Annotated in this window: 58 protein-coding genes (2 of these 58 running past the window's edge); 31 read left to right on the plus strand and 27 right to left on the minus strand. The window is 67.2% G+C overall.

Annotated elements, in window-relative coordinates; genetic code table 11:
• Together pruA and AWC31_RS20175 are read left to right on the plus strand one after the other, a co-directional pair.
• Positions 1–889 carry the 3' portion of an L-glutamate gamma-semialdehyde dehydrogenase gene (gene pruA / locus AWC31_RS20170; RefSeq protein ID WP_085145813.1) on the plus strand. Its footprint begins 740 nt before the window's first position, so only the last 889 of its 1,629 coding nucleotides appear in the window; its start codon lies off the left edge, out of view; its stop codon occupies positions 887–889.
• Between the two features lies 1 nt (position 890).
• A complete protein-coding gene (locus AWC31_RS20175) occupies positions 891–1,850 on the plus strand; it encodes a proline dehydrogenase family protein (protein WP_085145814.1) in 960 nt (319 codons plus the stop codon).
• Between the two features lie 36 nt (positions 1,851–1,886).
• Here AWC31_RS20175 and AWC31_RS20180 read toward each other — a convergent pair whose 3' ends face one another.
• Positions 1,887–2,423, minus strand: a complete 537-nt coding sequence (locus AWC31_RS20180; protein ID WP_067850775.1) for an NUDIX domain-containing protein — start codon at positions 2,421–2,423, stop codon at positions 1,887–1,889.
• A gap of 34 nt (positions 2,424–2,457) precedes the next feature.
• Here AWC31_RS20180 and AWC31_RS20185 point away from each other — a divergent pair, with 34 nt between their 5' ends.
• From AWC31_RS20185 to AWC31_RS20195, 3 genes are read left to right on the plus strand one after another with little or no spacing between them, the layout of a single operon-like run.
• Entirely contained in the window at positions 2,458–3,864 is a 1,407-nt protein-coding gene (locus AWC31_RS20185; RefSeq protein ID WP_085145815.1) for an acyl-CoA synthetase, read from the plus strand.
• Positions 3,855–4,202 (plus strand): VOC family protein, encoded by a 348-nt coding sequence (locus tag AWC31_RS20190; RefSeq protein WP_085145816.1) that lies wholly within the window; start codon positions 3,855–3,857, stop codon positions 4,200–4,202. The genes AWC31_RS20185 and AWC31_RS20190 overlap by 10 nt, the downstream gene beginning before the upstream one ends.
• Positions 4,203–4,256: 54 nt before the next feature.
• Positions 4,257–5,123: a helix-turn-helix transcriptional regulator gene (locus tag AWC31_RS20195; RefSeq protein ID WP_085145953.1), complete on the plus strand. Its 867-nt coding sequence runs from the start codon at positions 4,257–4,259 to the stop codon at positions 5,121–5,123.
• A gap of 3 nt (positions 5,124–5,126) precedes the next feature.
• Here AWC31_RS20195 and AWC31_RS20200 read toward each other — a convergent pair whose 3' ends face one another.
• Positions 5,127–5,987, minus strand: coding sequence for a helix-turn-helix transcriptional regulator (locus AWC31_RS20200; RefSeq protein WP_165766006.1), 861 nt, complete (start codon positions 5,985–5,987; stop codon positions 5,127–5,129).
• Positions 5,988–6,134: 147 nt separating this feature from the next.
• On the opposite strand from AWC31_RS20200, the gene AWC31_RS20205 reads away from it, so the two are divergent.
• Positions 6,135–7,076 (plus strand): SDR family oxidoreductase, encoded by a 942-nt coding sequence (locus AWC31_RS20205; protein ID WP_085145817.1) that lies wholly within the window; start codon positions 6,135–6,137, stop codon positions 7,074–7,076.
• 6 nt (positions 7,077–7,082) lie between these two features.
• Here AWC31_RS20205 and AWC31_RS20210 read toward each other — a convergent pair whose 3' ends face one another.
• A complete protein-coding gene (locus tag AWC31_RS20210; RefSeq protein ID WP_165766007.1) occupies positions 7,083–7,931 on the minus strand; it encodes an LmeA family phospholipid-binding protein in 849 nt (282 codons plus the stop codon).
• Positions 7,932–7,960: 29 nt separating this feature from the next.
• Positions 7,961–8,905 carry a 2,3,4,5-tetrahydropyridine-2,6-dicarboxylate N-succinyltransferase gene (gene dapD, locus AWC31_RS20215; RefSeq protein ID WP_085145819.1) on the minus strand — a complete coding sequence of 315 codons (945 nt, stop codon included), beginning with the start codon at positions 8,903–8,905 and terminating at the stop codon, positions 7,961–7,963.
• A 34-nt stretch (positions 8,906–8,939) separates the two neighbouring features.
• Between dapD and dapE the strand changes: the two genes are divergently transcribed.
• From dapE to AWC31_RS20230, 3 genes are all read left to right on the plus strand, one after another.
• Positions 8,940–10,007, plus strand: a complete 1,068-nt coding sequence (gene dapE, locus AWC31_RS20220; RefSeq protein ID WP_085145820.1) for a succinyl-diaminopimelate desuccinylase — start codon at positions 8,940–8,942, stop codon at positions 10,005–10,007.
• A 19-nt stretch (positions 10,008–10,026) separates the two neighbouring features.
• Positions 10,027–10,392 (plus strand): Hsp15 family ribosome-associated heat shock protein, encoded by a 366-nt coding sequence (locus AWC31_RS20225; protein ID WP_067850790.1) that lies wholly within the window; start codon positions 10,027–10,029, stop codon positions 10,390–10,392.
• Between the two features lie 171 nt (positions 10,393–10,563).
• Positions 10,564–12,177, plus strand: a complete 1,614-nt coding sequence (locus AWC31_RS20230; protein ID WP_085145821.1) for an ABC-F family ATP-binding cassette domain-containing protein — start codon at positions 10,564–10,566, stop codon at positions 12,175–12,177.
• On the opposite strand, the gene AWC31_RS20235 is transcribed toward AWC31_RS20230, so the two are convergent.
• The 4 genes from AWC31_RS20235 to AWC31_RS20250 all read right to left on the minus strand — a co-directional run bounded on the left by AWC31_RS20235 (position 12,167) and on the right by AWC31_RS20250 (position 17,393).
• Entirely contained in the window at positions 12,167–12,964 is a 798-nt protein-coding gene (locus AWC31_RS20235; RefSeq protein ID WP_085145822.1) for an ESX-1 secretion-associated protein, read from the minus strand. The two genes, AWC31_RS20230 and AWC31_RS20235, sit on opposite strands and share 11 nt — an antisense overlap.
• Positions 12,965–13,052: 88 nt before the next feature.
• Positions 13,053–13,670 carry an LppA family lipoprotein gene (locus AWC31_RS20240; protein WP_067850797.1) on the minus strand — a complete coding sequence of 206 codons (618 nt, stop codon included), beginning with the start codon at positions 13,668–13,670 and terminating at the stop codon, positions 13,053–13,055.
• Positions 13,664–15,244 carry an alpha/beta hydrolase gene (locus AWC31_RS20245; protein ID WP_234816928.1) on the minus strand — a complete coding sequence of 527 codons (1,581 nt, stop codon included), beginning with the start codon at positions 15,242–15,244 and terminating at the stop codon, positions 13,664–13,666. Before AWC31_RS20245 ends, AWC31_RS20240 begins: the two co-directional genes overlap by 7 nt.
• A gap of 70 nt (positions 15,245–15,314) precedes the next feature.
• On the minus strand, positions 15,315–17,393 hold the full coding sequence (locus tag AWC31_RS20250; protein ID WP_085145823.1) for an AAA family ATPase: 2,079 nt from the start codon (positions 17,391–17,393) through the stop codon (positions 15,315–15,317).
• A gap of 77 nt (positions 17,394–17,470) precedes the next feature.
• Here AWC31_RS20250 and AWC31_RS20255 point away from each other — a divergent pair, with 77 nt between their 5' ends.
• Complete coding sequence (locus AWC31_RS20255) at positions 17,471–18,025, plus strand: cytokinin riboside 5'-monophosphate phosphoribohydrolase (protein WP_085145824.1); 555 nt, start codon at positions 17,471–17,473, stop codon at positions 18,023–18,025.
• Between the two features lie 86 nt (positions 18,026–18,111).
• Positions 18,112–19,893 (plus strand): long-chain-acyl-CoA synthetase FadD6, encoded by a 1,782-nt coding sequence (gene fadD6, locus AWC31_RS20260; protein ID WP_085145825.1) that lies wholly within the window; start codon positions 18,112–18,114, stop codon positions 19,891–19,893.
• An 8-nt stretch (positions 19,894–19,901) separates the two neighbouring features.
• Here the strand turns inward: fadD6 and AWC31_RS20265 are convergent, their stop codons facing one another.
• The 3 genes from AWC31_RS20265 to AWC31_RS20275 all read right to left on the minus strand — a co-directional run bounded on the left by AWC31_RS20265 (position 19,902) and on the right by AWC31_RS20275 (position 24,292).
• Positions 19,902–20,402, minus strand: a complete 501-nt coding sequence (locus AWC31_RS20265; protein WP_067850808.1) for a nuclear transport factor 2 family protein — start codon at positions 20,400–20,402, stop codon at positions 19,902–19,904.
• Positions 20,403–20,413: 11 nt separating this feature from the next.
• On the minus strand, positions 20,414–21,484 hold the full coding sequence (locus tag AWC31_RS20270; RefSeq protein ID WP_084356668.1) for an NAD(P)-dependent alcohol dehydrogenase: 1,071 nt from the start codon (positions 21,482–21,484) through the stop codon (positions 20,414–20,416).
• An 81-nt stretch (positions 21,485–21,565) separates the two neighbouring features.
• Positions 21,566–24,292, minus strand: coding sequence for a helix-turn-helix transcriptional regulator (locus tag AWC31_RS20275; RefSeq protein WP_085145826.1), 2,727 nt, complete (start codon positions 24,290–24,292; stop codon positions 21,566–21,568).
• Between the two features lie 112 nt (positions 24,293–24,404).
• On the opposite strand from AWC31_RS20275, the gene folP reads away from it, so the two are divergent.
• The 5 genes from folP to AWC31_RS20300 all read left to right on the plus strand — a co-directional run bounded on the left by folP (position 24,405) and on the right by AWC31_RS20300 (position 27,580).
• Positions 24,405–25,280 (plus strand): dihydropteroate synthase, encoded by an 876-nt coding sequence (gene folP / locus AWC31_RS20280; protein WP_085145956.1) that lies wholly within the window; start codon positions 24,405–24,407, stop codon positions 25,278–25,280.
• Positions 25,277–26,227, plus strand: coding sequence for a glucosyl-3-phosphoglycerate synthase (locus tag AWC31_RS20285; protein ID WP_067850810.1), 951 nt, complete (start codon positions 25,277–25,279; stop codon positions 26,225–26,227). The genes folP and AWC31_RS20285 overlap by 4 nt, the downstream gene beginning before the upstream one ends.
• A gap of 58 nt (positions 26,228–26,285) precedes the next feature.
• The gene (locus AWC31_RS20290) at positions 26,286–26,675 is read left to right on the plus strand and encodes a DivIVA domain-containing protein (protein WP_067850811.1); all 390 of its coding nucleotides are present in this window, start codon (positions 26,286–26,288) and stop codon (positions 26,673–26,675) included.
• Entirely contained in the window at positions 26,672–27,244 is a 573-nt protein-coding gene (locus tag AWC31_RS20295; protein ID WP_085145827.1) for a DNA-3-methyladenine glycosylase I, read from the plus strand. Before AWC31_RS20290 ends, AWC31_RS20295 begins: the two co-directional genes overlap by 4 nt.
• A gap of 168 nt (positions 27,245–27,412) precedes the next feature.
• Entirely contained in the window at positions 27,413–27,580 is a 168-nt protein-coding gene (locus AWC31_RS20300; RefSeq protein WP_003406247.1) for a DUF3117 domain-containing protein, read from the plus strand.
• 49 nt (positions 27,581–27,629) lie between these two features.
• Here AWC31_RS20300 and glgA read toward each other — a convergent pair whose 3' ends face one another.
• Entirely contained in the window at positions 27,630–28,793 is a 1,164-nt protein-coding gene (gene glgA / locus AWC31_RS20305; protein ID WP_110775178.1) for a glycogen synthase, read from the minus strand.
• Positions 28,794–28,943: 150 nt separating this feature from the next.
• On the opposite strand from glgA, the gene glgC reads away from it, so the two are divergent.
• Positions 28,944–30,158 (plus strand): glucose-1-phosphate adenylyltransferase, encoded by a 1,215-nt coding sequence (glgC, locus tag AWC31_RS20310; protein WP_067850815.1) that lies wholly within the window; start codon positions 28,944–28,946, stop codon positions 30,156–30,158.
• A 3-nt stretch (positions 30,159–30,161) separates the two neighbouring features.
• Here the strand turns inward: glgC and AWC31_RS20315 are convergent, their stop codons facing one another.
• Genes AWC31_RS20315 through AWC31_RS20325 form a run of 3 tightly spaced genes read right to left on the minus strand, consistent with a single transcriptional unit; the run spans position 30,162 to position 32,444 of the window.
• Positions 30,162–30,782 carry a DUF4126 domain-containing protein gene (locus AWC31_RS20315; protein WP_085145828.1) on the minus strand — a complete coding sequence of 207 codons (621 nt, stop codon included), beginning with the start codon at positions 30,780–30,782 and terminating at the stop codon, positions 30,162–30,164.
• Positions 30,783–30,825: 43 nt separating this feature from the next.
• Positions 30,826–31,686: a lysophospholipid acyltransferase family protein gene (locus tag AWC31_RS20320; protein ID WP_085145829.1), complete on the minus strand. Its 861-nt coding sequence runs from the start codon at positions 31,684–31,686 to the stop codon at positions 30,826–30,828.
• Positions 31,683–32,444: a class I SAM-dependent methyltransferase gene (locus tag AWC31_RS20325; RefSeq protein WP_085145830.1), complete on the minus strand. Its 762-nt coding sequence runs from the start codon at positions 32,442–32,444 to the stop codon at positions 31,683–31,685. The genes AWC31_RS20320 and AWC31_RS20325 overlap by 4 nt, the downstream gene beginning before the upstream one ends.
• A 47-nt stretch (positions 32,445–32,491) precedes the next feature.
• On the opposite strand from AWC31_RS20325, the gene AWC31_RS20330 reads away from it, so the two are divergent.
• Positions 32,492–33,061, plus strand: coding sequence for a TetR/AcrR family transcriptional regulator (locus AWC31_RS20330; protein ID WP_067850823.1), 570 nt, complete (start codon positions 32,492–32,494; stop codon positions 33,059–33,061).
• A 1-nt stretch (position 33,062) separates the two neighbouring features.
• On the opposite strand, the gene AWC31_RS20335 is transcribed toward AWC31_RS20330, so the two are convergent.
• The 6 genes from AWC31_RS20335 to AWC31_RS20360 all read right to left on the minus strand — a co-directional run bounded on the left by AWC31_RS20335 (position 33,063) and on the right by AWC31_RS20360 (position 38,426).
• Positions 33,063–33,737, minus strand: a complete 675-nt coding sequence (locus tag AWC31_RS20335; protein ID WP_067850825.1) for a methyltransferase family protein — start codon at positions 33,735–33,737, stop codon at positions 33,063–33,065.
• Positions 33,738–33,768: 31 nt separating this feature from the next.
• The gene (locus tag AWC31_RS20340; RefSeq protein WP_085145831.1) at positions 33,769–34,443 is read right to left on the minus strand and encodes a methyltransferase family protein; all 675 of its coding nucleotides are present in this window, start codon (positions 34,441–34,443) and stop codon (positions 33,769–33,771) included.
• Positions 34,444–34,460: 17 nt separating this feature from the next.
• On the minus strand, positions 34,461–36,080 hold the full coding sequence (locus AWC31_RS20345) for an ABC transporter permease (RefSeq protein ID WP_067850829.1): 1,620 nt from the start codon (positions 36,078–36,080) through the stop codon (positions 34,461–34,463).
• A complete protein-coding gene (locus AWC31_RS20350; RefSeq protein WP_085145832.1) occupies positions 36,077–36,979 on the minus strand; it encodes an ABC transporter ATP-binding protein in 903 nt (300 codons plus the stop codon). Before AWC31_RS20350 ends, AWC31_RS20345 begins: the two co-directional genes overlap by 4 nt.
• A gap of 8 nt (positions 36,980–36,987) precedes the next feature.
• Positions 36,988–37,662: a TetR/AcrR family transcriptional regulator gene (locus tag AWC31_RS20355; RefSeq protein WP_085145833.1), complete on the minus strand. Its 675-nt coding sequence runs from the start codon at positions 37,660–37,662 to the stop codon at positions 36,988–36,990.
• A gap of 119 nt (positions 37,663–37,781) precedes the next feature.
• A complete protein-coding gene (locus tag AWC31_RS20360; RefSeq protein WP_085145834.1) occupies positions 37,782–38,426 on the minus strand; it encodes an O-methyltransferase in 645 nt (214 codons plus the stop codon).
• 176 nt (positions 38,427–38,602) lie between these two features.
• Here AWC31_RS20360 and sigE point away from each other — a divergent pair, with 176 nt between their 5' ends.
• The 4 genes from sigE (at position 38,603) to tatB (ending at position 41,811) form a co-directional block, all read left to right on the plus strand.
• Positions 38,603–39,364, plus strand: a complete 762-nt coding sequence (gene sigE / locus AWC31_RS20365) for an RNA polymerase sigma factor SigE (protein WP_085145835.1) — start codon at positions 38,603–38,605, stop codon at positions 39,362–39,364.
• A gap of 77 nt (positions 39,365–39,441) precedes the next feature.
• Entirely contained in the window at positions 39,442–39,840 is a 399-nt protein-coding gene (rseA, locus tag AWC31_RS20370) for an anti-sigma E factor RseA (protein ID WP_085145958.1), read from the plus strand.
• A 78-nt stretch (positions 39,841–39,918) separates the two neighbouring features.
• Positions 39,919–41,415 carry a serine protease HtrA gene (htrA, locus tag AWC31_RS20375; RefSeq protein WP_085145836.1) on the plus strand — a complete coding sequence of 499 codons (1,497 nt, stop codon included), beginning with the start codon at positions 39,919–39,921 and terminating at the stop codon, positions 41,413–41,415.
• Positions 41,416–41,418: 3 nt separating this feature from the next.
• A complete protein-coding gene (gene tatB, locus AWC31_RS20380; protein WP_085145837.1) occupies positions 41,419–41,811 on the plus strand; it encodes a Sec-independent protein translocase protein TatB in 393 nt (130 codons plus the stop codon).
• 2 nt (positions 41,812–41,813) lie between these two features.
• Here tatB and AWC31_RS20385 read toward each other — a convergent pair whose 3' ends face one another.
• From AWC31_RS20385 to AWC31_RS20400, 4 genes are all read right to left on the minus strand, one after another.
• Positions 41,814–42,956 carry an Mrp/NBP35 family ATP-binding protein gene (locus AWC31_RS20385; RefSeq protein ID WP_085145838.1) on the minus strand — a complete coding sequence of 381 codons (1,143 nt, stop codon included), beginning with the start codon at positions 42,954–42,956 and terminating at the stop codon, positions 41,814–41,816.
• A gap of 38 nt (positions 42,957–42,994) precedes the next feature.
• Positions 42,995–44,422 carry a lytic transglycosylase domain-containing protein gene (locus AWC31_RS20390; RefSeq protein ID WP_234816929.1) on the minus strand — a complete coding sequence of 476 codons (1,428 nt, stop codon included), beginning with the start codon at positions 44,420–44,422 and terminating at the stop codon, positions 42,995–42,997.
• A 111-nt stretch (positions 44,423–44,533) separates the two neighbouring features.
• Complete coding sequence (locus AWC31_RS20395) at positions 44,534–45,082, minus strand: DUF1003 domain-containing protein (protein ID WP_085145840.1); 549 nt, start codon at positions 45,080–45,082, stop codon at positions 44,534–44,536.
• The gene (locus AWC31_RS20400) at positions 45,079–46,365 is read right to left on the minus strand and encodes a magnesium transporter MgtE N-terminal domain-containing protein (RefSeq protein ID WP_085145841.1); all 1,287 of its coding nucleotides are present in this window, start codon (positions 46,363–46,365) and stop codon (positions 45,079–45,081) included. The genes AWC31_RS20395 and AWC31_RS20400 overlap by 4 nt, the downstream gene beginning before the upstream one ends.
• A gap of 25 nt (positions 46,366–46,390) precedes the next feature.
• On the opposite strand from AWC31_RS20400, the gene AWC31_RS20405 reads away from it, so the two are divergent.
• On the plus strand, positions 46,391–47,347 hold the full coding sequence (locus tag AWC31_RS20405; protein WP_085145959.1) for an HpcH/HpaI aldolase/citrate lyase family protein: 957 nt from the start codon (positions 46,391–46,393) through the stop codon (positions 47,345–47,347).
• A 6-nt stretch (positions 47,348–47,353) separates the two neighbouring features.
• Here AWC31_RS20405 and AWC31_RS20410 read toward each other — a convergent pair whose 3' ends face one another.
• Positions 47,354–48,046, minus strand: a complete 693-nt coding sequence (locus AWC31_RS20410) for a DUF4190 domain-containing protein (RefSeq protein WP_085145842.1) — start codon at positions 48,044–48,046, stop codon at positions 47,354–47,356.
• 128 nt (positions 48,047–48,174) lie between these two features.
• Here AWC31_RS20410 and AWC31_RS20415 point away from each other — a divergent pair, with 128 nt between their 5' ends.
• The 6 genes from AWC31_RS20415 to AWC31_RS20440 all read left to right on the plus strand — a co-directional run bounded on the left by AWC31_RS20415 (position 48,175) and on the right by AWC31_RS20440 (position 53,884).
• Positions 48,175–48,687: a YflT domain-containing protein gene (locus AWC31_RS20415; RefSeq protein ID WP_085145843.1), complete on the plus strand. Its 513-nt coding sequence runs from the start codon at positions 48,175–48,177 to the stop codon at positions 48,685–48,687.
• 176 nt (positions 48,688–48,863) lie between these two features.
• Positions 48,864–50,261, plus strand: coding sequence for an ABC transporter substrate-binding protein (locus tag AWC31_RS20420; protein WP_085145844.1), 1,398 nt, complete (start codon positions 48,864–48,866; stop codon positions 50,259–50,261).
• Complete coding sequence (locus AWC31_RS20425; protein WP_067850854.1) at positions 50,258–51,145, plus strand: carbohydrate ABC transporter permease; 888 nt, start codon at positions 50,258–50,260, stop codon at positions 51,143–51,145. The genes AWC31_RS20420 and AWC31_RS20425 overlap by 4 nt, the downstream gene beginning before the upstream one ends.
• 1 nt (position 51,146) lies before the next feature.
• Complete coding sequence (locus AWC31_RS20430; RefSeq protein WP_085145845.1) at positions 51,147–51,983, plus strand: carbohydrate ABC transporter permease; 837 nt, start codon at positions 51,147–51,149, stop codon at positions 51,981–51,983.
• Positions 51,984–51,986: 3 nt separating this feature from the next.
• Positions 51,987–53,282 (plus strand): ABC transporter ATP-binding protein, encoded by a 1,296-nt coding sequence (locus AWC31_RS20435; protein ID WP_085145846.1) that lies wholly within the window; start codon positions 51,987–51,989, stop codon positions 53,280–53,282.
• The gene (locus AWC31_RS20440) at positions 53,279–53,884 is read left to right on the plus strand and encodes a suppressor of fused domain protein (RefSeq protein WP_085145847.1); all 606 of its coding nucleotides are present in this window, start codon (positions 53,279–53,281) and stop codon (positions 53,882–53,884) included. The genes AWC31_RS20435 and AWC31_RS20440 overlap by 4 nt, the downstream gene beginning before the upstream one ends.
• A gap of 3 nt (positions 53,885–53,887) precedes the next feature.
• On the opposite strand, the gene corA is transcribed toward AWC31_RS20440, so the two are convergent.
• Positions 53,888–54,994 carry a magnesium/cobalt transporter CorA gene (gene corA, locus AWC31_RS20445; RefSeq protein WP_067850862.1) on the minus strand — a complete coding sequence of 369 codons (1,107 nt, stop codon included), beginning with the start codon at positions 54,992–54,994 and terminating at the stop codon, positions 53,888–53,890.
• 438 nt (positions 54,995–55,432) lie between these two features.
• Here corA and AWC31_RS37190 point away from each other — a divergent pair, with 438 nt between their 5' ends.
• Positions 55,433–55,624: a hypothetical protein gene (locus AWC31_RS37190; RefSeq protein WP_133060194.1), complete on the plus strand. Its 192-nt coding sequence runs from the start codon at positions 55,433–55,435 to the stop codon at positions 55,622–55,624.
• Positions 55,625–55,655: 31 nt separating this feature from the next.
• Positions 55,656–55,962, plus strand: the start of a protein-coding gene (locus AWC31_RS20450) for a magnesium transporter CorA family protein (RefSeq protein WP_157894391.1). The gene runs 629 nt beyond the window's last position; 307 of the gene's 936 nt are visible here — the first part of the coding sequence; the start codon lies at positions 55,656–55,658; its stop codon lies beyond the right edge, outside the window.

Here is a 55,962-nt window from a genome sequence, read left to right on the forward strand (position 1 = left end):
GGTTTCCGAAGTTGCCCTTGCCGATCCGCGCCTCACCGGCATCCACTTCACCGGTTCGACCGCGACGTTCCAGCGCCTGTGGCGCGAGGTCGGTGCCAACATCGACCGCTACCACACCTATCCGCGGCTCGTGGGGGAGACCGGTGGCAAGGACTTCGTGCTGGCCCACGCGTCGGCGCAGCCGGATGTGTTGCGTACGGCGCTGATCCGCGGCGCGTTCGACTACCAGGGCCAGAAGTGCTCAGCAGCCTCACGCGCGTTCATCCCGCGGTCGGTGTGGCACGAGATGGGCGACGACTTCCTCTCGGCCACATCGGAACTGACGTACGGCGATGTCACCGACCTGACCAACTACGGCGGCGCGGTGATCGACGAGCGGGCGTTCGCCAAGAACGTCAAGGCAATCGAGCGGGCGAAGAGCGCGGCCGGGGTCACAATCGCGGCAGGCGGCGAATATGACGACAGCGAAGGATATTTCGTACGACCTACCGTGCTGTTGTCCGACGATCCCACCGACGACGCGTTCTGCACCGAATACTTCGGACCCATCCTGGCCGTCCATGTCTATCCCGACTCCGACTACGACAAGATTCTCGACGTCGTCGACACCGGGGCACGCTACGGGCTCACCGGCGCGGTGATCGCCGACGACCGCCACGCCGTCCTGCAGGCGCAGGATCGGTTGCGTTATGCCGCAGGCAATTTCTACATCAACGACAAGCCCACCGGTGCCGTCGTCGGCCAACAGCCGTTCGGTGGCTCGCGGGCATCCGGCACCAACGACAAAGCGGGCTCGGCACTCAACCTGTTGCGCTGGACCTCGGCGCGGTCGATCAAGGAGACCTTCGTGCCGCCGACCAACCACACCTACCCCCACATGGAGGCCTGAGATGGGCGTCTTCGATCGCGTCGCGCGACCGGCGATCTTGGCTGCGTCCCGCTCGCGGCGCCTGCGCCGGACCGCCGAACGGCTGCCGGTGACGCGTAAGGTGGTGGACCGGTTCGTCGCCGGCGAGACCATCCCCGATGCTCTCGACGCCGTTGCGGTGCTGCGTGGTTCGGGACGCCTCGTCACGATCGACTACCTCGGCGAGGACACCACGAGCAGCGAGGATGCCGAGCAGACGGTCCGTGCCTACCTGGCGTTGCTCGACGGACTGCAGCGGCGGGCCGAAACCGTGACGCCGGTCCGCCCGCTGGAGGTGTCGCTCAAGCTGTCGGCGCTCGGTCAGGCACTGCCGCGCGACGGCGAGAAGATCGCGCTGGAGAATGCGCACACCATCTGCGCCAAGGCGCGCGACGTCGGCGCGTGGGTGACCGTCGACGCCGAGGATCACTCCACGACCGATTCCACACTGTCGATCGTGCGGGACCTGCGTACCGAGTTCGACTGGCTGGGAACCGTTCTGCAGGCCTATCTCAAGCGCACACAGGCAGATTGCGAGGAGTTCGCCGCCGCGGGTGCCCGCATTCGCCTGTGCAAGGGCGCCTACGACGAGCCCGCCTCGGTGGCTTACCGCGACGGCGACGAGGTCACCGACTCCTACCTGCGGTGCCTGAAGACGCTCATGGGCGGCCGCGGTTATCCGATGGTGGCCTCGCACGATCCGGTGATCATCGACGCAGTGCCAGGCCTGGCCCGCGAGTTCGGCCGTGGGGTGGACGATTTCGAATACCAGATGCTCTACAACATCCGCGATGCCGAGCAGCGGCGGTTGGCCGATGCGGGCAACCACGTACGGGTGTATGTGCCGTTCGGGTACGAGTGGTACGGCTACTTCGTGCGCCGGCTCGCCGAACGCCCGGCCAACCTCACGTTCTTCCTGCGTGCGTTGGCCGAGCGCGGCTGAAAGGGTCTGCCCCCGAACACGATCCGCGTGCGCTCGTCAGCTCCGGTGAAGTAAGAACATCGCCCACGCCGCGATACTCTGCGCGTCGGTGATACCGCCGTCGCGAATCATGCGCTCGACCTCGGCCCGGGTGAACCACTCGCTGTGCATGTCCTGCTCTTCATGTTCGCGTTCGTGTTCGCCTTCGGTGAGGCCCGTCGCCAGGAACACCCAACCCCGCTGGCTGCTCATACCCGGCGCGACGTCGAGTTGGCCGAGCCGCACCACACTGGCCGCACGCAGCCCCGTCTCCTCGCGAAGCTCACGCTCAGCCAGTTCGGCCGGTTCGAGGTGCTGCTGTTCGGGTGCGGTGCCCTGCGGGAACTCCCAGCGCCGCAGTCCCAGCGGATACCGGAACTGCTCGACAAGGTGAAATCGGTCACCATCACACGGAATCACGAGTGCACAGGTCGGTTTGTCCACCACCGCGTAGACCCCGGTGCTGCCGTCGGGGCGCACGATGTCGTCCTCACGCAGCGTCAACCAGTTGTTCCGGTACACCTCACGCGTAGAGACCTGCCGGATTACTCCCATCGTTCCATTATCCCGGCGGAGTAGCCTCACATGCGTGTTGCTGGCCTCCTTGAACCCCGCGGCAATCGCTGCCGGCGCCGATATCGGCGATGCGATCCGCATCGACGGTGCGGTGCTGAGCCGCAGCGATATCGTCGGCGCCGCCACGTCGGTCGCCGAACGGGTTGCCGCCGCCCGACGGGTCGCCGTCCTGGCGACACCGAGCGCGACCACCGTGCTGGCGATCACCGGATGCTTGATCGCCGGTGTGCCCGTCGTGCCGGTACCCGCCGACGTGGGAGCGACCGAACGGCGTCACATCCTGACGGACTCGGGCGCCCAAGCCTGGCTGGGGGAGCGGCCCGAGGAAACAGAAGGGCTGCCGCACATTCCGGTCCGGCTGCACGCACGGTCCTGGCACCGCTATCAGGAGCCGGCGCCGGATGCGACTGCGATCATCATGTACACCTCGGGCACCACCGGACCGCCCAAAGGGGTGCCCATCAGCCGGCGGGCGATCGCCGCGGACATCGACGCGCTGGCCACGGCCTGGCAGTGGACGGCCGACGACACCTTGGTGCACGGGCTGCCCCTCTTCCACGTCCACGGTCTGGTGCTGGGGCTGCTCGGCTCACTGCGGATCGGAAACCGCTTCATACACACCGGAAAACCCTCACCCGCCGCCTATGCCGAGGCGCAGGGCTCGCTGTATTTCGGTGTGCCGACCGTCTGGTCGCGTGTGGTCAACGACCTCGACGCGGCGCTGGCCCTGTCCTCGGCACGTCTGCTCGTGTCGGGCAGCGCGCCGCTGCCGGTGCCGGTGTTCGAGCAATTGACCAAGCTCACCGGCAAGCCTCCGGTGGAACGCTATGGCAGCACCGAGTCGCTCATCACCTTGAGCACGTTCGTCGACGGTGAGCGCAGGCCGGGTTGGGTCGGACTGCCGGTGGCCGGCGTCCAGACGCGCCTGGTCGACGACGACGGAGCTCCGGTGCCACACGACGGGGAAACCATTGGGCGGCTGCAGATCAAGGGGCCGATGGTGTTCGACGGCTACCTCAATCGGCCCGACGCCACCGACGAGGCATTCGACGTCGACGGGTGGTACCGCACGGGCGATGTCGCGGTGATCGACGGGGACGGCATGCACCGCATCGTCGGCCGGGAGTCGGTCGATCTGATCAAATCCGGTGGTTACCGCATCGGAGCCGGGGAGATCGAAACGGTGCTGCTCGGCCATCCCGGTGTCACCGAGGCCGCTGTCGTCGGCGTGGCCGACGATGATCTCGGCCAGCGCATCGTCGCGTTCGTCGTCGGCGATGCCGAACCGGCCGCCCTGATCGACTATGTCGCACAGCAACTTTCAGTGCACAAGCGGCCGCGTGAAGTGCGGCTCGTGGACGCCTTGCCCCGCAATGCGATGGGCAAGGTGCTGAAAAAGGAGCTCGCGCAATGGGGTTGAGGTTCTCCGAGATCTGCATCGATGCTCGCGACCCCGAGGCACTGGGCGCCTGGTGGGCACAGGCGCTCGGCTGGCCGAAGCACACCGACTCCGACGGTGACGTGGTGCTGACCCCGCCGCCAGGTGGCGGGCCCATTTGGCTGTTTCTCGCGGTACCGGACGACAAGGTGGTCAAGAACCGCCTGCACCTCGACTTCACGCCGGACGATCAGCAGGCCGAGGTGGACCGGCTGATCGGCCTCGGTGCCCGGCATGTCGACATCGGCCAGGGCGAACAGACCTGGGTGGTGCTGGCCGACCCCGAGGGCAACGAGTTCTGTGTGCTGGCCGCCGACTGATCGGGGGTCTGGAGATCCCTGGCCGGCGGCCTGGTGCGCGGTGACAATGGGCTGATGGATCAGGGACAGCTGGCCGACTTCCTGCGCACCCGGCGCGAAGCGCTCACTCCCGAGGACGTGGGGTTGCCCGCGGGCCCGCGCCGGCGAACCGCCGGGTTGCGCCGTGAAGAGGTCTCGGCACTCGCGCTCATCTCGACGGACTACTACTGCCGCATGGAGCAGCGGCGGGCTCCGCAGCCGTCGACGGAGGTGTTGGCCTCCTTGGCGCGGGCGCTGCGGTTGTCACTCGACGAACGTGATCACCTGTTCCGCCTGGCCGGGCACAACGCCCCGGCCCGGATTCCCACCGGTGAGCATGTCAGCCCGGCCACGATGCGGATTCTTGATCGCTTGCAGGACACACCGGCTCAGGTGATGTCGGCGTTGGGCGAGACGTTGGTGCAGACACCCCCAGCGCGCGCTCTGCTGGGTGAAGAAACCACCTACCAAGGCTTCGCGCGCAGCGTGGTGTACCGGTGGTTCACCGACGAGGCGTCCCGCGAGCTGTATCCGGTCGAGGATCGCGCCGCCATCGGGCTGTCGTATGCCGCCGGCGCGAGGATGGCGTATGCGCGCGACGGGGCCGGATCGCGGGCCGCCCAGATCGTCGACGATCTGTTGAGTCGCAGCGCCGAGTTCGCCGAACTGTGGAAGCGCCACGACGTCGGACATGCTCCCGAACTGACCAAACGCATCGTGCATCCCAAACTCGGTGTGCTCGAGGTGCAGTGCCAGATCCTCCACGATGCCGTGCACATGCACACGCAGTTGGTGTTCACGGCCGAGCCCGGGACGCCCAGCCACGCCAAACTCACCGCGTTGGGTGCCGACCCGCAGTCCTACCTGCGCGATCTGCACGCCGAATCGCGGGTGAGCCAGTGAGGTTCACCCGTCGAATCGGTGGTGGCCGATGACCGTCGAGAGTTTCAGCTTGGTATGGCTTTCCGAGCCCGGCACGGTCAGATAGATCACGACGCGCCGGTTGCGGTCGGTGTCGAACAACACCTCGCGCTGCAGTTGGATCACACCGAGTGCGGGATGAACGATACGACACTGCCGGTTGATCCGGACCGCGTCCACGAGTCGTTCACGCCGCCAGATCTCGGCGAATTCGTCGCTGCGGCGCAACAGGAGCTTCACGAGATCTGAGGCCGGGCAGGTGTTTTCACGGTCCATCAGACTCCGGCGTAGATCGGCCACGATCTCGTCACCGATCGTCGAGTGCTCGGTCACCCCGTGGCGCAGCCGTTCGCCGGCGTCGGTGAACCACCGGTAGTAACCACTTCGCGACCACCCGCTGAAACCGGTCAACTCGCCGAAAAGCACCTTCGCCGAGGGTGTCTGGTGCAGAACCTCGCCCACCGCGTCGACGACCATCGCCGGTGTGTCGGCCAATCGGCCGAGTACATGCATGACACCGGGGTCCACATGCGCCGTGCCCAGAACCTCTCCGGCAAGGTCGTAGCCCGCCGCACTGAACAATCGGTCGCGGTCGGCTCGGTTGAATCGGAGGCCGCGCGCGATGCTCGCCAGCATGGCCGGCGACGGGCGCGGACCACAGGGCCGTTCCAGCCTGCCGTAATAGGCGGACGACACCGAACACAGTGCGGCGACCTCGTCGCGACGCAAACCAGGCGTGCGTCGGCGCCTGCCGCGCGGGAGACCGACGTCTTCTGGCTGCAATACTCGCCGGCGCGCACGCAACAGATCGGCCACGTCGGCGAGATCGCCATCAGCGGATGTCACGACTCGATGGTCGATGAGGCCACGTTCCCGCGGAAGGGCCCGGCCATCGGGGGATCGGCGATCAGTGGATAACCCGCCCCTGAATGTGTGCCCAGGACACTGGCAGCTTGGAATCACAGAGCTGACAACGCACCGAGGAGAACTGTGATGCCGCGCAATGCAGAAGTGGACGTGCCGGACCTGAGCGGCAAACTGGCCGTGATCACCGGTGGTAGCGACGGCATCGGTTTCGGGCTCGCAGGGCGGTTGGCGGCGGCCGGTGCCGAGGTCATTCTGCCGGTGCGCAACACCGACAAGGGTCGTGACGCCGTCGCCCGTATCGGTGCCGCGGTGCCCAACGCCCGGGTCGGCATCCGGCGGCTGGATCTGTCGTCGTTGCAGTCGGTCGCTGACCTTGCCGGTGAGCTTGTCGACGAGGGCCGACCGGTGCACCTGCTGATCAACAACGCCGGCGTGATGAGCCCGCCGAATCGGCAAACCACCGCCGACGGTTTCGAACTGCAGTGGGGGACCAACCATCTCGGGCACTTTGCGCTCACCGCGCGCCTGCTGCCCGTGCTGAGGGCGGGCCGGGCGCGGGTGACGACGCAGTCGAGTGTCGCCGCGGAACGGAACGCCATCAATTGGGACGATCTGAACTTCGAGAAGTCCTACTCGGAGGGCAAGGCCTACAGCCAGTCCAAGATCGCCAACCTGATGTTCGGCCTCGAGCTCGACCGCCGCAGCGTGCGCGCCGGGTGGGGCATCACCAGCAATGTCTCACACCCCGGCGTGACGCCGACCAACCTGCTGGCCGCCCAACCGCAGATGGGTCGCAGCCGCGACACGCTTCAGGTCCGCGTGGTCCGGCTGATGGCCCGGCTCGGGTTGGTCAACAAATCCGTCGCCGAGGGCATGCTGCCTGCCCTGTATGCCGCCACCAGCCCGCACGCGCAGGGCGGCAAGTTCTACGGCCCGAGCGGGTTTCGGCATCTGGCGGGCCCACCTGCCGAGCAGGACGTCTACAAGCCCGCCCGCGATGCTGCGGAGGCCGCCCGCCTGTGGGACGTGTCCGAACGGCTCGCCGGCGTCGACTTCGCCGTGCGATAGGGATCGTCAGCGCGCGAAGCAGTCGTCTTCGCCGCCGGCCGGAAGGGCGGCGTTCTCGGTCGAAAAGTGCGCTACCACACCGTTTTTCTCCACGGCCACGCTGTCGGCGTGCACGCCGAGCGGGAAGTTGTCGGTCTGGCTCGCCAGGAAGTCGTCGAGCATCGGCTGCAAGTCGCTGATCGCGCCCATCCCCGGCCCGGTCGCGTCGACGATCTGCAACGCGAGACCGCCTTTCGCACTGACCTCCGGTTTCACGGTCACGCTGGCCAGCACGCTGTTGAGCTCGAGGGTGCCGTCGTCGGGATTGCTCGTCACATCGGTGACCAACTGACCGAGCACCGGGATCGCCGATTGGATCGACTCTTTGATGCCGTCGGCCGGCCAGGTCACGTCGGCGTCCAACGAGCCCATCGTCCCGGCGCTACCCGGACCGTCTTCGAGCCGCAGATTCCGGATGGCGATGTCGAACCGCATGCCCTTGGCCTCGCGGATCTGCTTCCCGGCGGTCTGGATGTCGATGACGGTGTAGTCCCCGGTGAAGTGCTGCCACAGGAACGGCGGCATCGACGCGAGTTGCACCGTGGACGTATCGCCCATCAGGCACTGCAGCGTCGCGGCGACGATGCTCTTGGCGCGGTCGCGCGCATACCACTCGGCCGCCCCGAGACCGGCCACGACCAGGACCAGGACGACGGCAGCGCTCACCAGGATCTTGAGCCCGCGGCGCTTGGGCGGTGCCGGTGGCTCGGGCGACGGCAGGGCGCTACGCGCGAACTGGATGGTGGCGTCGTCGAACGGCGAAGGCGCGCTGCCGGGTCGGTTCCACGGTTGATCGCCCCTCGGCGGGTATGTCACCCGCCCGATTCTGCCTCACCGGCCATGAGTCAGTTCGCGTGCAGGGCCTCGTTGAGGGTGATGCCGGTGCCGTCGCGCTTGACGACCTCGACCGCACCCGAAAGCGAGTTGCGGCGGAACAGCAGGTTGCTTGCGCCCGACAGGTCCTTGGCCTTCGTCGTCTGACCGTCGGCGGTGGTCACCTTGGTTCCGCCGGTCACGTAGAGGCCGGCTTCGACGACGCAGTCGTCGCCGAGCGAGATACCGAGACCCGCGTTGGCGCCGAGCAGGCAGCGCTTGCCCACCGAGATGACCTCGGTCCCGCCGCCGGACAACGTGCCCATGATCGACGCGCCGCCGCCGATGTCGGAGCCGTCATCCACCACGACACCGGCCGAGATACGGCCCTCGACCATCGACGTGCCCAGGGTTCCGGCGTTGAAGTTCACGAATCCCTCGTGCATGACCGTGGTGCCCGAGGCCAGGTGCGCGCCCAGCCGAACCCGGTCGGCGTCGGCGATGCGCACGCCCGTCGGCGTCACGTAGTCGACCATGCGGGGGAACTTGTCGATCCCGTACACCGCGACCGCGCCGCGACGCCGCAGCCGGGCGCGAGTGGTCTCGAACCCGTCGACCGCGCACGGACCGAAGTTCGTCCACACCACGTTGGCCAGCACCCCGAAGATGCCGTCCATGTTGGCGCCGTGCGGCGCGATGAGGCGGTGTGACAGGAGGTGCAGCCGCAGGTAGGCGTCATGGGTGTCGGCCGGCTTGTCGTCGAGGTCGGCGATCGTCGTACGTACCGCCACGACCTCGACATTGCGATCCTCGTCCTTACCGGTGAGGCCGGCGAACTCGGCGGGGATGTCGTTGCCGCTGAGCCGGACCGTTCCGGCCGGAGCGTCCGCGCTCAGCTCGGGGGCGGGAAACCAGGTGTCCAGGACGGTTCCGTCGGCGGCGATGGTGGCCAGGCCGACGCCAGATGCTGCAGTCACGGAGCTACACGGTACTGGACTAGCCTCGGTGTCCATGGGGCTAGACCTGCGCGCCGATCCGATCGCACTGACCGCGGCGCTTGTCGACATCCCCAGCGAGTCGCGACACGAACAGCGCATCGCCGACGAGATCGAGGCGGCGCTGCGCGCGCAGGCCCCGGCGTTCGAGGTGATCCGCAACGGCGACGCCGTGCTGGCCCGCACGAATCTGGGCCGGTCGTCGCGCGTGATGCTGGCCGGTCACATCGACACGGTGCCCGCGGCCGACAACCTGCCGAGCCGTGTCGTCGACGGGGAGATGTATGGCTGCGGCACATCGGACATGAAGTCCGGTGATGCGGTGTTCCTGCATCTCGCGGCCACGATCGCCGAGCCGTCGCACGACATCACGCTCGTGATGTACGACTGCGAGGAGATCGAATCGAGCGCCAACGGTCTCGGCCGCATCGAGCGCGAGCTACCCGACTGGCTCGTCGCCGACGTCGCGATCCTGGGTGAGCCGTCCGGCGGCTACATCGAGGCGGGCTGCCAGGGCACCATCCGGGTCGTCGTCCGGGCCGCCGGGACGCGGGCACACTCAGCGCGATCGTGGCTCGGCGACAACGCGATCCACAAACTCGGTGCGGTTCTCGACCGGTTGTCGGCCTACCAGGCGCGTTCGGTCGACATCGACGGGTGCGTGTACCGCGAGGGCCTCTCGGCGGTCCGTATCGACGGCGGCATCGCCGGCAACGTCATCCCCGACGCCGCGGCCGTCACGGTGAACTTCCGGTTCGCACCGGACCGCAGCGTCGACCAGGCCGTGGCTCACGTGCACGAGGTGTTCGACGGGCTCGATGTGACCATCGAACTCACCGACGCCGCGGCAGGAGCGCTACCGGGGCTGTCGAAGCCCGCCGCGGCCGCGCTGATCGCTGCCGCAGGCGGCCAGGTGCGTGCCAAATACGGCTGGACCGACGTCGCGCGTTTCGCCGCCCTGGGGATCCCGGCGGTCAACTACGGGCCCGGCGACCCCAACCTCGCGCACCGCGTCGACGAGCGCGTGCCGGTCGCGGCGATCACCGCCGCGACCGGCACGCTGCGCGGCTATCTGACGAGCTGACCGGGCTACCGTTGAACAGGTGAGCAGCGTTCGCGTCGACAGCTGGATCTGGGCCGTGCGGATCACCAAGACCCGCTCCGCGGCCGCAGCGGCCTGCCGGGGTGGGCATGTTCGCGTCAACGACGTCGCGGCCAAGCCGGCACAGCACGTCAGCCCCGGTGACGAGGTGCGGGTCCGGTTGGACGGCCGCGAACGGATCGTCGAGGTGGTGCGGCCGATCGCCAAACGAGTCGGAGCGGCGATCGCCGCCGAATGCCTGATCGACCGCAGCCCGCCACCCCCGCCCAAGGAGATACTGGCCGCCGTACCGGTGCGCGACCGGGGCGCCGGCCGGCCCACGAAACGCGAACGGCGAGAACTGAATCGGTTGCGCGGCTATTCGTGACCGGATAATCGGTTGCACCCGTGGCTATCATGGGTGATTGCAACTGCTGTCGACCGAGGTGGGCCGAAAACATGCTGGGAGACGACGAGATCTCCGGGTAATACCCGCGAGCCGATTCTGTCGTCCTGTCCTCACTGCGGCCGTATGCCGCAGACTCTTTGGAGTTCCAGCATGTCTATTGTCTGTTCGAATCTGTCGTTTTCGTGGCCCGATGACACCGAGTTGTTCTCGGAGCTGTCGTTCACCGTCGGCCCTGGCCGCACCGGACTCGTCGCACCCAACGGCGCCGGAAAGAGCACGCTGCTCAAGTTGATTGCCGGCGAGCTCAAACCGACGGCCGGTTCGGTGACCGTGAACGGCACCGTCGGCTACCTGCCGCAGACCTTGCCTTTCGTCGCTGACCTCACGGTGTCTGCCGTGCTCGGCGTGGCGCCGGTGCTCGATGCGCTCGCGGCGCTGGCCGCCGGTGACGCGAGCGAGGAGATCTTCACGATCATCGGCGATGATTGGGACATCGAGGAGCGGTCACGTGCCCAGTTGGATCGGCTCGGCCTCGAAAAGCTCGAGCTCGACCGGACGTTGGGAACGCTGTCCGGTGGGGAGGTGGTGTCGTTGGGTCTTGCGGCGCAACTGCTGAAGCGGCCCGATGTGCTGCTGCTCGACGAGCCGACCAACAACCTGGATCTGGATGCGCGGCAACGTCTTTACGCAGCACTCGACGACTATGCCGGGTGTCTGCTGCTGGTCAGTCACGACCGCGTGCTGCTGGACCGGATGGATCAGATCGCCGAGCTGTATCGCGGTGAAATCATCTTCTACGGCGGGAATTTCACTGCGTACCAGGAGATCGTGGAGGCCGGTCAGCGGGTGGCCGAGAGCAACATTCGCAACGCCGAACAGCAGCTCAAGCGCGAGAAGCGCCAGATGCAGGAGGCGCGCGAGCGGGCGGCGCGGCGGGCGAGCAATGCCGCGCGAAACATCAAGGACGCCGGGTTGCCGAAAATCATTGCGGGCAAGCTCAAACGCGATGCGCAGGAGTCGGCGGGACGGGCCGACGACGTGCATTCGCGGCGGGTGGACGATGCGCGGTCGCGGCTCGACGACGCCGAACGCGCGTTGCGCGATGACAAGGTCATCGTGCTCGACCTGCCCGACACCGTCGTGCCCGCCGGCCGGACCTTGTTCGTGGGCGAAGGTTTGCAGATCGCCCGTGGCGGGCGGAAGTTGTTCGCCGACACGGGAATCGACGTCTCCGTACGTGGCCCGGAGCGGATCGCGCTGACCGGCGCCAACGGTGCCGGGAAGTCGACGCTACTGCGGATCATCGACGGGCAACTCGAGCCCGATGCCGGGACGGTGCAGCGCGCCGACGGGCGAATCGCCTACCTGTCGCAACGGTTGGATCTGCTCGATCCGGAGCGGACGGTCGCCGAGAGTCTGGCTGCCGCGGCCCCGAGCCTGTCGCACACCCGCAGGATGCATCTGTTGGCGCAGTTCCTCTTCCGGGGCGATCGCATCCACCTGCCGGTCAAGGTGCTGTCCGGCGGCGAGCGGCTGCGGGCGACGCTGGCCTGCGTGCTCTACGCCGAGCCGGCGCCACAGCTGCTGCTGCTCGACGAACCGACCAACAACCTCGACCTGGTCAGTGTCGGGCAGCTGGAATCGGCGCTCAACGCTTATCGAGGCGCGTTCATCGTCGTCAGCCACGACGACCGATTCCTGGACACGATCGGCATCGACCGTTCGTGGCGCCTCGAGGGCGGCGAGTTGACGGTTACAGGTTGACCGGGTTGATGCCAGGGCGCTCCTGACCCACCGGGGCGTGGTCCATGCGCTGCATCTCCTCACGCTCGCCCTGCAGTTCGCGCATGCGCTCTTCGCTCATGATGCCCGACTGCACGGGAGCCTTCTCACCGGTCTCCGGGGCTCCGGCCCCGGCCGGTGCCGCTCCTTCCGGTGCTTCGCCCGCTTGGGCCGCACCGGCATTGGCGCCCTGCGCGGCCGCCGCCGCGGCGCCGCCGCCCGCTCCGGCGGCGCCTTGCGTGGCGGTCTGCACAATGCCCTGAACACCCTGGAACACCTGCTGCGGCATCTGGCCGAGAGCCTGGGCCATACCCTGCAGCGGCTGGGTGACGCCTTGCATCATCTGGCCGGCAATCTGGCCGAACTGGCCCATCATCTGGCCGGCGGACTGGGCGCCGCCGTCCTGACCACCTGCGCCCGGCGCGCCTCCGGCCGCACTCGGCGCACCGGCGGCGCCCTCCATCTGCTGGGCCTGCGCCTTGAGCTTGTCGGCCGAGGCCATGTCACCACGCTCATAGGCCTGGGCAGCCTGCCGGAGCAGATCGGAGATCTTGGCGGACGCGGACTGCGTCGCACCCATGGCGCTGCCACGCGCCGATTGCGCTGCGTCGAACGCGGTCTGCATCGGGTGGCCGATCGTGCCGTGGCTGTTCAGGACCGTGGAGACGCCCGGGGCGCTGTTGATGAAGTTGCCGACGTCAGTGCTGAGATCGGTCAGCTGCTGCTGCCAGGTGTTCATGGCGCCGGTGTTGGCGACGAACTGGTTCATCGAAGCCCCTTGTCATGCGTCGAGCTCATGCGGTCTAGCTAAGGATTTTACGGTCGGTACGGGTGGGTGCCGTGCGGAAGTTCCTGCGTTATTCGGGCGGTAGCTGGCCGGGTGGCAGATCCACGACGCTCTGCAGGAGAAAGCAGTCTCCGGTGATGTTGAGCGTGGCGAACTTGGATTGGCCGAGGTTGAATTCGTAGCCGTTGCCCTGTATGTCGAAGTCGCGCTTGGCCTGCTCGTTGAACAGCGATGATTCCCCGGTCGCACCGTATTGGGCGGCTTCTTCGCGAACGACGTCGTTCGCAACGGCGAACTCTTCGGTGCTGAACGTCCTGCCGAATTTGACGGAGTCGGACATCGGACGTTTTGCGATATCGCCGGTGAGTTTCTCGCACGGTAGTCCGCTCGCCTTCACCTGCTGGACGTTGGGGTCGTCGCTGAACTTCCACGTCTGGCCGGGGACAGCGGCAACGATGCGTTCGGCGATGACTTTCGCGGTGGCGTTGAGGCGCTCGCGGGCCTGCTCGTATGAGCCCTTCTCGCGCATGCTGTCGATGAGCTTGACCGCTTCCTCACCCTTGACGGTCTTGGACTCGTATGGATTCTCGGTCATGGAACAGCCGCCTATCACCATGGATGTGGACACCAGAAAAGTCAGCGCGATCGCGTGACGCCGCGCTGATCGAGCCCGCCGCCGGCTCACCATGTGAGGCGTCCTTCCGGCGGTGTTGCCTTCACGGTGAGATCCGGGCGGTCGAGCAGGATTGCCGCCAGGTTGTAGCCAGTCATTCGATCTCCTGCGTTTTGGGGATACTCCGAGTGTCCGGACGCTCCGGTCTTGGATTCATAGTCCGCGATAGGTGTGTTGCCGGCATCGGTTTCCAGGTGCTCGAACCGATACCGAAGGTGTCCGTCGCCTTCTCGGATGATGTCGTTCGGGTCCGACCCCCACCCGTGCAGCGGCGCGAGTGCCCCGATCGTATTGATCGGGTCGTCTGGCGCGGACATCACGAAGAAGTTGTCGTCGGTCATCCCGAGTTCTGCCGGGGTGTCGGCCTGGAAGCCGGGGGAACCGTACAGGACAGCGTTGTCGAGGTACTGGCTGGCGCCTTCCTTCATGGCGATGCCCGACGTCAACGAGCCGTAGGAGTGTCCGAACAGGGCGGTGGTCTGGCCCGGGTTCCGGGAGGCGGCGTCGAGGTCGTGCAGGAACGAGGTGAGTTTCGGTGCCCCTGCCTGAGCGAGATCATCGTTGAGTACCGATGACTGGCCGAGGTTGAGCGGGGGTTGGTAGCCGACCCACGACACGGTCGCGATGTTCGTGCTCTCGCCCTCGCGTTCGGCGATCTCGATCGCTTCGTTGCGAAGCGCGGCGGCTTCACCCGTCATCCCCGCAACAGCGTCGCGGGTCGTGCTCCCCACCCCGGGAACGGTCACCGACACGTGGTCGGCCTTGAACGGGTCACCGACGGACGTGGCCGCGGGAATCATCTGCGAGGGATCAGCGGGCTTCTCCAGGTAGACGAGATGCGAGCCGTCAACCTTGAGGGCTTCCTCGATGGCGGCGATGTCGGCGAGCCGATCGGTCTTGACCTGCCCGTCGGGAAGCTGCTCGTATTCCTGCCGCATCTGATCCAGCAGTGCCCGGTTGGCGTTGTCGACGGCTTCGATGTCGCCCGACGACATATCGGTCTTGGTTTCGTCTCCTTCGCCGTCCCGCTCCTCTTCATCGGTGAGCATGTCGGCGTCACCGGGTTTCTTGTCCCCATCCGGCCCGAATTTCTGTTCGGTGAGCGTGTCGTACTCGCCCTTGAGTTTGTCGACGTTGCCTTTGATGGTCGTCATGTCGTCGGTCGCCGATTTGACGATGTTGTCGACCTTGGTGATGCCTTCTTTGGCGATGGGCACCAACTTGTTCTCACGGTCTTGGGCTGACGTGGCGGGCAGCGAGTCGACCATGCTCTCGACCCAGCTTTTGGCGGTGTCGAGGTTGGTCCGTCCGACATTAACGACGTCGGCGGCCTTTTTGACCTCGCCGGCCATCTTTTTGTCGAGCTCGGCGAGCTTCTCGTACACCGCGGCGTGTTCTTTGTTGGCCGCGGCGTAGGCCTGGGATCCGGAGCCTTGCCAGCGGTCATCGGGTGCGGCGGCTTCGACGCTGGCCTTCATCTGCATGAGGCGTGAGCTGCCGTCGAACTGGGAGCCGTCGTCGGGAGTGCCTTGCCCAAAGGTCTCACGGGCCTTGTTCCACGTCGAGTAGAACCCGTCAAGCGCACCCACACTGCCACCTCCACAGTCTGTGCGATCCAACCAAGCTTATGGCCGGGTGGCGAACGCTCGACGCAGGAATTCAGGCCGTGGCTTGACGGGCGGCGTCGTCGGCGGCAGCCCCGAACCCATGGTCGCGATAGCGCGCGGACACCGCCAGAAGCGCGGCACGGTCGCCGTCGGCCAACGCGCGGGCATGGTCTCGGGTGAGTTTTCCGAAGAGACAGTCCATGTCGATGCGGGCCAGCCCGTCGACCGCGCGGGCATCGCCCAACCGGACGGCGTCGTGCAGGGCCCGTAGCGCGATGGCCTGCTGTCCGCCGCGTTCGGCCGCTTTGACGGCATCGCGCGCCGCCGAGATGGCGCCCGTGGAATCCTTGCGCGCGAAGCTGGTCCAGGCCCGCGCCAACGACAGCTCCGGCGCGAACAGCATCGACTTCAAGCCGTGGCGGGATTCCGCGCGTGACAACGCCTTCACCGCTTCCACCGGCATACCGCGTTGAGCGAGTGCCTGCGCCAACAGCATCCACGCCAGCGGCCCCCAGGAGTATCCGGTCGGCGCCAAAGCGCTTGTCGCCCTTCGCAGCAGCGTCACCGCCTCTTCGAGCTCACCACGGACCATCAGCACATCGGCCACCAGTACGTCGCCGATGGCCCGGCCCGGCTGCAGCAGCTGTGCGAAATCGGTCAGCTGTCGCGCCAGCGCCTGCGCCCGGCCCAACTCACCGGCGAGGATGAGCGTCGTCGTCTGACCGAACCCACTCGTGAACCGCAGCAGCCCCGGGTGGCCGGCGTCGATCGCCCGCTGCGCCATCGCGTCGACCTCACCGAACCGGCCGATCCGGGCGCAGCTCAACGCAGCGGCAGAGGCCGCCCACCCGATCGCGGTGTCGTCGGCGGCAGGGGAGGCCAGCACGCCGGCGGCGATCTCCGACGCGCGTTGCGGTGCACCGGAATTCATCGCGAACGTGGCCGAGAGCGCGTCCAGGGTCACGCGGGCGCACGGCGACGACACCCGATTGCTGGTGGCCCGAAGAAACGCGGTGGCCCGCTCGGGTTCCGACAGCATCCAGAACTGGTTGGCCGCCCGCGGCAGTGCCCACGCCATCAGCTCCGATTCACTCAACGCGGCCGGATCGACTTCGGCGAGCACGGCGTCGGCCTCCCGCCCGCGGCCCTGCCAAGCCAGCGCGTACGCGAGCGTCATCCGCGCCTCGAAACCCCCGTCGGCGGCCACCGCGGCCCGGCCGAGCCGCTCGCTCAACTCCAGATCGCCGAGCCGTAGCGCCTCGGCGCCCGCCGCGGTGAGGTCGGCGGCAGGGAACGCCACGTCGCTGTCGAGGGCCAGCACCGCGAGCCGCAGCCGGTCGACCACCCCGGCGGTCGGCTTGGCGGCCATCCGTTCGACCAGTCCGGTGCGCAGGCGACGCAAACCCGGCCCGCCCACCACCGCGCGGACCGCGTCGAGAAACAGCGGATGCGCGCAGTGAACCATCCCGTCGTCGACTCGCACCGCCCCGGACTCGCATGCCCGCTCAACGGCATCCGGGCCCGCCAACGCCGTCACATCCGACAGCGGCAGCGGATCGTGCACGGCGAGATATTGCAGCGTGTGCATGGCACCGGCCGGGAGATCGGCGATGAAGGCCGACACCTGCTCGGCGAGCCGGACGTCATCGTGTCCCGCGGGCTGCACTTCGATGCGGCTCAGCAATCCGTCGTTCCACAGCGCCGCCACCTCGTCGGGCACCGGCCGTTCGGCCGAGGCGGTGACGACGAGCTTCGCGGCGCCGCTGACGGCCAGCTGGTACACCAGCGCGGCCGACAGCCGGTCGAGCAGATGCGCGTCGTCGACCACCACGAGCAGGTCCGAACCGAGTGAATCCCGGGCGGCGCGCAACACATCGGCGGTCCTGCCGGCCGCCGGGACGTCGATCAGATGCGCGACCGCCGCGAACGGAATGGCGGCCCCCGACTCGGTGCCCGAAACCCAGACGACCCGGTGGAAGTCCGGGCCTATCCATTCCGCGGCGGTGCGGGCCAGGAACGTCTTGCCGACCCCGTCCGGTCCCAGCAGAACGGCTCCGGAGCGCTTTCGCAGGCCGGCTTCGACGCCGTCCAGGGCTCGGTCGTGGGGTGCGATCACCCAATCGACTGGCATGCTGCCGAATCTAGTCGGGGACTCGATGGCATCCGGCCGGAAATCGCTCGTTCACCCAGAACCCTTAGGTTGGATGAGTGTCAGCTGTATTCGACCGCCAGTGGGCGGTGTGTGTGTATTGCGCGTCCGGCCCGACGCACCCTGAACTGCTCGCATTGGCCGGCCAGGTGGGTTCGGCAATCGCCGAGCGGGGCTGGACCCTGGTCTCCGGTGGCGGCAACGTCTCGGCCATGGGGGCGGTGGCCCGTGGTGCCCGTTCCAAGGGCGGTCGCACCGTCGGCGTGATTCCCAAGGCGCTCGTGCACCGCGAGCTGGCCGACGTCGACGCCGCCGAACTCGTCGTCACCGACACCATGCGCGAACGCAAGAAGGAGATGGAGGACCGCTCCGACGCGTTCATCGCGCTGCCCGGTGGCATCGGCACGCTCGAGGAGTTCTTCGAAGCGTGGACGGCCGGCTACCTGGGTATGCACGACAAGCCGTTGATCCTGCTCGACCCGTTCGGGCACTACGACGGGCTGTTGACGTGGCTGCGCGGTCTGGCCGATACCGGCTATGTTTCGCCGGGTGCGCTGGACCGGCTCGTGGTGGTGTCCGATGTGGACGCCGCGCTCGACGCCTGCGCGCCGTAGGCAGAACCGGCGGTAACGCCGAGCGCGGCGCGTGGTTAAGGTGTTGCCCACATCGACGGCCACACAGCGTGGAGGGGACCCAGCGCATGACCGACCAGAAACCGGGCACCAGGAGCAGTGTCGGGCTGCTCGACATCGCCACCCAGGTACCGAGCCTGATCATGGACGCTCCGGTCATCCTGCGTGGAGTGCTCACGGGCTTTCTGGCCAGACCGACGACCAAGACGTCGATCGGCGAGGTCTTCCAGGAGCGTGCCGCCCAGTACGCCGACCGGGTCTTCATCAAGTTCGGTGACGAGCGGCTGACCTACAAGCAGGCCAACGAGACGGTCAACCGCTATGCCGCTGTGTTGGCCGCGCGCGGTGTGGGCCACGGCGACGTGGTGGGGGTGATGCTGCGCAACTCGCCCGACGCGGTGCTGTTGATGCTCGCGATCGTCAAGTGCGGTGCGGTCGCAGGCATGCTGAATTACCACCAGCGCGGCAAGGTGCTGGCGCACAGCATCGGCTTGCTCAGCGCGACGGCCATGGTCGCGGAATCCGACCTCGTCGACCCGATCAACGAATCCGGCGCCGAGACAGCGGGTCTGATGACGGTCGAGGAGCTGCAGCGGCTCGCGGCCACCGCGCCGACCGGTAACCCGGCCAGCGCGTCGGCCGTGCTGGCCAAGGACAAGGCGTTCTACATCTTCACGTCCGGCACCACCGGCATGCCCAAGGCCAGTGTCATGACGCACTACCGGTGGCTGCGCGCGCTGGCCGGGTTCGGCGGCATCGGGCTGCGGCTGCACAGCAACGACACCCTGTACTGCTGCCTGCCGCTCTATCACAACAACGCGCTGACGGTGTCGGTCGGCTCCGTGCTGAATTCGGGTGCTGCTCTGGCCCTTGGCAAGTCGTTCTCCGCGTCGCGCTTCTGGGACGAGGTGATCGACTACGGCGCGACCGCGTTCGTCTACATCGGGGAGATCTGCGGATATCTGCTCAACCAGCCGCCGAAGCCGACCGACCGCGCGCACAAGGTGCGCGTGATCATCGGGAACGGTTTGCGGCCGGCGATCTGGGACGAGTTCACCGAGCGGTTCGGCATCGACCGCGTGTGTGAGTTCTACGGCGCCAGTGAGGGAAACACCGCGTTCGTCAACGTGTTCAACGTGTCGAAATCGACCGGCATCTGCCCGAGCCCGGTCGTCTTCGTCGAGTACGACCCCGACAGCGGTGAGCCGGCGCGTGGTCCCGACGGCCGGCTGCGCAAGGTGAAATCCGGTGAGCCGGGCCTGATGCTGTCCAAAGTCAATGCGCTGCAGCCGTTCGACGGCTACACCGACTCGTCGGCGACCGAGAAGAAGTTGGTGCGCAACGCTTTCAAGGACGGCGACGTCTGGTTCAACACCGGCGACCTGATGCGGTCGCAGGGTTTCGGCCACGCCGCGTTCGCCGACCGGCTCGGCGACACGTTCCGCTGGAAGGGTGAGAACGTCGCCACCACCGAGGTGGAGGCCGCCGTCGCGAGCAGTCCGCTGGTCGAGGAGTGCACCGTATTCGGTGTCGAGGTGCCCGGCGCAGGCGGGCGCGCGGGCATGGCCGCGGTGCAGCTCAAGGAGGGCAAGGAGTTCGACGGCAAGGCGCTTGCCAAGGCGTTCTACGACCACCTGCCGCCATACGCGGTGCCGCTGTTCGTGCGCGTCGTCGGCGAGCTCGCCCACACCTCGACGTTCAAGAGCCAGAAGGTCGACCTCCGCAAGGAGGGTTTCGGATCGGAGGTCTCCGATCCGCTGTATGTCCTTGCCGGCCGCGACGAGGGGTACGTGCCGTTCTACGACGAGTACCCCGAGGAAGTCACGGCCGGCAAGCGGCCCAAGAACTAGGCGGCCCGTCAGGGCGCCGGTGACACCCGCTTCCACAGATCGTCGAATGCGATGGAGTCGAAGAATGCCGACGCCTTGACGATCTTGTCCTCACGCAGGGTCAGAAACCACGCGTAGGTGTTGCGGTACGGCAGCCCGTCGCGAGCCGTGCCTTCGGCGTCGAAGAACACGATCACGGTGTCGCCGTCGGTGTACATGTCGCGAATGGTCGGGATCAGCCGCTGTGACATCCGCGCGTTGAACGGCGCGATGACGTTGTCGATGAAGTCAGCCTTGCTCGTATAGACCCGGGAAGCAACGGAATTGCCGACGATCTCCCATGTCACGTCCTGGGCGAGGGAGTCATACGGGCTGCCCGTTCCGTTTGCCCAGGCATCGAAGCCGGCCCGTACGGTGGCGAGGTTGGACGATTCGACGGCGTCATATGGTTGTGCCATTGCGGTTCCCATCGGCAGTGTGAACATCAAGGCAAGGGCCACAGCCAGGCCCAGCCGGATTCTGTTGAGCATCAACTGTTTCCTCAGTCGTAGACGATGACGGCACGGCCGAGCACCTCGCCGCGGCCGATGGCATCCAGGGTGTCGTTGACGTCCTCCCACCGGACCCGGGTGACGGTGTCCTTGATCTGCCCGGCTTCGGCAAGCGCCAATACCTCGGTGAGGTCGTTGAAGTTGCCCCAGAACGAACCGAAATACGTGTACTCCCTGGCCACCAGCGGGAACAACGGGATGTCGACGCGATTGCCGATGAGCCCAACCGACGCTACGGCGCCCTCGGCGGCCAGCAGGGCGAAGGCAAGTCGCAAGGCGTCCTCAGATCCCGCGCATTCGATCACGGCGTCGAGTTCGGTACGGCCGGTGAGGGTCTCGAGTTCCTCACGGACCGCGTCGACATCCTTGCCGCGGACGTTGATGACGTGGTCGGCCCCGTTCGTCTTGGCGATCTCGAGCTTCTCGTCGCTGCGGGCGAAAGCCACCACGTCGGCGCCGCCGGAGAGCAGCTTGGCGTACTGGACGCCGTAGCTGCCCAATCCGCCGATACCGCTGACACCGATGGTGCCGCCCGCCCTCAGATGTCCCGCGTCGCGCAGCTTCTTCAGACCACGGTAGGGAGTCAGACCGGCGTCGGTCAGCGGCGCCAGGTTCTCCGGCGACAGGCCACCACGTCCCGGCATCTTGATCAGGTACCGGTAGTTGACCGGCAGGTACTCCTGATATCCGCCGTGCCGCCCGAAGCCCGCCCAGGTGCCGTGCGCGCAGAGTTGCTCGTTGCCGTTGTGGCATTGCCGGCATGCGCCGTCACCCCAACTGCCGTAAACCACCACCTGGTCCCCTTCGGACAACCCGGCCGACGCCGGGACCGCAGAACCCACACCGTCGACCCAGCCCGCCACTTCGTGACCAGGCGTGATCGGGTAGTCCATGGCAAGACCGCGATCGAAGTAGCCGTCGATGAGCTGGTAATCGGTGCGGCACATACCCGCTCCGCCGACCTTGACGAGTATTTCCTCCGGGCCGATATGGGGCACGTCCACTTCCTCAAGCCGCAAGGGTTGGTGGTACCCGTACATGCGTGCCGCCCGCATCTTCATCCGATGTGCTCCTGTCGTCTGCCGTCAGCGACATCGTTGGGCCACGAGGGTGGCCTTCGCATCTGCCACCGGCCAGTCCGATTACCCGAAACTGTCGGTCAGTGCATCATCGAGCTGGCTGCGTGACCGGATGGCGAGCTTTGTGAACACCTTGGCCAGGTGGTACTGCACCGTGCGGGCGCTGATGAACAGCCGGGCGCCGATCTCCGGGTTGGACAATCCTTCTCGCGCCAGACGGGCGATCTGGGCCTCCTGTGCGGTGAGTTCTCCGGCGGCGTCGGGTGCCGCCCGGCGCCTGGCCTTCTCTCCGGTGGCCGCCAGTTCACCGCGGGCCCGCTCGGCGAACGCCGTCATCCCCATCTCTTCGAAAAGCTCGTGCGCGCACCGCAATTCCAGCCTGGCGTCGACCCGGCGGCGCTGGCGTCGCAGCCACTCGCCGTAGAGCAGATGGGAACGGGCGAGGTCGGGACGCAGGCCGGCCCGCCGGCAGCGTTCGATGGCCTCGCGGTAGAGGAGTTCGGCGGTGTCTCCCTCGCTGAGCAGTGCACGCGAGCGGGCTTCCACGCCGAGACCCCAATCGGTCGCACTGGGCGTGGTCATCTCGGTCAACCGGGCAAGCGCTGCGGTCGCGGTCGCGGTGTCTTTCAGCCGGGACGCCGCCTCGACGAGTTCGGTGAGCGACCACCACGAGGCCGCAGCATCGCCGCGACCCGCCGAGGCGTATTGGGCAGCTTCGCACGCGGTGCGGTAGTCACCGCGTGAATTGGCGATCAGTGATCTGCACCAGGCGGCTGCTGTCAGGCCGAACCCTTCACCCCGCCGCAGTGCGTCGCGTTGCGCGGCGTCGCATCGGGCGTCGACCTCGTCCTGCCTGCCCCGCAGCGCTGCCAGGATGATCGCGCTGAACGGCGTGAGAGTCTTGCCCATCGCGTCGATCGCAGCGCACATCTCGTCGATTCCGGAGGCTGCCTCGTCGAACTGTCCGGTGAACAGCAGGGGCACGACGAGGGCGCTGAGCGCCAACGGCAGTTGGGTGACGGCCCCGTTGTCCCGGACCAGTTGGACGTAGCGCTCGGCAAGTGTGGTCTGCCGGTCGATATCCCAAACCCGTGCTGCCGCAAAGCAGGCAAGAAACATCCACCGGAGCTCCTGGTCGGTGGTCATGCCGTGGCCGTACTGGCGCAGCGCAGCGTGAATGGCGGGCAGGCCGGCAACGAAACCGACGCTGTACTGCGTCGCCAGGCCATCCAGTAACAGGTCGGCCGGTCCCGGGGTGCTGAGCGCCTGGGTGGCCGAACGGGCCACCTCCGAGATTTCGACCATCCCGGCGTCGACCGCCAAACGACCCGCGAAGATCGCGGCGGACAACGCGTCGAGGTAGGTCTCACGGGCGAGCGTCGCGTCGATGTCTTCGAGCCGCCGAGCGGCGCCGAGCAGCAGTGGAGCGGCGGCGTTGCCGTGGCTGCTGATGAGGGCCAACTGGGCTCGAACCAGATCGGCGCGAGCGCGCTGTAGTTCGGTCAACGGAGTGGCCTCGGCGATCTTGAGCAGATCCCGCGCTGCGTCGAGCAAACCCGCCCGCGCCTTGGCGGACGCGGCGGTGATCGCGCGGTCGCTCCTGCGCGCCGGGTCGATGGTCAGTGCCGCGGCCCGCTCGAGGAACGACGCCGCGGCGCTCACTCCGCCGCGAGCTTGAACTTCCGCCGCCGAGCGCTCCAGTTCTGCGGCCACATCCTCGTCGGGGGCTGCGGTGCCATGGCCGAGATGCCATGCGCGGCGGACAGAATCGGTCCCGGGATCGATGACGGCCGCCAGCGCGCGATGGATACGCTGCCGGTCCGAAAGCGCCACACAGCGATAGGCCGCCGACCGCACCAGCGGATGGCGGAACCGGACCCGGGTACCGAACTCCGCGAGGCCGGCCTCGATCACCGGTTCGGCGGCCCCGGCCGGGATACCGAGCGCTGTGGTCGCGGCCCACAACAACACCGGATCACCCGACGGCTCGGCGGCTGCGAGCGCCAGCAGAGTGCGGCTAGGGGCGGGAAGCGTATCGAGCTGATGCCGAAACGTGCCGTCCAGACTGCGCGCCAGTGCGCCCGGCAGCCCGAACCCGCCCGCCAACTCGGCCGGGGTCAGTGCGCGGGGTAATTCCAGCAGTGCCAGCGGGTTCCCTCGTGCCTCCGCGACGATCTGGTCGCGGACCCGGACGTCGAGCGGGCCCGTCAACACCGTGCGAAGCAAGGACCTGGACTCATCGTCGGTCAGCCGGTCGACCCGCAGCGCGGGCAGACTGGTCAAGTCGGCGCTCGGCACCCGGGCGGCCAGCACGAGGCCAACGGCCTCGGCGGCGAGTCGGCGTGCGACGAACGCCAGAATCTGCGCCGAGGCCTGGTCGAGCCACTGCTGGTCATCGATGAGCACAAGGAGCGGTTGCGTCTGTGCGGCCTCCGAGAACAGGCCGAGCACCGCCAGCCCCACCAGGAACCGATCGGGGGCCGGTCCCGGTTTCATGCCGAATGCCGTCAGCAGCGCATGGCGCTGCGGGGCAGGCAACCTTTCGGCACGATCCAGGACCGGCGCGCACACCGCATGCAATGCCGCAAACGCCAACTCGGTCTCGGCCTCGACACCTGCGGCCCGCACTACCCGGCAGTCCGGAGCGCGATCGGACAGATAGTCCAGAAGCGCCGTTTTACCCATGCCGGCGTCGCCGTGTACGACAAGCGCCCGGCTCGAGCCCGTTCGCAGAGCCGCCACGATGGCGTCGAGCATGGCGCGTTCGGCGCTGCGGCCGATGAGCTGCATCGTCACTCCGGGTGTTCATCCCCCTGGAAAGGACACGCTATCGGGCGTGCGGCCGGACCGCTCGCTCATCCTGAGCGCGCCCGACAGCAAGGCGGCCAGGCACTATGGAGGCGTGTTGTCGACGTTTTGTGGTCGCCCGGTCGCCGGTGACCGTGCGCTGATCATGGCGATCGTCAACCGGACCCCGGACTCGTTCTACGACCGAGGCGCCACGTTCACCGATGAAGCCGCCAAGGCCGCCGCTGCCCGCGTGATCGACGAGGGCGCCGACGTGATCGACGTCGGCGGCGTCAAAGCGGGCCCGGGCCACGGCGTCGACACGCAGGAGGAGATCGCGCGCGTCGTGCCGTTCATCGAATGGCTGCGCACGACCTATCCGAATCAGCTCATCAGCGTCGACACCTGGCGCGCGGCGGTGGCCAAACAGGCCTGCGCGGCGGGCGCCGATCTGATCAACGACACGTGGGCCGGAGCCGACCCGGGCCTGCCCGAGGTCGCGGCGGAGTTCGGTGCGGGTCTGGTGTGTTCGCACACGGGCGGCGCCGTGCCGCGAACCCGGCCGTTCCGGGTGAACTACGGCATCACCGAACGGGGCGTGGTCGACGACGTCATCGCCGAGGTGACCGCGGCGGCCGAACGTGCCGTGGCAACGGGTGTGCCGAGGGACCGGATCCTCATCGACCCCACCCACGATTTCGGCAAAAACACTTATCACGGTCTTAGTTTGTTGCGTCACGTAAAAGATCTTGTTAAGAGCGGATGGCCGGTCCTGATGGCCCTGAGCAACAAGGATTTTGTCGGGGAGACTCTCGGTGTGGACCTCACCGAACGCCTCGAAGGGACGCTCGCCGCGACGGCACTCGCCGCAGCGGATGGAGCGGCCATGTTTCGGGTACACGAGGTGGGACCCACACGGCGCGTGCTGGAAATGGTCGCGTCGATCCAGGGAGTGCGGACGCCCGCGCGAACAGTGAGGGGACTGGCATGACAGCAATGCCTGAACTGGCCATCACCGACGGTGTCGCCGGGCACCGTTGGCTGAGCGATCACAGCTGGAACCGGCCCACCTGGACGGTGGCCGAACTCGAAGCGGCCAAGGCGGGGCGAACCGTCTCGGTGGTGCTGCCCGCCCTCAACGAAGAAGAGACGGTCGGCTCGGTCGTCGAGACCATCACGCCGCTGCTCGGCGGGCTGGTCGACGAGTTGATCGTGCTCGATTCGGGTTCCACCGACGACACCGAGATCCGGGCGCTCGCGGCCGGTGCGCGGGTGATCAGCCGTGAGGTCGCGCTTCCGGAAGTCGCACCGCAGCCCGGCAAGGGCGAGGTGTTGTGGCGTTCGCTGGCCGCGACGACGGGCGACGTCATCGCCTTCATCGACTCGGACCTGATCAATCCCGATCCGATGTTCGTACCGAAACTGCTCGGCCCGCTGCTGACCACCGACGGCGTGCACCTGGTCAAAGGCTTCTACCGGCGCCCGCTCAACGTGAGCGGCCGCGAGGACGCCAACGGTGGCGGCCGCGTGACCGAGCTGGTCGCGCGACCGCTTCTCGCCTCGCTGCGGCCAGAGCTCACGTGTGTTCTGCAACCGCTGGGCGGCGAGTACGCAGGCACGCGGGAGTTGCTCACCGCCGTGCCGTTCGCACCCGGCTACGGCGTGGAGATCGGCCTGCTGATCGACACCTATGACCGCCTGGGACTTGACGCGATCGCGCAGGTGAATCTCGGCGTGCGGGCGCACCGCAACCGGCCGTTGACCGAATTGGCCTCGATGAGCCGCCAGGTCATCGCCACCCTGATGTCGCGGTGCGGAATCACGGACTCCGGCATGGGCCTGACCCAGTTCTTCGCCGACGGGGACGGGTTCACGCCGCGGGTGTCGTCGGTGTCGCTGGCTGACCGGCCACCGATGGTGACGCTGCGCCCGCGCTGAGCGCGTGCGGGCCCCGCGGCGTAAGCCCTTGTCGGGGGTGTGAGGCAGTATCGAAGGCGTGACACTGATACTGCTGTACCTGGTGGTGCTCGTTCTGGTCGCCACCGTGCTGTTCGGCCTTGGCAGCGTCATCTTCGGCCGGGGCGAGACGCTGCCGCCGCTGCCGCGGGGGACCACCGCCACGGTGCTGCCCGCGTCGGGCGTCACCAGCGCGGACGTGGAGGCCTTGAAGTTCAGCCAGACGGTGCGGGGATACAAGACCAGCGAAGTGGACTGGGTGCTGGACCGGCTGGGCACCGAGCTCGACGCGCTGCGCGGTGAGCTTGCGGCGGTTCGCGCGGCCTACGGCATTGCCGACGAAGAGGTTGCAGAAGACGGTGAGGCCGACGACGTCGAGGTGTCGGCGACCGCCGGCCAGATCCGAACCACGACCGACGAGCCGTCGTGACCGACGACGGCAAGACCCGGTGTGGTTGGGCGGTCCAATCGGCCAAGGCCGGTGACACGCTGTATCGCGACTACCACGACACCGAGTGGGGGCGCCCGCTGCGTGACTCCAAGGCGCTGTTCGAGCGGATCAGCCTCGAGGCGTTCCAGAGCGGGCTGTCGTGGCTGACCATTCTGCGCAAGCGGGACAATTTCCGGCGCGCGTTCGACGAGTTCGACGCCGAGCTGGTCGCGCGCTACACCGACGCCGACATCGAGCGATTGATGGCCGATGCCGGCATCGTGCGCAACCTCGCGAAGATCGAGGCGACGATCGCCAACGCCAGGGCAGTTGCCGACCTCGACGTCGACCTGGCCGAACTGCTGTGGTCGTTCGCGCCGCCGCCACGTCCCCGCCCCGCCGACTTGTCACAGGTCCCCGCGGTGACCGAGGAGTCGAAGGCGATGGCCAAAGAACTCAAACGGCGCGGCTTCAAATTCGTCGGTCCGACGACTGCATATGCGTTGATGCAGGCCACCGGAATGGTCGATGACCACATCGCCTCGTGCTGGGTTCCGGCCGCCGGATAGCCGCCACGCCGTCGGCCTTAGACGGGTCTTTGCACACCCATTGACGTGGATAGGGAAGAATAGGGCTAGATCAGTAGCAGTTCAGTGCCGGGTGCCGCCAACGAGTGGGCGGCGTCGGCCCCGACCTGGCCCGCTCAAGCGGACCGGCTCAGTTGGAGGGAGCACTCGATGGCGGCGATGAAGCCCCGGACTGGCGACGGTCCACTGGAAGCAACCAAGGAGGGGCGAGGGATCGTGATGCGAGTACCGCTGGAAGGCGGTGGACGCCTCGTCGTTGAGCTGACTCCGGACGAGGCGGCTGCCCTCGGCGACGAGCTCAAGGGCGTAACCAGCTAGTCAATCCGGCGCGGCTGCGTGCACATCGCACGGGCCGCGCCGGAGTCCGCTATGCGGACACCTTGCGATAAATCTCCAAAGTCTGCTCGGCGATGTGCGCCCAGGAGAACTCCTCGATGCACCGCTGGCGTCCTGCCTCGCCGTACTTGCGTGCCGTGTCGGGTTCGGCCACGAGCGAGTTGACGGCATCGGCCAGTCGCGTCTCGAAGAACTCCGGATCGCTCGCGTCGTAGTGCACCAACAGACCGGTTTGATGGTCGGCCACGACCTCCGGAATACCGCCGACGTCGGAGGCCACCACCGGTGTGCTGCATGCCATCGCTTCGAGGTTGACGATACCGAGCGGTTCGTACACCGACGGGCAGACGAAAACTGTTGCGGCGGAGAGTATTTCGCGGATCTTGTTGATCGGCAGCATTTCTCGCACCCAGAACACGCCGGTGCGGGCGCGGGCGAGCTCTTGCACGGCCGAAGACACTTCGGCGGCGATCTCGGGTGTATCCGGGGCGCCGGCGCACAACACCAACTGCACGTCATTGCTGAACTTGTGCGCGGCGGCAACCAGGTGCGCCACGCCTTTCTGACGGGTGATGCGCCCGACGAACGCCACGATTGGCCGGTTCAGATCGACGCCCAATTCGGCCAGGACCGAATCGCCCGGCACCGGGGGCGTCGGGTACCAGACGTCGGTGTCGATCCCGTTGCGCACCACGTGCACCCGATTGGGGTCAAGGGCCGGATACGTGTGCAGGACGTCGTCGCGCATACCCGCACTCACCGCGATCACCGCGTCGGCGGCCTCGATCGCGGTGCGTTCGACCCACGACGACACCCGATACCCGCCGCCGAGCTGCTCGGCCTTCCACGGCCGCAGCGGCTCGAGCGAATGCGCCGTCAGCACGTGCGGGATGCCGTAGAGCAACGCGGTGAGGTGGCCGGCCATCCCCGAGTACCACGTGTGGGAATGCACCACGGTGGCCTGCGCGGCGTTGTTGACCATGTTGAGGTCGGCCGACAGCGTCGACAGTGCCGCGTTGGCGCCGCGCAGCGCCGGATCGGGCTGTGCGACGAACGCCCCGTCACGCGGGGCGCCCATGCAGTGCACGTCGACTTCGCACAGATGACGCAACTGAGCGACGAGCTCGGTCACATGTACCCCAGCACCGCCGTAAACCTCGGGTGGATACTCCCGAGTCATCATGGCCACCCGCATATCTGGAACGGTAGTGGTCGCTTCGCCAAGACGCATGCTTGTGGACAACGTTTGCGGAGTTGTTCATCACCCCAAGCCACTTGACGCAACGCCGTTGACCAATCGTGTCATTGGCTAGCCGCGGTGGTGACTGGCGGATAGGTTTGATTCATGAGGGAGTTGCCACATGTGCTGGGCATCGTTCTGGCCGGCGGAGAGGGCAAGCGGCTGTACCCGTTGACGGCGGATCGCGCCAAGCCCGCGGTTCCCTTCGGTGGCGCTTACCGACTGATCGATTTCGTGCTGTCCAACCTGGTCAATGCCCGGTATCTCCGAATCTGCGTTCTCACGCAATACAAGTCGCATTCACTGGACCGTCACATCAGCCAGAACTGGCGGCTGTCGGGTCTGGCCGGTGAATACATCACGCCGGTGCCCGCACAGCAACGGCTCGGGCCGCGGTGGTACACCGGTTCGGCCGATGCCATCTACCAGTCGCTCAACCTGATCTACGACGAAGATCCGGACTACATCATCATCTTCGGGGCCGACCACGTGTACCGCATGGACCCCGAGCAGATGCTGCAATTCCACATCGAGAGCGGTGCGGGTGCGACCGTCGCCGGTATCCGGGTGCCGCGCGCGGAAGCGAGCGCGTTCGGCTGCATCGACTCCGACGAGTCGGGCCGCATCCGCGGGTTCATCGAGAAGCCGGCCGATCCGCCGGGCACCCCGGACGATCCCGAGCAGACGTTCGTGTCGATGGGCAACTACATCTTCACGACGAAGGTGCTCATCGACGCGATCCGCGCCGACGCCGACGACGACCATTCCGATCACGACATGGGCGGCGACATCATCCCGCGGCTCGTGGCGGACGGGATGGCCGCGGTGTACGACTTCAAGAACAACGAGGTGCCGGGAGCGACCGAACGCGATCACGGTTACTGGCGTGACGTCGGGACCCTCGACGCGTTCTACGACGCGCACATGGATCTGGTTTCGGTGCACCCGGTGTTCAACCTGTACAACAAGCGGTGGCCGATCCGCGGTGAGTCCGAGAACCTCGCCCCCGCCAAGTTCGTCAACGGCGGCTCGGCCCAGGAATCCGTCGTCGGCGCAGGCAGCATCATTTCGGCGGCGTCCGTACGCAATTCGGTGCTGTCGTCCAACGTCGTGATCGACGACGGCGCCATCGTCGAAGGCAGCGTGCTGATGCCCGGTGTCCGGGTGGGCCGCGGCGCCGTGGTGCGGCACGCGATTCTGGACAAGAACGTCGTCGTCGGCCCGGGGGAGATGGTCGGCGTCGACCTCGACAAGGACCGTGAGCGTTTCGCGATCAGCGCGGGCGGCGTCGTCGCCGTCGGCAAGGGCGTGTGGATCTGAGACTCACTCCCACGAGTCGACCCCTGCGGCCGGGGCCGCGGTCTTGGCATTCGCGCGGCGCCGTCGCCACCGCCACAGCCGGAACACACCCCAGGCCAGGGCCAGCAGCGCCACCAGAACCAGGACCGGCACCAGGATCGCGACGAACACGAGCCCGACACTGGTGACATCCTCGACCGTCGACAACACCGGCGCGGCCATACCGGCCGAGGCGACGTTGGCCGCGGGCCGCACCGCCGACTTCGTCAGCGACACCGCGAGTGCGGTGACCACCCCGATCGCCACCGGAACCCATTGACCGGATTGGGCGAATGCGCCCGGATCGGTCACCGCGGCGGTTTGCGATGCGGTGCCCGACCCGAACACGATGCCGCCCGCGGTGGGCCGCACGAACGTCTGGATCGTGTCGTTGACGGTGTCGAGGGCGGGGATCTTGTCGGCGACGACCTCGACGACGAGCAGCACCGCGACGATCGCCATCACCCAGCCGTTCTCCAGCCAGGCCCAGCCCGCAGGCAGCGCCACCAGGTCGGTGAACCGGGACAACAGGCCCAGCGCCAGCAACGGGATGTAGGCGTTCAATCCCGCCGCGGTGGCCAACCCGAAGCCGGTCAGCAGTTCCACATCGTCATTATTGCCCTGGGAAGCGCCGGCGGTCGGACACTTCCTATGATGTCGCCGGTCGCGTCGCCCTACGCCACGCCAAGGGGTTCAGTTCGCGGTACGGGTCGTCACTGCGGATCTTGAGCAGCTCGGCCAGGCTCTGCTCCAAGGATTCCTTGGTGTTCTGTCGGACGGTGGCCGTCCATTTCTCGGCCGACATGCGCGCCGGCTTGGTGGTGTCGACGGGCGCCGCGAACCGGACGTACATGCGTTGCGGCCGCGGGATCAGCGTGGGGCCGACGCCGCGCAGCAGCGGCATCGCCATGTCGGTTCGGCCCGAGAGCTTCTCGCTGACCGTCTCGCTGAGGCGGCCCAGCCAGTGGTCACGCGTCGTCACGCTCACGTACACATCGTCGCCGCCGACGAGTGCGACCGGAACGATCGGATACGCGTGCTCGGCGGCGATGCGCGCGAACCCGGCGCGGCCCTCCCAACGCAATGTGTACTGCTCGCCTTTGAATTTGGGGATCTCGCGGCCGCCACCGGGAAACACCAGGATCGGTTCGTCGTGTCGCATGAGTTCCCTTGCGCTCTCGGGTGCTCCGACCACGGCGCCGCACGCGGCCAGCAGATCGCCTGCCGGCCCGGGCATGTCGCCGAATCTGCGGTAGGTCAGGGGTCGCACCCGCATGCCGATCTCGCGGCGCACCACATAGGGAATCAACAGTGCTTCCGCTCCGAACTGGGTGTGGTTGCCCACCAAGAGAAATCGGCCGTCGCGGGGGAGATTGTGCAGTCCGTCCACGTAGGGCCGGTACAGGTCGACCAGCGGTTCGATGCCGTCGGCGACGGTCTCCACGGCTCGCCGCATGACCTGTATGTGGCTGGCGGGCTTCATGATCGCGTCGATCTTCGTGACGGTCATGACCGGGAGAACACCACGACCGTCGGAGTGGGTCCGAGCCGGAACGCCTGCGGCAGGAACCGAATGCGCATCTGTGGGTCGGCGGCCTTGCCGAGGGCGATGAAGGCCGAGCGGCTGTAGGACCGCAGTGTGCTGATGAATCCGTCGTGGACGACCGGTTTCACGAGTGCGAAGGGCGCCATGACCGCCAGTGTCAGGAGCAGGCCCACCGGTCGCGGACGTTTGAGGTCGATGACCAGGAATTGCTTGCCGACCCGGGTGGCTTCCGCGATCGCCCGGAACGCGACCGCGGGCGGGAGGTGATGGAATGCCAGGGCGAACACCACCAGGTCGAAGCTGTTGTCCTCGGCGTCGATGGCAGTCGCGTCGACGACTCGGGTGGTCACCCGCGGGTCGGCGCCGAGTGCACCGGCGGCGACATTGGCGACCGACGTCGGGTCAAGATCGCTGACTGTCACGGTCGCGGTGGGATGCAACTCCAAGATGCGGGCGGAGAGCTTGCCGTGCCCGGCGCCCAACTCGAGGATGCGCGGATTGGGGATGTCGGACACGAGATCCAGTGCGATGCGGGCGTTTTTGTCGTGCTGCTGCGTGCGGGTGCCCATGCGATCGAGGCCGGCGATCACCTTCTGCTTGACGTCATCACCGACGTCGTCGCGGTCGAGGTACTCCAGCGCATCGGTCTGTAGCCGCCGGTCGAGCCAGGACGCATCGGGTCCGCCTCGCGGCATCCGGGCGATCTCGAGTTCAACTGTCATGACTCCACCGTACCGAACGAACTAGTTCGTCTGGTTATGATTCTCCTGTGAGAACCACGACCGAACTGCGCGAGGAGATCCTTACCGCAGCGCGAGCCGAGTTCGCGCAGTACGGGCTGGCCGGCGCCAGGATCGACCGCATCGCACGATCGGCGCAGGCGAGCAAGGAACGGCTGTACGCGCACTTCGGTGACAAGGAGACGCTGTTCCGCGAGGTGTTCGCCGCCGACGGCGCGGAGTTCTTCCGCTCGGTGACCCTGCGTCCCGAGGCCGTCCCCGAGTTCGTCGGCGATGTCTACGACCTCGGCCTGCGTAGGCCAGAACACCTCCGCATGATCATGTGGGCTCAGCTGGAAGGGTTCGTGCTCGACGAGCCTCAGTCCGATGGGCGCCCCATCCCCGCACACGCGGTCGCGGCGATCGAAGCCGCGCAGGCCGGTGGCTACGTCGACTCATCTTGGGACTCAGGGGATCTGCTCGCCCTGCTGTTTTCGATCGGGCTCGCTTGGGCCCAGTCACCGCACCCCGACGCCGTGACCGATGATCCGGCGGTGATCTCGCGCCGCCGCGCCGCGGCGGTCGAGGCGGCCACTCGCATCGTCGCCGTCGCGCGCTGAGTCACCACACGTACGGCATCAACCGGTACCGCACCTGCTGCGTGTACTCGGTGTACCCGGCGAGCTCATGCCGCAGCGCCTTCTCCTCGTCGAGGATTCGGAGTGCGAGGACCGGGACGCCAGGGGCAATCAATATCAGCGCCCAGTAGGAGCCCAGCGCAATCGGCAAACCGATCATCATGATCAGCGCACCGAAGTACATCGGATGACGCACCAGCGCATACAGCCCGGTGGATACGACTTCCTGTCCGGCTTCGACTGTGATGGTGGCCGCGGCGTAACTGTTCTGGATGACCACCAGCATCGTGATACCCAGACCGATCGCCACCAGGGCGTTGCCCAGTAATGCCACCGCGGTCGGCACCTGAGACCAACCGAAGCGATGGTCGAGGGCGCTGAGCACCGCGACGCCGAAAAACCACACATAGATGCCCAAGACGATGAGCTTCTGCGCCGGTCTGGTCTCGGCTGTCGGTCCGGAGTGCATGCGCCGTCGCAGTACCTCAGGATTCTTCAGGCCGAGATAGATCGTGTAAACGGTGCCCAGGATCGCGAACACCGCGATGAAAAGCCATGCCTGCCAATAGTCGAAGGTGCCTGCCGGCCCGAACAGCAGCGCGGCGATGAGCACGAATCCGACAACCGAGAACGCGAGCGCTTGCACAACCGTCTTCATCGTTCCTCTTCTCGTTGGTGGGTGCGGGCCGTCACCACACGTACGGCACCAGCCGATACCTGACCTTGCGCGTGTAGTCGTCGTAGCCGTCGAGTTCGGTGCGCAGCATCTTTTCCTCGTCACTGATGCGCACGCCCAGGATCGGCGCCGAGGCGATGGTCGCGAGCATCGCCCAGTAGGAGCCCAACGCCAGGGGAGTGCCGAACATCATCAACAGGGCACCGAAGTACATCGGATGCCGCACGAGGCCGTAGAGGCCCGTGGAGACGACGTGTTGCTCGTCCTCGACGCGAATGCTGGCGCCGGCGAAGCTGTTTTGGAAAACCACGGCCTGCGCGAGGATCAGGCCGACCGCCACAAGGACGTCGCCGAGGATGACGACCGCGGTCGGTACATCCGACCAGCCGAAGCGGCGGTCGAGGGCGCTGACGATGAGCACCGCGAGAATCGCGACGACGATCGCCCAGATCGCGATCTTCTGCACAAGCCGGGTTTCGGCCAGCGGGCCACCGTGCAGGCGCCGCTGCAGTGCCGCTGGATCCTTGACGGCCAGATAGAAGCTGGGAATCAGGGTGGCGACCAAGAACACGCCGATGAAAACCCAGGCCTGCCAGTAGTCGAACGTGCCCGCGGGTCCGAACAGTGCCAGCCCGAAGAACACCAGACCGAAAACCCCGGACGCCACTGCTTGAAGTACCAGCTTCATGCCTTCTCCTCTCCGCCTCACGCCGCGTCGCGGCGGCGGTAGATCCATCCGGCGCCAAATGCCAAAAGCGTTGCTACCGAGAGCATCACGATCAGTGCGACGACCGGGTAGTCCATCGGGGCAGTGGTCTGCCCGACCGGTGACAAGTCGATCAGCCAGCTGGGCAGCCGTAGCAGGGCTCCGAGATAGAGCGCGGTGATCACGAATGTGACGGCCAACCAGCCGATCCAGGGGGCACGCAGCGCGACGGCGAGTGCGGCGATCGCGGCCATCACCGCGAGGGCGGGCACGTAGGCCAGCCCGGCGAGCGTCAACCGCACGATCGTGCCGGGCTCGCCGAGCGTGAGCCCGGCACCCAGCCCGTTGCCCAGCCCGGCGCAGAACATCAGGATGACCGACCCGATCACGGCGGACACTGCTGCGCCGAGCAGCCACTGCCAGCGCGACACCGCGCCGGCGAGCACGGCTTCCCCGAGACCGTTCTGCTCGTCGCTGTGCACCCGCAGGACGGCGCCCACCGCATACGCCGTGGCGGCGGCCGCGAGGAACTGCGTCATGGTGGTGTACACGCCGTCGTTTCCTTGCGCGGCGAACACCCGGGCGATCAGCTCGTTGTCAAGCGCCGCGTCCATGAGCGATTTCGTCATCGAGCCGAATGTGAGGCCACCAAGGAACAGGCCCACGCTCCAGCCGATCGTCTGACCCCGTTGCAGGGTCAGGTGCAGGCTCAGCGGCCCGGTGATCTGCGGCGCGTTCGGCCGCTCCCCGGTCGACGGGATGGTGCCGTCGTCGTATTGGCGACGCTTCTCCAGTACACCTGCCACGGCCATCAGTGCGATCGCCAACGCGACCAGCAGACCCAATGGCCACCAACGCAATTCGACGAATGCACGCATCTGCTGCGCCCAGGCGATCGGGGAGAACCAGCTCAGCGCACTGCCGGAGTTGTCGATGACATCGCCCACTCCGCGCACCAGCGCGGCTACGGCGAGCGTGGCCATCGCCGCACCGGTGGCGGTGCGGGCCTGCCGCCACAGTTGCGCGGTCACGGCGGCGACGGCACCGAACACCATGGCGACCGCGGTGACACCCAGGCACATGCCCGCGGTGTCGACAAGCCCGAATCCCGTCGACGCCATCGCGAGCGTCATCGTCAGTGCGAGAATCGCGTTCAGACCGCCGACCAGGATGAGTGCCGCCGTCGTCCGGGCATAGCGCCCGACGACCGAGGACAGCACGAGTTCGGCTGCGCCGCTTTCCTCCTCGGCCCGGGTATGGCGGATGACGGTGAGGATAGCCAGAATCGACGTGGCAACGATGAGCGTGAGCATCAACTCGTTGGCCATCATCACCCCCAAGTCGGTCTCCTTGGTGCCGAACATGGGGCCGCCCAGCATCATTCCGGCCGGGGTCTTGAGCAGGTTGACCCGTGCGAGGCGCTGCGGCTCCTCGGGGTAGGCGAGCCGTATCGCGTACGGCGCGTACACCATCATGAGCGTCAGCACCGCGATCCACACGGTCAGCCGCACCCGGTCGCGTCGAATCGCCAGCCGCAGCAGGTTTCCGACACCGGTGAACGGAGAGTTTCCGGTCGCCGTGCGGCGATGGGCGGCCGTGGCGGTGGCCGATGCGCTCACGGCGTCACCCCCTGGTACTCGCGCAGAAACATGTCCTCGAGCGAGGCGGGTGTGACGGTGAGGTCCTCGATGCCGAGATCGGTCAGGTGTTCCATGGTGAACTCGAGATCGCCGCGGTCCACCGAGAATTTCACCTGTCCGTCGTCGGCGCTGAAGTCGTGGACGTAGGGGACGTCGCGCAGCGCCCGGCCATCGGAACGCGTGCGGACGGTGACCGACGTGCGCATGAGGTGGCGCAGCTCTGCCAGCGTGCCCGAACGTACGGTGCGGCCCGCCCGGATGATCGTCACGTTGTCGCAGAGCTTTTCGACCTCGGCCAGGATGTGGCTGGACAGCAGCACTGCCGCGCCGCGTTCGGCCACCTCCGTCACGCACTGCTGAAAAGCTTTCTCCATCAACGGATCCAGCCCGGACGTCGGCTCGTCGAGGATGTAGAGCTCGGCGTTGCAGCTGAATGCCGCGACGATCGCGACCTTCTGCCGGTTGCCCTTCGAGTACGTCCGCGCCTTCTTGTGTGGATCGAGCTCGAAGCGGTCGATCAGCTGATCGCGCCTGCGCGTGTCGATGCCGTTGCCGCGCAGGCGGCACAGGAAGTCGATGGCCTGCTGCCCGGTGAGATTGGGCCACAACGTGACATCGCCCGGTACGTAAGCGATCCGGCGGTGCAGTGCGACCGCGTCATGCCAGGGGTCACCACCGAGCAGACGCACGGTGCCGCGTTCGGCTCGCAGAAGCCCCAGCAGGACGCGGATGGTCGTGGACTTGCCTGCGCCGTTGGGGCCGAGAAAGCCGGTGATGTGACCGTGCGACACGGTCAGGTTCAGGCCATCGAGTGCTTTGGTGCGGCCGAATGATTTTGACAGACCGCGGATCTCGACCGCTGCGGAGTCGTTAGTCATCGTTGTCCTCACGCTGGTTCCTTGTTGTCGACCGATTCGGCGGGGGCACTGAACGGGATGCCTTGTTCGCGCTGGGCAAGAAATGCGTCGTACATCGTCGAGTCGGTCAGCATGCCGTTGGTGTAGAGCTCGAGCGCGGGCAGCACCATGTCCTCGCCGTAATCGCGCAGCACCGCACGCAGGTCGGTCGGGTTGTCGTGCATCTGCAGGTACAGCAGGAACCCGCCGCCGTTCGTGATCGCGACGTACTTGGCCCGCGCCCGCGGATCACGGCTCGGCTTGAGCGTGCCTGCCCTGACCCCTTCTTCGAGATACTGCTCGGCGTTGTCGGCCATCCGGCGCCAAAAGGTCTTGGCGAGCTCGCTGCCGGACTGCATGCTGTGCACGAGGTAGGCCATCAACGGTGCGTACGACTCGATCTCCGACATCTGGGCCAGCCAGGTCGCCGGATCGGCCGTCTGCAGCGACTCCGACTTCGCCTCGCGGATCACCTCGGCCACGTAGTCGTCGCACGCCTTGCGCAGGCCGTCTTTGGAGCCGAAGTGGTGGATCACCAGGGCCGCACTGACGCCCGCGGCGTCGGCGATCGCCCGCAGGCCCACGCTGAAACCGTGTTGCCCGAATTGCTCGATCGCGGAATCGCGGATCCGGGCGATTCCCGTTCGATCTTCGACTGAACGCATGTTTAGTACGCTAAACGCGTGTTTAGTCAGGCGTCAAGGGTGTGGCCCGTCAGGAATTCGTAAAGATGTCGCGGGCCGCCCTTGCGCCGGAACGCAGTTCCGCGGAAAACGGCGAAGGATCAGTCGCGCACGGCGGCGAGCAGTCCGTCGCCGAGCGGAATCAGGACGGGGGTGAGACGTTCGTCCTCGGCGATCAAGCGGGCCGCCTCGCGAACGGCAGTGACCTCGGCGTCATGGGCCGACGCGTCGCCCGCGCGGCCGCCGAGTGCGGCGCGGTGTACCACGATCGCGCCGCCGGAGCGCAGCAGTCGCACACCCTCGGCCACGAATTGCGGTTGGTCGATCGGCTCGGCATCGATGAACACCAGGTCGTAGGACTCGTCGGCGAGCCGGGTGAGCACATCCTGCGCGCGCCCACTGATCAGCCGGGTGCGTCCCGGGCCGACACGGGCCTCGGTGAAGCCCTGCTTGGCGATGCGCTGGTGCTCGGGTTCGACGTCGATGGTGGTCAGGACGCCGTCGTCACGCATGCCCGACAGCAACCACAGCCCGCTCACGCCTGCCCCGGTTCCGACCTCCACGACGGCCCGGCCGCCGGTGATCCGGGCCAGAACGCTCAGCAACGCGCCGACCGCCGGGGTGACGGCCCCGGCGCCGATGTCGTCGGCGCGTTCCCTGGCCGCGGCCACGATCGCATCTTCCGAGATCGACCGTTCGGCGTGCGTGACGATCGCCTCGGCGCGGCCGGGTTCGGAGCTGACCATGCCCGCAGCGTAGGCCAGACGGGTGCCCCGACGTTGCGACACGCCCGCGCCCGGCGGCAGATGGCCGGCCGATAATCGCTGGTTTCCGCAGGTTGTACGCCGTATCCTCGGATTTCTCAGGGAAAGTTCAGTTTGCTCATATGCCAACCACACCGGCATCGGGAACGGTATCTCCCATGGAACACGGCGGCCGCCGGCGCACAGCGCGTGATCGGAATAACGAACTCGTCAGTCGTGTTGAGCAGAGTGAAATTTGTGAGCAGGAGGACCTCGCCACCATCGCATCTCAGCAGATCACCACAGCCCAGCCCGCCCCGGTGTCCATGGCACATCTGGAGCAGTTCACCGAAGGAGACTGGGTGGAGCCCTCTGATGAATTGACCGGCACCGCGGTGTTCGACGCCACCGGGGACAAGGCGACCATGCCGTCCTGGGACGAACTGGTCCGCCAGCATGCCGACCGCGTGTACCGGCTGGCCTACCGCTTGTCGGGCAATCAGCACGACGCCGAGGACCTGACTCAGGAGACGTTCATCCGGGTGTTCCGCTCGGTGCAGAACTACCAGCCCGGCACGTTCGAGGGCTGGTTGCACCGCATCACCACGAACCTGTTCCTGGACATGGTGCGGCGCCGCGGGCGCATCCGCATGGAAGCGCTGCCCGAGGACTACGACCGCGTGCCGGCCGACGACCCGAACCCCGAGCAGATCTATCACGACTCGCGCCTCGGCGCGGATCTGCAAGCCGCGCTCGACTCGCTCCCGCCGGAGTTCCGCGCGGCCGTGGTGTTGTGCGACATCGAGGGTCTGTCCTACGAGGAGATCGGCGCCACGCTCGGCGTCAAGCTGGGCACCGTGCGCAGCCGTATCCACCGTGGCAGGCAGGCGCTGCGCGACTACTTGGCCAAGCATTCCCCGGAAACGGCTCAGTCCGCCTGAGCGTTGGCGGGTGTCGAACACAGCGTCGCGCGCTACATTCAGGACAGGACGTTGTGAGTACCGAGAGGAGCTGGGTGATGGTCGACCCGGGACATGTGTTCCGTCGTGCTTTCTCCTGGCTACCGGCGCAGTTCGCGTCGCAGAGTGATGCCCCGGTAGGCGCGCCGCGCCAATTCGGCTCCACCGAGCACCTGTCGATCGAGGCCATCGCCGCGTTCGTCGACGGCGAGCTCCGCATGAGCGCGCATCTGCGTGCCGCTCACCACTTGTCCTTGTGCCCGGAATGCGCGGCTGAGGTCGACGCCCAGAGCCAGGCCAGGGCGGCGTTGCGGGACTCATGCCCGATCGCCATACCCAATTCTTTGCTGGGGATGTTGTCGCAGATACCGCACCACATTCCACAGCCGCCACCCGAGGTGCCGGACAACTCTCAGTTTGCTGAGGACCCGGCGCGGGGCCGGCGCAAGCGCCGGTAGGGTGAACCAATAGGCGATCAGTGACCGGCACCGGCCTACCTGGCTGGGGCGGGCGCTCCGATAGAGAGTGATACACCGGTGACCAACCAGGACCAGTCCGGCGATAGCGGCCGCCTGGCGCCGCGCCCTGTTGAGCGGCCACCCGTCGACGCCGCGTCGCAACGCACCTTCGGCCGTCCGTCCGGCGTAGACGGTTCATTCCTCGGTGCCGACAAGTATCAGGACCAGGGGGAGTACGCGCCCAAGGACCAGCCGCCGGATCCGGTGCTCGCGGAGGCCTTCGGGCGCCCCAAGGGCGCCGCCGATTCGTTGCAGCGTCATCCGACCGACGCGGGCGCACTCGAAGCCGAGCGGGCCGGTATCGACGACGACGTCGACGATCCGTGGCGCGATCCCGCAGCCTTGGTTGCGTTGGGCACACCGGCGCAGGCGCCGTCGGCCCCGGTGATCGTCTCGGCACCCGCGGGCAAGCTGGGGCTGCGCGAGGTCCTGTTCGGCGGGCGGGTGTCCTGGGTCGCCCTCGTCGTCCTGATCCTGACCGCCCTGCTCGTGTCGTTCGTGGGCGGCTGGGTGGGCCAGAAGACCGCGGGCACGGTCGAGGCGTTCACGACGTCGAAAGTCACGCTCGAGACCGGCGATCTGCCCGAGCCGGAGGCAGGCCGGATCGCCTCGGTGGCCGCCGCCGTGGCCGATTCGGTGGTCACCATCGAAGCCAAGAGCAACAACGAAGGCTCCCAGGGATCCGGTGTGGTGGTCGACGGCAACGGCTACATCGTCACCAACAACCACGTGATCTCCGAAGCTGCGGGCAAACCCGCCGACTACAAGATCACCGTCGTGTTCAACGACGGCAAGGAGGTGCCCGCCAACCTCGTCGGGCGCGATCCCAAGACCGATCTGGCGGTGCTCAAGGTCGACAACGTCGACAACCTCACCGTCGCGCGCATGGGCGACTCCGAGAAGCTTCGGGTCGGCGAGGAAGTCATCGCCGCGGGCGCCCCGCTCGGCCTGCGCAGCACCGTCACGCACGGCATCATCAGCGCGCTGCACCGGCCGGTGCCGCTGTCCGGTGACGGCTCGGACACCGACACCGTCATCGATGGTGTGCAGACCGACGCCTCGATCAACCACGGCAACTCCGGTGGCCCGCTGATCAACATGAACTCCGAGGTCATCGGGATCAACACGGCCGGAAAGTCGTTGTCCGACAGCGCAAGTGGTCTGGGCTTCGCCATCCCGGTCAACGAGGTGAAGCAGGTTGTCGAGACGTTGATCAAGGACGGCAAGATCGCCCACCCGACCCTGCAGCTCACCGCCAAGTCGGTCAGCAACAGCGTGGCCTCCGGCGCCCAGATCGCCAACGTGGTCGCGGGCGGTCCCGCGGACAAGGCCGGGATCCTGGAGAACGACGTCGTCGTGAAGGTCGGGGACCGCAAGGTCGCCGATGCCGACGAGTTCGTCGTGGCGGTCCGGCAGCTCAAGATCGGTCAGGAAGCGCCCATCGAGGTCGTCCGCGAAGGACGCCCGATGACGTTGATGGTGACGCCCATCGGCGACGACCAAAAAGCGCAGTAACACATGTTCGCCAATATCGGCTGGGGCGAGATGCTGCTCCTCGTGATCGCCGGGCTGGTGATCCTGGGGCCCGAGCGCCTACCCGGTGCGATTCGCTGGACCTCCGGCGCGCTGCGGCAAGCCCGCGATTACGTCACCGGGGCCACCAGCCAGTTGCGGCAGGACCTCGGCCCCGAATTCGACGATCTGCGTGAGCCGCTGGCCGAACTGCAGAAGCTGCGCGGTATGACACCGCGCGCTGCGCTCACGAAGCATCTCCTCGACGGCGACGACTCGATCTTGACCGGCAAGTTCGACGACAAGCCGGCTCAGCAGCCGCCTGCTACGCCGCCGCCCAACAACGACAAGGCGCCCGAGAAACCCGCGGGGACGGCGTTCGACACCGACGCGACGTAGGGTCAGCGCCCGGCGGGATCGAGGCCCAGCGACATACCGGCCAGCCCGCGCTTGCGCGCCGACAGCGAATCGGCGACCTTGCGCAACTCCTTGCCCGCAGGCGAGTCCGGCGCCGACAACACCAGCGGAACCCCGGCGTCGCCCGCGTCCACCAGCGCCTTGTCGATCGGAACCTGACCGAGCAACGGCACCTCGGCACCGACCGAGCGGGTGAGCGAATCGGCGACCAGCCGGCCGCCGCCCTCGCCGAACAGCTGCATGATCGTGCCGTCGGGCATCAAAAGCCCCGACATGTTCTCCACGACGCCCGCGATGCGCTGGCGGGTCTGCAGCGCGATCGCGCCGGCCCGCTCGGCTACCTCGGCGGCGGCCAGCTGCGGCGTCGTCACCACGAGGATCTCCGCACCGGGGATGAGCTGCGCCACCGAGATCGCGACGTCGCCGGTGCCCGGTGGCAGATCGAGCAGCAGCACATCCAGATCGCCCCAGTACACGTCGGCCAGGAATTGCTGCAGCGCCCGGTGCAGCATCGGGCCGCGCCACACCACGGGCGTGTTGCCCTGCGTGAACATCGCGATCGAGATGACCTTCACGTCATGCGCGGTGGGCGGGATGATCATCGAGTCGACCTGGGTGGGTCGATCGGTGGTGCCCATCATGCGGGGCACCGAGTGGCCGTAGATGTCGGCGTCCAGAACGCCAACGGTGAGGCCGCGAGCGGCCATCGCCGCCGCGAGGTTGACCGTGACGCTCGACTTACCGACGCCGCCCTTGCCGGAGGCCACCGCGTACACGCGGGTCAGCGAGTTGGGCTGGGCGAAGGGGATCACCGGCTCCCGCGAATCGCCGCGGAGCATCTTGCGCAGTTCGGCCCGCTGCTCGTCGTTCATCACGTCGAGAGTGACTTTGACCGCGCCGGTGCCTGGCACGTCGGTGACGGCGGCCGACACCAACTCGGCGATCTCGTTCTTCTTCGGGCAGGCCGCGGTGGTCAGGTAGATCTCGACGTGCACACCGTGATCGGGCTCGATCGAGATGTTCTTGACCATGCCGAGTTCGGTGATCGGCCGCCGCAGTTCGGGGTCGATCACCTTGGCCAGCGCGGAGCGGACCGCGGTTTGCAGCTCATTGGCAGATTCGGACATCACCGCCGAGTCTACGGCGGCTGACGGGCGTCGATTCGTCAGGCCGGGCCGGGCGCGGGGCCCGGAGCGGGTCCGAGCGCTGGGCCCGGTGCCGGCGCCATCGGCACGATGGGCGGCGCGGTGGGTGCCGGAGGCGCCGCGGGCGCAGGCGGTGCCGCCGGTGCGGCAGGCGGCGGTGGGGGGCCGGGCAACAGCGGCGCTGGGCCGGCCGGCGGCGGAGGAGCCTGTTCACCGAGGCAGAACACGACGCACGTCGGCTGCCGTGGCGGCTGCTCCCACGGCGGAATCCACCGCGGCGGCTCGGCAGGCGCCGGTGTCGGAGCGGCCTGCGCCGGCCCGGGCAACGGACCGAGGATCTGGCCCGGCGCGAACCCGGGAACGTTCGTCGACGGCACCCGGCTCGCGGTCTCGTTGTTGTTCAGCAACGGGATCAGCGCCAGCGGGTCGCCGGCGGGCAGGCCCAACGCACTTGTCGGCAGGCCGGGCCCCAGGCCTTCGGGATCGTCCAGATGCGAATCGCCGATCGGCGGGATCGAGCCCGTGATCGGGGGCAGGTCGACGGGTACGACGCCGGTGGCGTACGCGGCGGCCCAGCCCAGCACGTTGCGGGCATACGCGACGGAGTTGTTGTAACGCAGGATGGCCGTCATCACCTGGGATTGGTCGCGGAGGTTGAGCCCGCCGCTGCACAGGTAGCGGGCGGCGGCCAGTGACGCGTCGAAGACGTTCTGCACGTCGGCCTTGCCGTCGCCGTCACCGTCGGACGCGTACCGGGCCCAGGTGCCGGGCAGGAACTGCATCGGGCCCATGGCGCGCGCGTAGACCACCCGGCCCGCCTGCGCGCTCTGCACGATGATCTCGTTGCCCGGCAGGGTGCCGTCGAGCGCCGGTCCGTAGATGGGCCGGACCGCGGTGCCGCGTGCGTCGGTGGCGCCGCCGTTGGCATGCATGGATTCGATGCGGCCGATGCCGGCGAGCAGGTTCCAGCTGACACCGCAGCCGGGGTAGGCGGCGCCCATCATCCGCTCGGCGTTGCGGTAGGCGTTCAGCGCCATGCCCGGAATGCCAAGGGCGCCAGGGGTATTGACCACAAAGGCCGGCGGGGGAGCCGATGCCGTCGAGGCGGCGATACGGAACATCGTCGGCGCTTTCGCGGCCGCAACCACCGCGGGCCCCGTACGGTCGATCTGCGGTTCGACCGCGGCCAGCGGCGTGACCGAGGCATTCGTCGAGCCGGGATGCGGCGGCGCGGCGGCGCCGACCGCGCCGGCGAGGATGAGGGGTGTCAGCGCCGCGACGCCGACGACGCCCCGTGCGCTGGGAGCGGAGATGCGTGGCACCTGGCCGAGGCCGCCGAAGCGGGGCTCGGGAAGAAAACCGCCGAGCGGAGTGGCGGCAGGCGGGCGCATGAGCCGGCCCGCACGGCGTCGAGCAGCCAGGAAAGCCGCTCCTCCCCCTACGCGCACTTGACCGTCCTTAGCTCCACTCCGACCGCTATGTATCTCACAAACACGTTGTGAACCAAGTCACCATACCTAGTACAGGTTCCTTTGTTGCGACAATGGCCGACCCTGCCCTCAGCTACTGCGTTTCGACCGGCGCTCGGCGCTGTCGGGTTTGCCTGACTTGGGGCGTTCGCCGTCCACCGGCGGTTGCTGCAGTGCGCTGATCATGTCCCGCAGCTCGTCCAGCTCGCGGCGAAGGTAGTCGCGGGTCGCGACCTCGCCGACCGCCAGCCGAAGCGACGCCAGTTCGCGGGCCAGGAACTCGGTGTCTGCCTTGGTCTGCTCGGCCCGCCGCCGATCTTCTTCGAGTGCGACGCGGTCGCGGTTCTCCTGGCGGTTCTGGGCGAGCAGGATCAGCGGCGCCGCGTAGGCCGCCTGCGTGGAGAACGCCAGGTTCAGCAGGATGAACGGGTAGGGATCCCACTGCAGGCTGACCGCGAACAGGTTCAGGGCGATCCAGACGATCACCACGATGGTCTGGATCGCGAGGTAGCGCCCGGTGCCGAGGAACCGGGCGATGGATTCGCTGAACCGGCCGACCGCCTCGACGTCGAAGTGCAGCCCGAGGCCACGCGTCGCGCGCGGGGTGTCCAGCCGCTGGCGCGCTGAGGTTTCCGTCATGACCCGGTCACCGGCAGCTCGGGCTCGTCACGTTCGCGCCAGTCGTCGGGCAGCAGATGGTCGAGCACGTCGTCGACCGAGACGGCGCCCACCAGATGACTCTCGGCGTCCACGACCGGGCCGCACACCAGGTTGTACGCCGCGAAGTAGCGCGTCACCGCGGCGAGTGAGTCCTGCGGGCCCAACGTCGGCAGGTCGACGTCGACGATGCCGCTGACGAGCGTGGCCGGAGGTTCGCGTAGAAGCCGCTGCAGGTGAACGCAGCCCAGATAGTGGCCCGTCGGCGTCGCGGTCGGCGGGCGCGCGACGAACGCCAACGACGCCAGGGCAGGTGTCAGGTCGGGATCGCGTACCCGGGCCAGGGCCTCGGCGACCGTGGTGTCGGGCGCCAGGACCACCGGCTCGGAGGTCATCAGACCGCCCGCGGTATCGGGCGAGTGGCTCAGCAGGCGACGCACATCCTCGGAATCTTCGGGGTCCATCCGGCCCAGCAGCACCTCGGCGTCGGCCGGCGTCAGTGTTCCCAGCAGGTCGGCGGCGTCGTCGGGGTCCATCGCCTCGAGCACGTCGGCCGCGCGTTCGGTGTTCAGCTGTTGCAGCACCTCGGCCTGTTCGTCCTCGGGAAGCTCCTGCAGCACGTCGGCGAGCCGCTCGTCGTCGAACGCCCGGAACAACTCGTATCGGCGCTTGGCGGGCAGCTCGCGCAGTGCCTCGGCAACCTCGACCGGGCGTTGGCCTTCGAACTGCTCGAGCAGGGACGCCACGCCCTGGTCGGGCATCGCCAGACCCGAGGGCGTCAGGCCGTGCACGTTCTGCCAGTCGACGACGTGGATGTTGCTGCGCCGGCCCAGCCGACGTTGCGGGCGCACTGCGACGCGCGTGACCATCCAGTCCCTGGTCCGGGTCTGTTCGATACCCAGATCGACCACGACGACATCGATCCCGGTGAGCTCCGGCAGATCCGGGTCGACGACCTTGACCCGGGTCTCCAGCACCTGGCCCAGTACCAGCACCTCGCCGGGCCGTTGGGCGAACCGGCGTAGCGACACGCTGCCGGTCGCCAACGTCACCGAGCCCGGCTCGATCGCCGTCACCCGCAGGATCGGTACGAAAATCCTTCTCCTGGTGAGCAATTCGACAACCAGCCCGAGGACTCGCGGCTGTTGCCGAACGATGCTGATGCTGATCACCACATCGCGGACGCGGCCGATTGATTCACCGTCGGGGCCCAGCACCACCAGCCCCGCGAGCCGGGCTGCGTACACCCTGTTCACCGCCGCCATGAGTCAAAGGGTAGAGACTGTGGTCGTGGACAACACGTATCGGCCCCGCAGAACGTGCCTCTCCGTTCCCGGCAGCAGCGCCAAGATGATCGAGAAGGCGAAAACCCTGCCGGCAGACGAGGTGTTCCTCGACCTCGAAGATGCCGTCGCGCCAGACGCCAAGGCGCAGGCTCGCACCCAGGTGGCCGTCGCGCTGGCCGAGGACGGCTGGGCGGGTCAACTGCGCGGCGTGCGGGTCAACGACTGGACGACACCGTGGACCTACTCCGACGTGATCGAGGTCGTCTCGACTGCCGGTGCGGTGCTGGACCTGATCGTGCTGCCCAAGGTGACCGATGTCGCTCATGTCCACGCACTGGATCTGCTGTTGAGCCAACTGGAGACCACGCACGGACTTCCGGTCGGCCGGATCGGTATCGAAGCTCAGATCGAGAACGCGCAGGGGTTGACCAACGTCGACGCGATCGCCGCGGGCCCGCGCGTGCAGGCGCTCGTGCTCGGGCCTGCCGACATGATGGCCAGCCTCAACATGCGGACTCTCGTGGTCGGCGAGCAACCCGACGGCTACGACGTCGGAGACGCGCACCACCACGTGCTCATGCGCATTCTGATCGCCGCGCGTACCCACGGCATCAACGCCATCGACGGGCCCTATCTGAAGGTGCGCGACACCGACGCGTTCCGGCGCGTCGCCGGGCGGTCGGCGGCGCTGGGATACGACGGCAAATGGGTGCTGCATCCCGATCAGATCGAGGCGGGCAACGAGATCTTCAGCCCGCGCCAGGCCGACTACGACCACGCCGAGCTGATCCTCGACGCCTACGAATGGCACACCTCGCAGGCCGGAGGCGCGAGGGGTGCGGTGATGCTCGGCGACGAGATGATCGACGAGGCCAGCCGCAAGATGGCGCTCGTGATCGCGGGCAAGGGCCGGGCGGCCGGGATGTCGCGGCAGGCCGAGCCGTTCCGTCCGCCCAGCTGATCCGTATCAGGTGCTGCCGACAGCCGCCATGACGAGCAGGACCAGCACGTACAGCACCGTGCCCGCGGTGACGATCCCGCCGATGATGGTGCCGGCCAAGGCGAGTCCGTATCCGTCTTGACCGGTGCGGCGGGTTTCGCGCATGCCCATGAAACCCAGAATCAGCCCCACCACGGCGGGCAGGCAGCAGATCAGCCCGGCGACCGAGCAGGCCAGCGACGCGATGGCCATGCCGTTGGTTCCCATCGGCCGGGGCTGGCCGTACGGGTCATACGGGTCGGTCTGGTAGCCGTAGCCCGGATATCCGGGATTCGGGGGATAGTTCGGCGGCGGGAAACCGGCACCTGGCTGCGGATAACCCGGCGGCGTCGGCGGCGGGAACGCCGGCGGCGGCAACCCGGCACCGGCCGGATAGTCCAGCGGGGCAAGCGGATCCGGCGTCGGCGGCGCGCCGTAGGGCGGCGGCCCGGCGGGCGGCTGTGGCGCCCAGCCCGGGGGCGGTGGGGGATAGTCGGCCGGGTAATTCACCGGCGGGTACGCCGGCCCCGCCTCGTACAACGGTTGCGTTTCGCCACCCTGCGGCCGATCCTGAGACTGCTCGATGGGAGGTGCTTCGTAACCGCTCGACGACGGCTCCGACGGCCCGGTGCCGGGCTCGGATGGTGACGTTTCGCCCGCGTTACCGCCCGGGTTTGTCATGCTGTTCAACCTAGCGCACGGACGGTGGGCCGCAGGTCACGTCATGGTGGCACCAATTCCCGGGACGGATCGTTGCTGTAGGTAGAGAAGTCGCGCAGAACCGGCGGCACAGAGGAGAGTGAAGATCGATGACGAGCCCATTCCAGCCCGGACAGGCGCCGGGCAATGCGTCCGGCAGTCCGATGCGAGGGGCGTTGCCGACGCCGCCGAAGGGGTGGCCGATCGGCTCGTACCCCACGTACGCCGAAGCCCAGCGGGCGGTCGACTACCTGTCCGATCAACAGTTCCCGGTACAGCAGGTGACGATCGTCGGGGTGGACCTGATGCAGGTCGAGCGGGTCACCGGAAAGCTGAGCTGGCCGAAGGTGCTGGGCGGCGGGGTGCTGTCGGGCGCCTGGTTGGGCCTGTTCATCGGCCTGATCCTCGGCTTTTTCAGCCCCAGTCCGTGGAGTGCGCTGCTCACCGGCCTGATCGCCGGCGTGTTCTTCGGTCTGATCACCTCGGCGATCCCGTACGCGATGGCTCGCGGCACAAGAGATTTCAGTTCGACCATGCAGCTCGTCGCCGGCCGCTATGACGTGCTGTGCGATCCGCAGAGCGCAGAACAGGGCCGGGATCTGCTGGCGCGCTTGACGATCTGATCCGCGCGCGAGGCCCGCGCGGGACGTGCTGGCAAAGCTGCGCAGGTCACGATTGCGACGCGCAGTGCCGAAAGTGTTGCATATCACGCGTATCTGGCTCTACGGTTTGCGCGCGGGAGGTTGCCCGCCCGGAGTCGCTTCGACGGCGACATCGGAACTGGACGGGAGGCGGAGCGGTGCACGCTCGGCGGCTGTGTGCTGCGGCAGTGGCCGCGCTGACGACAGCATCGGTGGTTTCGGCCTGCGGCTCGCAGACCGGTGGCACCGTCATCAACTACTACACGCCGGCCAATGAGTCGGCCACCTTCACCGCTGTCGCCAAGCGCTGCAACGAGCAGCTCGGCGGGCGGTTCCGGATCGAGCAGCGCAACCTGCCCAAGGGCGCCGACGACCAACGGTTGCAGCTCGCTCGCCGGCTCACCGGCAACGACAAGTCGCTCGACGTGATGGCGCTCGACGTGGTGTGGACGGCAGAGTTCGCCGAAGCCGGCTGGGCCCTGCCGTTGTCCGACGACCCCGCGGGCCTGGCCGAGGCCGACGCCATGGAGAACACGTTGCCCGGGCCGCTGGAGACGGCCCGCTGGCAGGACAAGCTGTATGCCGCCCCGATCACCACGAACACCCAATTGCTTTGGTACCGCGCCGATCTCATGCCAGAACCGCCGAGCACCTGGGACGACATGGTGGCCACGGCGACCCGGCTGCACGCCGCGGGGGAGCCGAGCTGGATCGCCGTCCAGGGCAAGCAGTACGAGGGTCTGGTGGTGTGGTTCAACACGCTGCTGGAAAGCGCGGGCGGGCAGGTGCTCTCCGACGACGGGCAGCGGGTGACCCTCACCGACACCGAGGAGCATCGCGCCGCGACGGTCAAGGCGCTGCAGATCATCAAGTCGGTGGCGACCGCACCGGGAGCCGACCCGTCGGTGACCCAGACCGACGAGACCACCGCCCGGCTGGCTCTCGAGCAGGGCAAGGCCGCGCTGGAGGTCAACTGGCCCTACGTGCTGCCATCGCTTCTGGAAAACGCGGTCAAGGGCGGCGTGTCGTTCCTGCCCCTCAACGAGGATCCCGCGCTTGAGGGCAGCATCAACGATGTGGGCACGTTCGCGCCGAGTGACGAGCAGTTCCGGGTCGCGTTCGAGGCGAGCAAGAAGGTGTTCGGATTCGCCCGGTATCCGGGTGTGCAGCCGGGCCAGCCGGCCAGGGTCACGCTCGGCGGCCTGAACCTGGCGGTGGCCAAGACCAGCCAGCACAAGGCCGAGGCGTTCGAGGCGATACGGTGCCTGCGCAATGTCGAAAACCAGCGCTACACCTCGATCGAGGGCGGTCTGCCCGCGGTGCGCGAATCGCTCTACGACGACCCGGCCTTCCAGATGAAGTACCCGCAGTACGACATCATCCGCCAGCAACTCACCGACGCGGCCGTACGGCCCGCGACGCCGGTGTACCAGGCGGTGTCGACCCGGATGTCGGCGACACTCGCGCCCATCTCCGACATCGATCCGGAGAAGACCGCCGACGAACTGGCCGACGCGGTGCAGAAGGCGATCGACGGGAAGGGCCTGATCCCGTGACCACAACGGAGAACCGCAGATCCGAGCGCAGGCTCGCGTTCGCCCTCATCGCCCCCGCGGTCCTTCTCATGCTCGCGGTGACCGCCTACCCGATCGGGTATGCCGTGTGGCTGAGCCTGCAGCGTTACAACCTTGCCGAACCCGACGACACCGCATTCGTCGGGTTCGCCAACTATCAGACCGTGCTCACCGACCGGTACTGGTGGACCGCGTTCGCCGTCACGCTCGCGATCACCGTCATCTCGGTCGCCATCGAGTTCGTCCTCGGTATGGCGCTGGCGTTGGTCATGCACCGCACGATCTTCGGCAAGGGTGTGGTGCGCACCGCGGTGCTGATCCCGTACGGCATCGTGACCGTCGCGGCGTCCTACAGCTGGTACTACGCCTGGACGCCGGGCACCGGGTACCTCGCCAACCTGCTGCCCGAGGGCAGTGCGCCGCTGACCGAACAACTGCCGTCACTGGCGATCGTGATCCTGGCCGAGGTGTGGAAGACCACGCCGTTCATGGCGCTGCTGTTGCTGGCCGGGCTCGCGCTGGTGCCGCAAGACCTGCTCAACGCGGCCCAGGTCGATGGCGCGGGCGCGTGGAAGCGTCTGGTCAAAGTCATTCTGCCGCTGATCAAACCGGCCATCCTCGTCGCGCTGCTGTTCCGGACCCTCGATGCGTTCCGGATCTTCGACAACATCTACGTGCTGACCGGCGGTGCCAACAACACCGGTTCGGTGTCGATCCTGGGCTACGACAACCTGTTCAAGGCGTTCAATGTCGGCCTCGGCTCGGCGATCAGTGTGTTGATCTTCTTGTCGGTGGCCGTCATCGCGTTCATCTACATCAAGATCTTCGGGGCCGCCGCGCCGGGAGCCGAGCAGGAGGGCCGCTGAAATGTCCGGTGCAACGAGCGCCCGGCGCGTCACGTGGTGGACGATCGTCAACATTCTCGTGGTCGTCTACGCGCTGGTTCCGGTGTTGTGGATCCTGAGCCTGTCGCTCAAGCCGACGTCAAGTGTCAAGGACGGCAAGCTCATTCCGGCCGAGTTCACGCTCGACAACTACCGCGCCATCTTCCAAGGCGACGCGTTCAGTTCGGCGTTGATCAACTCGATCGGCATCGGTCTGATCACCACGTTCATCGCGGTCGTCATCGGCGGTATGGCCGCCTACGCCGTCGCGCGGCTCGATTTCCCCGGCAAGCAGCTGCTGATCGGCATCGCACTGCTGATCGCGATGTTCCCGCACATCTCGCTGGTGACACCGATATTCAACATCGAACGCGCCCTCGGCCTGTTCGACACGTGGGCCGGCCTCATCATCCCCTACATCACGTTCGCGCTTCCGCTGGCGATCTACACGCTGTCGGCGTTCTTCCGGGAAATCCCTTGGGATTTGGAGAAGGCCGCGAAGATGGACGGGGCCACCCCGGCGCAGGCGTTCCGCAAGGTGATCGCGCCGCTGGCCGCCCCGGGCATCGTCACCGCGGCGATTCTGGTGTTCATCTTCGCGTGGAACGACCTGCTGCTCGCGTTGTCGCTGACCGCTACGCAGCGCGCGATCACCGCGCCGGTGGCGATCGCGAACTTCACGGGCAGTTCGCAATTCGAGGAGCCGACCGGTTCGATCGCGGCCGGCGCTATGGTCATCACCATCCCGATCATCATCTTTGTTCTGATCTTCCAGCGACGGATCGTCGCTGGCCTGACATCCGGTGCGGTAAAGGGGTAGGCGATGGCCGAAATCGTGTTGGACAGGGTGACCAAGAGTTACCCCGACGGCGCAGGCGGTGTCAGGGCGGCCGTCAAAGAATTCTCGATGACGATCGCCGACGGGGAGTTCATCATCCTCGTCGGCCCGTCCGGCTGCGGAAAATCCACGACGCTGAACATGATTGCGGGACTCGAAGACATCACGTCGGGGGAGTTGCGCATCGGCGGTGAGCTCGTCAACGACAAGGCGCCCAAGGACCGTGACATCGCCATGGTCTTCCAGTCGTATGCGCTCTACCCGCACATGACCGTGCGCCAGAACATCGCGTTCCCGCTAACGCTGGCCAAGCTGAAGAAGGACGAGATCGCGGCCAAGGTCGAGGAGACGGCCAAGATCCTCGATCTGACCGAACTGCTCGACCGCAAGCCGGCCCAGCTGTCCGGCGGGCAGCGCCAACGTGTGGCGATGGGCCGCGCAATCGTACGCAGCCCCAAGGCATTCCTGATGGACGAGCCGCTGTCGAACCTCGATGCGAAGCTGCGGGTGCAGATGCGTGCCGAGATCGCCAGGCTGCAGAGCCGGCTCGGCACCACGACCGTCTACGTCACGCACGACCAGACCGAGGCGATGACGCTCGGCGATCGGGTCGTCGTGCTGCTGGCCGGTGAGGTGCAGCAGATCGGCACGCCGGACGAGCTGTACAGCAACCCGGCCAACCTGTTCGTCGCCGGTTTCATCGGATCCCCGGCGATGAACTTCTTCCCGGCGACGTTCACCGATGTGGGGGTGCGGTTGCCGTTCGGCGAGGTCACCCTCACACAGCAGGTGCACGATCTGTTGGCGCGCCATCCCAAGCCCGACAACATCATCGTGGGTATCCGGCCCGAGCATCTCGAGGACTCGTCGCTGCTCGACGGGTATGCGCGGATCCGGGCGCTGACCTTCACGGTGCGGGCCGACATCGTGGAATCCCTCGGCGCCGACAAGTACGTGCACTTCACCACCGAGGGTGCGGGCGCGCAGGCCGCGCAGCTGGCCGAGCTGGCCGCGGATTCGGGTGTCGGCGTCAACGAGTTCGTCGCGCGGGTGTCGTCGGAATCGCGCGTGACCACGGGCCAGCAGATCGAGTTGGCGTTCGACACCTCCAAATTGGTGATCTTCGACGCCGATACCGGGCTGAACCTCACGGCGGCCGCCGAGGCGGCCGATGCCGCCGAACCGGCCGAAACGACCGAGGAAGCCGCACCGGAGGCGCCCGCCGAGCCGGCCGGCGAAACCGAGCCGGCCGACAAGCCGGAGGAACCGACGAAAGAGTGATCGACGTCCTGGCTGCCGTTCGGGCCCGGCTGGACGCGCATTTCACCGCGGCGGGAATCACCGCCGAGCCCGTCAGCGCCAGCATCACCTTCCTCGGCAGCGAACGCATCGACGTTCTGCGGTACGGCCCCGACCTGCGCAGCGACTTCGCCGAGGTGTATCACTATGTGACACTTGGCTGTTCGCGTCACCCGATGTTCGACCCGACCGAGCTGGTGTCCGATCCCATCCACGGCCCGCGGGCCGAGGTCGTGGTGTCGCTGCGAGGAGCCACCCCGACCGGGCTGGCCAAGTCGCTCGCGGTGCTGGCCGCGGCACCGGCCGTCGAGGGTCTGATACTCGACGCCGACGCGCTCGTCGACCTCGAGACCCCGTTGTTCGAATCGGCGCCGTTCACCGCATTCTTGTTGGGCGACAGCGATATCGACGACATCGCGCTGCCCGAGCCGCTGTCGCCGGTGCGGGTGCTCTCGGCCACTCCGATAACCCCCACCGAGGCCGCGTGGGTGCGGCTGAAGGGTGCCGACGCGATGCGCGAGGCATGGCAGGCCGACGGCGTGGACGTGCAGGACCCCACCCGAAGAGCCGCCAGTCCCAGCTGAACGCTAGAGCCAGTTGTTGTGCCGGAACGTGCGGTACAGCAAGAAGCACACCGTGGCCATCACGAGCAGGACCATGGGATAGCCCCAGGTCCAATGCAATTCGGGCATGTTGTCGAAGTTCATGCCGTAGATGCCTGCCATCGCGGTCGGCACGGCGGCGATCGCGACCCACGCCGAGATCTTGCGCATGTCGACGTTCTGCTGCATCGCGACCTTGCCGAGCGCGGCCTGCACGAGCGAACTGAGCATCTCGTCGTAGCTCGTGATGCGCTCGGACGCCTGCACGTTGTGGTCGTGGACATCTCGCATATAGCGGCGCACCTCGACCGAGATGAGATCGTTGTGGTCGGTGAGGAGCCGGGCCAACGCCAGCGTCAACGGGCCGACGGAGCGACGCATCTCGACGACTTCGCGCTTGAGCAGGTAGATGCACTCGATGTTGGTCTGCGTGCGCGGCGAGAAGATGTCCTCTTCCATCGCGTCGATGTCGGTTTCCATCAGGTCGGTGACATCGAGGTAGCTGTCCACCACGTGGTCGGCGATCGCGTGCATCACCGCGAACGGCCCGAGCTTGAGGATTGCCGGTGACGCGTCGAGGCGTTTGCGCACCCCCGCCAAGCCGCCGTGTTCGCCGTGGCGGACCGTGACCACGAAGTCCGGTCCGACGAAGATCATGATCTCGCCGGTCTCGACGATCTCACGAGCGTTCGACACCGATTCGTGCTCGACGTAGTTGACGGTCTTGAGCACGAGGAACAGCGTCTTGTCGTAGCGCTCCAGTTTCGGCCGCTGATGCGCGTGCACGGCGTCTTCCACGGCGAGTTCGTGCAGGCCGAACACGTCGGCAACCGACTGCATCTGGAACTCGTCGGGCTCGTGCAGACCGATCCAGACGAAGGCTTTCTTGTCGGCAGCCTGCAGTTCACGCACCTTCTCGACCGCACCGGCGTGTGTGAACTTGCCGGGCAGGCGTTGCCCCTCGCTGTACACACCGCAGTCGACCATCGCCCGCGCGACCGGGACGTGGATGTTCGTGGCGTCCGCCGGGGAGGTCCGGTCGCGCGCACCCGGGCGCAGCAACGACGGTGGCAGTGCACGGAATGACGGCATCTGAGCCTCCCTTCACTGCGGTGGAACCGGTAGCTCGGTACCTGCAAAATGCTACGCGGTCCGCACGGCGCGCACCGTGGCAAATCCGGCCGGTTGACATTCTTTCCGACTGAGTCTTCAATGATCGCGGCACTGACTCCGATGTGCCGTCGAGCCGACACAGGAAGCGAGGTGAGCGGCATATGCCCGGCGACAGTACCGGCGCACAGTTCGAAGCTGCCCTCGTGGATGGGCTCTCGTCAACCCTGCGCTGACACCGGTCTTACCTGATCCGAACCTGTCTGACATCAGTGGCGTCGACCGCTGATCGACGGGTGAGTTGTGTCGCCACAACAATTTTCGCGCGTCCGTTCATGGGTTCCTTGTGGGCTCCTGGCTGGGCGCTTGCTGGCGTGCGCCTGTAGTCCCATGGCGCACAGACTGATTGGAGAACCGAAAGTGATCACCCTGTTTCCGTCCCGTGACCGTCGGCGGCGTCGTACGCCGAACCTCGAGCGGCAGGTCATCTGGTTCACGGTGGGCTTGTATCTGCTGATCTGTGCCGGGCTGTTGGCGCTGCACTATGGCCATCCGCAGCACGAGGTCGGATCGTCCTCGGTGTCTCCGGCTCACCAGTCCTACGGGCAGTAAACCGCACCGACAACACGCCCTGGAGGGAACCATGACGACTTTTCGTACTGCCGACCGCTCAGATGTGTTGGGCCGGCACTGGATTGCGCTTTCGGCCGCCGACAGCTCGAAGGCCGCCGAGTTGCGCGAACAGATCGGGGTCGACTTCTCGGTCGCCGCGGCGAAGGGCCGCGTCTGGGAGACCGACAACTTCATCTACCTGCCGGTCGTGGTGAATTTCAAGCGCCGCGAGAAGATCGAGCGTGAGGCGATCATGTTCGCCCTCGGCTCCGAGTACGTGGTCACGTTGCAGCCAGGCGAGCATTTCGCTCCCTTCGACAAGGCGATCGCCAAGATGC

Source organism: Mycolicibacterium wolinskyi, from assembly GCF_002101965.1.
Taxonomy (GTDB): Bacteria; Actinomycetota; Actinomycetes; order Mycobacteriales; family Mycobacteriaceae; genus Mycobacterium; species Mycobacterium wolinskyi.

What these genes read in the sequence shown, in the direction of transcription:
- AWC31_RS20355 (WP_085145833.1), bottom strand. Translation starts at nt 37,662, where the DNA reads ATGCGTTCAGTCGAAGATCGAACGGGAATCGCCCGGATCCGCGATTCC.
- AWC31_RS20175 (WP_085145814.1), top strand. Translation starts at nt 891, where the DNA reads ATGGGCGTCTTCGATCGCGTCGCGCGACCGGCGATCTTGGCTGCGTCC.
- glgC (WP_067850815.1), top strand. Translation starts at nt 28,944, where the DNA reads ATGAGGGAGTTGCCACATGTGCTGGGCATCGTTCTGGCCGGCGGAGAG.
- dapE (WP_085145820.1), top strand. Translation starts at nt 8,940, where the DNA reads ATGGGGCTAGACCTGCGCGCCGATCCGATCGCACTGACCGCGGCGCTT.
- AWC31_RS20270 (WP_084356668.1), bottom strand. Translation starts at nt 21,484, where the DNA reads ATGAAGATGCGGGCGGCACGCATGTACGGGTACCACCAACCCTTGCGG.
- AWC31_RS20275 (WP_085145826.1), bottom strand. Translation starts at nt 24,292, where the DNA reads ATGCAGCTCATCGGCCGCAGCGCCGAACGCGCCATGCTCGACGCCATC.
- AWC31_RS20325 (WP_085145830.1), bottom strand. Translation starts at nt 32,444, where the DNA reads ATGACAGTTGAACTCGAGATCGCCCGGATGCCGCGAGGCGGACCCGAT.
- AWC31_RS20235 (WP_085145822.1), bottom strand. Translation starts at nt 12,964, where the DNA reads ATGAACCAGTTCGTCGCCAACACCGGCGCCATGAACACCTGGCAGCAG.
- AWC31_RS20300 (WP_003406247.1), top strand. Translation starts at nt 27,413, where the DNA reads ATGGCGGCGATGAAGCCCCGGACTGGCGACGGTCCACTGGAAGCAACC.
- glgA (WP_110775178.1), bottom strand. Translation starts at nt 28,793, where the DNA reads ATGCGGGTGGCCATGATGACTCGGGAGTATCCACCCGAGGTTTACGGC.
- AWC31_RS20195 (WP_085145953.1), top strand. Translation starts at nt 4,257, where the DNA reads ATGGATCAGGGACAGCTGGCCGACTTCCTGCGCACCCGGCGCGAAGCG.
- sigE (WP_085145835.1), top strand. Translation starts at nt 38,603, where the DNA reads ATGGAACACGGCGGCCGCCGGCGCACAGCGCGTGATCGGAATAACGAA.
- AWC31_RS20265 (WP_067850808.1), bottom strand. Translation starts at nt 20,402, where the DNA reads ATGCTCAACAGAATCCGGCTGGGCCTGGCTGTGGCCCTTGCCTTGATG.
- AWC31_RS20335 (WP_067850825.1), bottom strand. Translation starts at nt 33,737, where the DNA reads ATGAAGACGGTTGTGCAAGCGCTCGCGTTCTCGGTTGTCGGATTCGTG.
- AWC31_RS20250 (WP_085145823.1), bottom strand. Translation starts at nt 17,393, where the DNA reads ATGCCAGTCGATTGGGTGATCGCACCCCACGACCGAGCCCTGGACGGC.
- AWC31_RS20360 (WP_085145834.1), bottom strand. Translation starts at nt 38,426, where the DNA reads ATGGTCAGCTCCGAACCCGGCCGCGCCGAGGCGATCGTCACGCACGCC.
- AWC31_RS20395 (WP_085145840.1), bottom strand. Translation starts at nt 45,082, where the DNA reads ATGACGGAAACCTCAGCGCGCCAGCGGCTGGACACCCCGCGCGCGACG.
- AWC31_RS20340 (WP_085145831.1), bottom strand. Translation starts at nt 34,443, where the DNA reads ATGAAGCTGGTACTTCAAGCAGTGGCGTCCGGGGTTTTCGGTCTGGTG.
- tatB (WP_085145837.1), top strand. Translation starts at nt 41,419, where the DNA reads ATGTTCGCCAATATCGGCTGGGGCGAGATGCTGCTCCTCGTGATCGCC.
- AWC31_RS20385 (WP_085145838.1), bottom strand. Translation starts at nt 42,956, where the DNA reads ATGTCCGAATCTGCCAATGAGCTGCAAACCGCGGTCCGCTCCGCGCTG.
- AWC31_RS20400 (WP_085145841.1), bottom strand. Translation starts at nt 46,365, where the DNA reads ATGGCGGCGGTGAACAGGGTGTACGCAGCCCGGCTCGCGGGGCTGGTG.
- AWC31_RS20430 (WP_085145845.1), top strand. Translation starts at nt 51,147, where the DNA reads ATGTCCGGTGCAACGAGCGCCCGGCGCGTCACGTGGTGGACGATCGTC.
- AWC31_RS20205 (WP_085145817.1), top strand. Translation starts at nt 6,135, where the DNA reads ATGCCGCGCAATGCAGAAGTGGACGTGCCGGACCTGAGCGGCAAACTG.
- AWC31_RS20410 (WP_085145842.1), bottom strand. Translation starts at nt 48,046, where the DNA reads ATGACAAACCCGGGCGGTAACGCGGGCGAAACGTCACCATCCGAGCCC.
- AWC31_RS20350 (WP_085145832.1), bottom strand. Translation starts at nt 36,979, where the DNA reads ATGACTAACGACTCCGCAGCGGTCGAGATCCGCGGTCTGTCAAAATCA.
- AWC31_RS20240 (WP_067850797.1), bottom strand. Translation starts at nt 13,670, where the DNA reads ATGGTGAGCCGGCGGCGGGCTCGATCAGCGCGGCGTCACGCGATCGCG.
- rseA (WP_085145958.1), top strand. Translation starts at nt 39,442, where the DNA reads ATGGTCGACCCGGGACATGTGTTCCGTCGTGCTTTCTCCTGGCTACCG.
- AWC31_RS20230 (WP_085145821.1), top strand. Translation starts at nt 10,564, where the DNA reads ATGTCTATTGTCTGTTCGAATCTGTCGTTTTCGTGGCCCGATGACACC.
- AWC31_RS20190 (WP_085145816.1), top strand. Translation starts at nt 3,855, where the DNA reads ATGGGGTTGAGGTTCTCCGAGATCTGCATCGATGCTCGCGACCCCGAG.
- fadD6 (WP_085145825.1), top strand. Translation starts at nt 18,112, where the DNA reads ATGACCGACCAGAAACCGGGCACCAGGAGCAGTGTCGGGCTGCTCGAC.
- AWC31_RS20180 (WP_067850775.1), bottom strand. Translation starts at nt 2,423, where the DNA reads ATGGGAGTAATCCGGCAGGTCTCTACGCGTGAGGTGTACCGGAACAAC.
- corA (WP_067850862.1), bottom strand. Translation starts at nt 54,994, where the DNA reads ATGCCGTCATTCCGTGCACTGCCACCGTCGTTGCTGCGCCCGGGTGCG.
- AWC31_RS20435 (WP_085145846.1), top strand. Translation starts at nt 51,987, where the DNA reads ATGGCCGAAATCGTGTTGGACAGGGTGACCAAGAGTTACCCCGACGGC.
- AWC31_RS20415 (WP_085145843.1), top strand. Translation starts at nt 48,175, where the DNA reads ATGACGAGCCCATTCCAGCCCGGACAGGCGCCGGGCAATGCGTCCGGC.
- AWC31_RS20285 (WP_067850810.1), top strand. Translation starts at nt 25,277, where the DNA reads ATGACAGCAATGCCTGAACTGGCCATCACCGACGGTGTCGCCGGGCAC.
- AWC31_RS20320 (WP_085145829.1), bottom strand. Translation starts at nt 31,686, where the DNA reads ATGACCGTCACGAAGATCGACGCGATCATGAAGCCCGCCAGCCACATA.